The organism is Methylothermus subterraneus (genome assembly GCF_054656915.1).
In genome coordinates this window covers 1-45814 of sequence record NZ_BAAHXK010000013.1, presented here as the reverse complement: position 1 = coordinate 45814, position 45814 = coordinate 1, and the positions used below count along the sequence as shown (strand labels likewise).

46 protein-coding genes are annotated in these 45814 nt (G+C 60.1%); 10 read left to right on the top strand and 36 right to left on the bottom strand.

The features are described 5' to 3' along the window. Positions 1-33: 33 nt before the first annotated feature. The 11 genes from ACYQ3M_RS10555 to ACYQ3M_RS10505 all read right to left on the bottom strand — a co-directional run bounded on the left by ACYQ3M_RS10555 (position 34) and on the right by ACYQ3M_RS10505 (position 10276). Complete coding sequence (locus tag ACYQ3M_RS10555; protein WP_460036047.1) at positions 34-483, bottom strand: hypothetical protein; 450 nt, start codon at positions 481-483, stop codon at positions 34-36. A gap of 3 nt (positions 484-486) precedes the next feature. Beyond that, complete coding sequence (locus tag ACYQ3M_RS10550; RefSeq protein ID WP_460036046.1) at positions 487-876, bottom strand: hypothetical protein; 390 nt, start codon at positions 874-876, stop codon at positions 487-489. Position 877: 1 nt separating this feature from the next. Continuing rightward, positions 878-1744, bottom strand: coding sequence for a protease modulator HflC (gene hflC / locus ACYQ3M_RS10545; protein ID WP_460036045.1), 867 nt, complete (start codon positions 1742-1744; stop codon positions 878-880). Further along, positions 1741-2871, bottom strand: coding sequence for an FtsH protease activity modulator HflK (hflK, locus tag ACYQ3M_RS10540; RefSeq protein ID WP_460036044.1), 1131 nt, complete (start codon positions 2869-2871; stop codon positions 1741-1743). The genes hflC and hflK overlap by 4 nt, the downstream gene beginning before the upstream one ends. Continuing rightward, positions 2840-3787: a sigma-70 family RNA polymerase sigma factor gene (locus tag ACYQ3M_RS10535; protein WP_460036043.1), complete on the bottom strand. Its 948-nt coding sequence runs from the start codon at positions 3785-3787 to the stop codon at positions 2840-2842. Before ACYQ3M_RS10535 ends, hflK begins: the two co-directional genes overlap by 32 nt. A 220-nt stretch (positions 3788-4007) precedes the next feature. Next, positions 4008-4364: a (2Fe-2S) ferredoxin domain-containing protein gene (locus tag ACYQ3M_RS10530; protein WP_460036042.1), complete on the bottom strand. Its 357-nt coding sequence runs from the start codon at positions 4362-4364 to the stop codon at positions 4008-4010. Positions 4365-4374: 10 nt separating this feature from the next. Next, positions 4375-6105, bottom strand: a complete 1731-nt coding sequence (locus ACYQ3M_RS10525; RefSeq protein ID WP_460036041.1) for an ABC transporter ATP-binding protein — start codon at positions 6103-6105, stop codon at positions 4375-4377. A 3-nt stretch (positions 6106-6108) separates the two neighbouring features. Next, a complete protein-coding gene (gene spt, locus ACYQ3M_RS10520; RefSeq protein ID WP_460036040.1) occupies positions 6109-7302 on the bottom strand; it encodes a serine palmitoyltransferase in 1194 nt (397 codons plus the stop codon). Continuing rightward, entirely contained in the window at positions 7286-7546 is a 261-nt protein-coding gene (locus tag ACYQ3M_RS10515) for an acyl carrier protein (RefSeq protein ID WP_460036039.1), read from the bottom strand. The genes spt and ACYQ3M_RS10515 overlap by 17 nt, the downstream gene beginning before the upstream one ends. Before the next feature lie 17 nt (positions 7547-7563). Beyond that, a complete protein-coding gene (locus tag ACYQ3M_RS10510; protein ID WP_460036038.1) occupies positions 7564-8502 on the bottom strand; it encodes an NAD-dependent epimerase/dehydratase family protein in 939 nt (312 codons plus the stop codon). A 22-nt stretch (positions 8503-8524) separates the two neighbouring features. After that, positions 8525-10276 carry a fatty acyl-AMP ligase gene (locus tag ACYQ3M_RS10505; protein ID WP_460036037.1) on the bottom strand — a complete coding sequence of 584 codons (1752 nt, stop codon included), beginning with the start codon at positions 10274-10276 and terminating at the stop codon, positions 8525-8527. Positions 10277-10564: 288 nt separating this feature from the next. Between ACYQ3M_RS10505 and ACYQ3M_RS10500 the strand changes: the two genes are divergently transcribed. After that, positions 10565-11695, top strand: a complete 1131-nt coding sequence (locus tag ACYQ3M_RS10500; RefSeq protein WP_460036036.1) for a GNAT family N-acetyltransferase — start codon at positions 10565-10567, stop codon at positions 11693-11695. Next, positions 11692-12567 carry a nucleotidyltransferase family protein gene (locus ACYQ3M_RS10495; protein WP_460036035.1) on the top strand — a complete coding sequence of 292 codons (876 nt, stop codon included), beginning with the start codon at positions 11692-11694 and terminating at the stop codon, positions 12565-12567. Before ACYQ3M_RS10500 ends, ACYQ3M_RS10495 begins: the two co-directional genes overlap by 4 nt. Here ACYQ3M_RS10495 and ACYQ3M_RS10490 read toward each other — a convergent pair. The 6 genes from ACYQ3M_RS10490 to ffh are packed head-to-tail and all read right to left on the bottom strand — an operon-like array spanning position 12476 to position 21049. Beyond that, positions 12476-13270: an alpha/beta fold hydrolase gene (locus ACYQ3M_RS10490; RefSeq protein ID WP_460036034.1), complete on the bottom strand. Its 795-nt coding sequence runs from the start codon at positions 13268-13270 to the stop codon at positions 12476-12478. The genes ACYQ3M_RS10495 and ACYQ3M_RS10490 overlap by 92 nt on opposite strands. After that, complete coding sequence (lpdA, locus tag ACYQ3M_RS10485; RefSeq protein ID WP_460036033.1) at positions 13267-14685, bottom strand: dihydrolipoyl dehydrogenase; 1419 nt, start codon at positions 14683-14685, stop codon at positions 13267-13269. Before lpdA ends, ACYQ3M_RS10490 begins: the two co-directional genes overlap by 4 nt. Before the next feature lie 14 nt (positions 14686-14699). Then, positions 14700-15950 carry a 2-oxo acid dehydrogenase subunit E2 gene (locus ACYQ3M_RS10480; RefSeq protein ID WP_460036032.1) on the bottom strand — a complete coding sequence of 417 codons (1251 nt, stop codon included), beginning with the start codon at positions 15948-15950 and terminating at the stop codon, positions 14700-14702. A gap of 33 nt (positions 15951-15983) precedes the next feature. After that, complete coding sequence (gene aceE / locus ACYQ3M_RS10475) at positions 15984-18668, bottom strand: pyruvate dehydrogenase (acetyl-transferring), homodimeric type (protein WP_460036031.1); 2685 nt, start codon at positions 18666-18668, stop codon at positions 15984-15986. A 33-nt stretch (positions 18669-18701) separates the two neighbouring features. Then, positions 18702-19688, bottom strand: coding sequence for a GTP 3',8-cyclase MoaA (gene moaA / locus ACYQ3M_RS10470; RefSeq protein WP_460036030.1), 987 nt, complete (start codon positions 19686-19688; stop codon positions 18702-18704). Between the two features lie 26 nt (positions 19689-19714). After that, positions 19715-21049 (bottom strand): signal recognition particle protein, encoded by a 1335-nt coding sequence (gene ffh / locus ACYQ3M_RS10465; RefSeq protein WP_460036029.1) that lies wholly within the window; start codon positions 21047-21049, stop codon positions 19715-19717. Positions 21050-21140: 91 nt separating this feature from the next. Here ffh and ACYQ3M_RS10460 point away from each other — a divergent pair, with 91 nt between their 5' ends. After that, complete coding sequence (locus tag ACYQ3M_RS10460) at positions 21141-21926, top strand: cytochrome C assembly family protein (protein WP_460036028.1); 786 nt, start codon at positions 21141-21143, stop codon at positions 21924-21926. Here ACYQ3M_RS10460 and ACYQ3M_RS10455 read toward each other — a convergent pair. From ACYQ3M_RS10455 to ACYQ3M_RS10430, 6 genes are read right to left on the bottom strand one after another with little or no spacing between them, the layout of a single operon-like run. Continuing rightward, positions 21907-22161 (bottom strand): hypothetical protein, encoded by a 255-nt coding sequence (locus ACYQ3M_RS10455; protein ID WP_460036027.1) that lies wholly within the window; start codon positions 22159-22161, stop codon positions 21907-21909. The two genes, ACYQ3M_RS10460 and ACYQ3M_RS10455, sit on opposite strands and share 20 nt — an antisense overlap. Continuing rightward, positions 22154-22450, bottom strand: coding sequence for a flagellar protein FliT (gene fliT, locus ACYQ3M_RS10450; RefSeq protein ID WP_460036026.1), 297 nt, complete (start codon positions 22448-22450; stop codon positions 22154-22156). The genes ACYQ3M_RS10455 and fliT overlap by 8 nt, the downstream gene beginning before the upstream one ends. Before the next feature lie 12 nt (positions 22451-22462). Next, positions 22463-22816: a flagellar protein FlaG gene (locus tag ACYQ3M_RS10445; protein WP_460036025.1), complete on the bottom strand. Its 354-nt coding sequence runs from the start codon at positions 22814-22816 to the stop codon at positions 22463-22465. A 30-nt stretch (positions 22817-22846) separates the two neighbouring features. Further along, positions 22847-23263 carry a flagellar export chaperone FliS gene (gene fliS / locus ACYQ3M_RS10440; protein WP_460036024.1) on the bottom strand — a complete coding sequence of 139 codons (417 nt, stop codon included), beginning with the start codon at positions 23261-23263 and terminating at the stop codon, positions 22847-22849. Positions 23264-23272: 9 nt separating this feature from the next. Further along, positions 23273-25315: a flagellar filament capping protein FliD gene (gene fliD / locus ACYQ3M_RS10435; protein ID WP_460036023.1), complete on the bottom strand. Its 2043-nt coding sequence runs from the start codon at positions 25313-25315 to the stop codon at positions 23273-23275. Positions 25316-25375: 60 nt separating this feature from the next. Next, positions 25376-27547 (bottom strand): flagellin N-terminal helical domain-containing protein, encoded by a 2172-nt coding sequence (locus ACYQ3M_RS10430; RefSeq protein WP_460036022.1) that lies wholly within the window; start codon positions 27545-27547, stop codon positions 25376-25378. Positions 27548-27631: 84 nt separating this feature from the next. Here ACYQ3M_RS10430 and bioA point away from each other — a divergent pair, with 84 nt between their 5' ends. Both bioA and ACYQ3M_RS10420 read left to right on the top strand, forming a co-directional pair. After that, the gene (gene bioA / locus ACYQ3M_RS10425; protein WP_460036021.1) at positions 27632-28909 is read left to right on the top strand and encodes an adenosylmethionine--8-amino-7-oxononanoate transaminase; all 1278 of its coding nucleotides are present in this window, start codon (positions 27632-27634) and stop codon (positions 28907-28909) included. After that, positions 28906-29775, top strand: coding sequence for a PD-(D/E)XK nuclease family protein (locus tag ACYQ3M_RS10420; protein ID WP_460036020.1), 870 nt, complete (start codon positions 28906-28908; stop codon positions 29773-29775). Before bioA ends, ACYQ3M_RS10420 begins: the two co-directional genes overlap by 4 nt. On the opposite strand, the gene ACYQ3M_RS10415 is transcribed toward ACYQ3M_RS10420, so the two are convergent. The 3 genes from ACYQ3M_RS10415 to ACYQ3M_RS10405 form a co-directional block, all read right to left on the bottom strand. Continuing rightward, positions 29742-30359: a UbiX family flavin prenyltransferase gene (locus ACYQ3M_RS10415; RefSeq protein ID WP_460036019.1), complete on the bottom strand. Its 618-nt coding sequence runs from the start codon at positions 30357-30359 to the stop codon at positions 29742-29744. The two genes, ACYQ3M_RS10420 and ACYQ3M_RS10415, sit on opposite strands and share 34 nt — an antisense overlap. Beyond that, complete coding sequence (pip, locus tag ACYQ3M_RS10410; RefSeq protein ID WP_460036018.1) at positions 30356-31297, bottom strand: prolyl aminopeptidase; 942 nt, start codon at positions 31295-31297, stop codon at positions 30356-30358. Before pip ends, ACYQ3M_RS10415 begins: the two co-directional genes overlap by 4 nt. A gap of 88 nt (positions 31298-31385) precedes the next feature. Then, positions 31386-32228, bottom strand: coding sequence for a porin family protein (locus tag ACYQ3M_RS10405; protein ID WP_460036017.1), 843 nt, complete (start codon positions 32226-32228; stop codon positions 31386-31388). A gap of 246 nt (positions 32229-32474) precedes the next feature. Between ACYQ3M_RS10405 and ACYQ3M_RS10400 the strand changes: the two genes are divergently transcribed. Next, positions 32475-34340: a polysaccharide biosynthesis protein gene (locus ACYQ3M_RS10400; protein ID WP_460036016.1), complete on the top strand. Its 1866-nt coding sequence runs from the start codon at positions 32475-32477 to the stop codon at positions 34338-34340. Here the strand turns inward: ACYQ3M_RS10400 and ACYQ3M_RS10395 are convergent. Then, positions 34337-35056 (bottom strand): YggS family pyridoxal phosphate-dependent enzyme, encoded by a 720-nt coding sequence (locus ACYQ3M_RS10395; protein ID WP_460036048.1) that lies wholly within the window; start codon positions 35054-35056, stop codon positions 34337-34339. The genes ACYQ3M_RS10400 and ACYQ3M_RS10395 overlap by 4 nt on opposite strands. On the opposite strand from ACYQ3M_RS10395, the gene ACYQ3M_RS10390 reads away from it, so the two are divergent. Together ACYQ3M_RS10390 and ACYQ3M_RS10385 are read left to right on the top strand one after the other, a co-directional pair. Next, entirely contained in the window at positions 35055-36089 is a 1035-nt protein-coding gene (locus ACYQ3M_RS10390; RefSeq protein ID WP_460036015.1) for a type IV pilus twitching motility protein PilT, read from the top strand. The genes ACYQ3M_RS10395 and ACYQ3M_RS10390 overlap by 2 nt on opposite strands. A 9-nt stretch (positions 36090-36098) precedes the next feature. Then, positions 36099-37214: a PilT/PilU family type 4a pilus ATPase gene (locus tag ACYQ3M_RS10385; protein ID WP_460036014.1), complete on the top strand. Its 1116-nt coding sequence runs from the start codon at positions 36099-36101 to the stop codon at positions 37212-37214. Here the strand turns inward: ACYQ3M_RS10385 and ACYQ3M_RS10380 are convergent. From ACYQ3M_RS10380 to gshB, 7 genes are read right to left on the bottom strand one after another with little or no spacing between them, the layout of a single operon-like run. Beyond that, a complete protein-coding gene (locus ACYQ3M_RS10380; protein ID WP_460036013.1) occupies positions 37211-38485 on the bottom strand; it encodes a dihydroorotase in 1275 nt (424 codons plus the stop codon). The two genes, ACYQ3M_RS10385 and ACYQ3M_RS10380, sit on opposite strands and share 4 nt — an antisense overlap. Further along, positions 38482-39435, bottom strand: a complete 954-nt coding sequence (locus tag ACYQ3M_RS10375; protein WP_460036012.1) for an aspartate carbamoyltransferase catalytic subunit — start codon at positions 39433-39435, stop codon at positions 38482-38484. The genes ACYQ3M_RS10380 and ACYQ3M_RS10375 overlap by 4 nt, the downstream gene beginning before the upstream one ends. Positions 39436-39444: 9 nt before the next feature. Beyond that, positions 39445-39954 (bottom strand): bifunctional pyr operon transcriptional regulator/uracil phosphoribosyltransferase PyrR, encoded by a 510-nt coding sequence (gene pyrR / locus ACYQ3M_RS10370; RefSeq protein ID WP_460036011.1) that lies wholly within the window; start codon positions 39952-39954, stop codon positions 39445-39447. Next, positions 39951-40373, bottom strand: coding sequence for a Holliday junction resolvase RuvX (gene ruvX, locus ACYQ3M_RS10365; protein WP_460036010.1), 423 nt, complete (start codon positions 40371-40373; stop codon positions 39951-39953). The genes pyrR and ruvX overlap by 4 nt, the downstream gene beginning before the upstream one ends. Continuing rightward, positions 40366-40932, bottom strand: a complete 567-nt coding sequence (locus tag ACYQ3M_RS10360; protein WP_460036009.1) for a YqgE/AlgH family protein — start codon at positions 40930-40932, stop codon at positions 40366-40368. Before ACYQ3M_RS10360 ends, ruvX begins: the two co-directional genes overlap by 8 nt. A 17-nt stretch (positions 40933-40949) precedes the next feature. Beyond that, on the bottom strand, positions 40950-41741 hold the full coding sequence (locus ACYQ3M_RS10355) for an energy transducer TonB (protein WP_460036008.1): 792 nt from the start codon (positions 41739-41741) through the stop codon (positions 40950-40952). A 5-nt stretch (positions 41742-41746) separates the two neighbouring features. Beyond that, on the bottom strand, positions 41747-42712 hold the full coding sequence (gene gshB, locus ACYQ3M_RS10350) for a glutathione synthase (RefSeq protein ID WP_460036007.1): 966 nt from the start codon (positions 42710-42712) through the stop codon (positions 41747-41749). A gap of 126 nt (positions 42713-42838) precedes the next feature. Between gshB and rpmB the strand changes: the two genes are divergently transcribed. Then, complete coding sequence (gene rpmB / locus ACYQ3M_RS10345; RefSeq protein WP_460036006.1) at positions 42839-43075, top strand: 50S ribosomal protein L28; 237 nt, start codon at positions 42839-42841, stop codon at positions 43073-43075. A gap of 12 nt (positions 43076-43087) precedes the next feature. After that, positions 43088-43243 (top strand): 50S ribosomal protein L33, encoded by a 156-nt coding sequence (rpmG, locus tag ACYQ3M_RS10340; RefSeq protein ID WP_460036005.1) that lies wholly within the window; start codon positions 43088-43090, stop codon positions 43241-43243. Between the two features lie 4 nt (positions 43244-43247). Here the strand turns inward: rpmG and ACYQ3M_RS10335 are convergent, their stop codons facing one another. Together ACYQ3M_RS10335 and ACYQ3M_RS10330 are read right to left on the bottom strand one after the other, a co-directional pair. Then, the gene (locus tag ACYQ3M_RS10335; protein ID WP_460036004.1) at positions 43248-45071 is read right to left on the bottom strand and encodes a cyclic nucleotide-binding domain-containing protein; all 1824 of its coding nucleotides are present in this window, start codon (positions 45069-45071) and stop codon (positions 43248-43250) included. 100 nt (positions 45072-45171) lie between these two features. Then, on the bottom strand, positions 45172-45814 hold a 643-nt coding region (locus ACYQ3M_RS10330), incomplete at its 5' end, for a class II fructose-bisphosphate aldolase (protein WP_460036003.1).

Here is a 45814-nt window from a genome sequence, read left to right as displayed (position 1 = left end):
GATGTTTTTTAACAAGCTATGCATGGCTCCACCTCACTGCTTTTGTTCCGCCAACCGCCAATCCAAGCCCCGCAGCGTCCAATTGGCTAACGAGAATGCATCGCCACCTTGATAATTCACGTAACACACGTAGTTTACTTGCCGGGCTAACGCATTTGAGTCGGTAACCAAAGCGCTTGCCTGAACCAAGTAGCGGCCGCCTCCCATCTCCCAAACCCTGCCTTCGCCAAACGGAAACTCCACCTTGTCGGCGCCTATTTTCTGCTGCAAGTAATCGCCGCAATGGGCACGAGCAGCTTGTTCAACTTCGGCGCCGGCAGAGGCCGTCTCATCGGCGAAAAAACCTCCGTCGCTTACGTAAGCAGCCAAAGGAACTACGACCCAAACCTGAAGAAAATACAAAGATCCAAGATAAAAGACGATTTTTCCAAGGCTGCGCCAATCCGGCAGCCAGTCGCGCCAACCGACTTTTTTAACCGCCATAACTCACCTCTCTTCTTTGTCTCGCCAATAAAGATAGGCATACGCGAAATACAGCACGTGGGACAATCCGCAGTAAGCCAATCCTAAAACCAACGCCAGGTTCACGGGCAGGCCATTGATTTGAGAGTAAAACGGGATACCTAGGGCGCTCATCAAGAGCATCCCCCCCATGAGCAAGGCTTCCAAGTAGCCGCTCTGGCGATAACGGAATGCCCAGAGCAAAATCTGGGTAACCACCAGATAAAACACGATGATCAACAAATTGCGCGTCAACGGACCGTAAATCTGCATAATTTCTGGAAACACCCAGTCGGGTTTAAGGAGGGTAAGCAATCCTCCTACCACCGACAGCAGCACCGCCACGTAAAAATTGGCCCGAATCAATCCGTACATCTCATTCATCCTGGCCGAAATCGCGGAAAAACGAAGTGCCTGGTTCCAGCACCAAAATGTCCCCCGGCTGCGTCAAGCCTTTGCGATAAGCCTCGGTGCGACGGAGGAAGGCGAAAAAATCCGGATCTTGGCGATACGCCTCGGCATAAATCTCAGCGGCTCGAGCTTCGCCTATTCCACGCAAGCGTTGCGCTTGACGATACGCTTGCGCGAGCAGAATTTCGCGCTGCTTATCGACCGCCGCGCGGATTTTCTCGGCCTCTTCCGCGCCTTGAGAGCGCAATTTCTTGGCCACGCGCGAGCGCTCCGCCTCCATCCGTCTAAAAATGGACGAGTTGACCTCCGCAGGCAAGTCGATGCGCTTGACTTGCACGTCGATCAACTCAACGCCCAATCGGGCCGCCGGTTCTGCCGCCGTGCGGGTCAGCACGCTGTGCAAAAGCGTGCGATCTTCGCTGAGCAGTTCTTGAATTTGCCGCCGCCCGAATTCGGCCCGGACGATGTCCTTAAGGATCTGACGCAATCTGAGGCTCGCCTGATGCTCATCCCCTTGCACGGCCGTATAAAAACGGACGACGTCCTGAATGCGCCACTGGACAACCACATCGACGATAACGTTTTTCTTCTCCGCCGTCAAAAAGCGCTCGGCGGGCAGATCCAGGCTAGCGATACGACCGTCGTAGCGCTTGACGTACTCGATAAAAGGCAGCTTAAGGTGCAAGCCCGGCGAAAACTCAGACTCCACGATCCGACCTAAACGGAACTTGATCGCCTTGTGGTTTTGCGCCACGAAGAAAATCGCCTGCCCTACCGACAGCGCGGCCAATAAGAATACCGATGAGGTCCAAACAATGGTTTTCGATTTCATGATCTTCCTCCACGGCCAGGACGGATGCGATTTAATGCCGCACGTTGCTTGGATTCAGGCTCTGCTTTTTCCGATTTTATAGACGGCAAGGGTTCTTGCCTTTGCGCCTTAAGCTTATCTATGGGCAAATACACTACCTTGCCGTTGTCCCCGAGCGACAGCAGCACGGAATCGGTATGGGTCAAAACCTCTTCCATAGTTTCGATGGCTAAACGCCGACGCGTGATCTGGGGCTGTTTTCGGTATTCCGCGAGTAAAGTGCGAAAGCGATCGGCTTCGCCCTCTGCTCGCGCAAGCATCGCTTGCTGATACGCTTCGGCTTCAGCCACGATACGAGCTGCATCCCCCCGAGCTTTCGGCAGCACTTCGTTGGCATAGGCTTGGGCCTCATTGATCAACCGCTCTCGATCCTCACGCGCTTTGATGGCGTCTGCAAACGCCTGTTGGACCTCCTCGGGCGGCTGTACATCCTGAAGGCTGACGCCGAGCACCTCGATACCGCTTTGGTATTTGTCTAGAATTTGTTGCAATTCCTGCTCGATGCGCGATACGACCTCACCGCGCCCTTCCGTCAACACATAGTCCATCTTTTGCTGACCCACCACCGCGCGGGTAACGCTTTCGGCCACGCTTCTCAAAACGCTGTCTGGGTCTTGCAGACTAAACAGATACTCGGCAGGCTCTCGGATTCGGTATTGGATCGCCAAGTGCAAATCGACGATGTTTTCATCGCGCGTCAACATCCGCGCTTCATTCGATATGGGCATGGGCTGCCCCTGACTGCTGCGATACCCAATTTCTATGAATCGTTGCCGCTCCACATCCACTTTAGTAACTTGCTCGATAGGGAACGGCCAGTGCCAATGAGCCCCCGGCTCTACGGTTCGGTGATACGCAAGAAAGCGGGTCACCACCCCTCGCTCGCCAGCGTTAATCAAATAGAACCCAGAGGCAAGCCAGGCGCCAATCCCAAGCACCAGCAAGATTCTCATCATTCGTGCTGCGCCCACGTGCAGCCGAAAATAGTTCACACCTTGCCGCCACCACTTCTGCTGCAGTAACCAAAATTGCTGCCAGTCAAACTCGGGCCAATGCTTACCACCGTTCATCTGCCACAGGTTTTTCATCGCTCCTCCGCCAATCACTACGTTTAACCAACGGCAGCTTGCTTTTGTATAGTTCTTGTCTAATCTTGGCAAGCGCCTGTTTTTCGATTTGCCGAACTCGCTCGCGACTTACCCCCAAGCTTTCCGCAATCCGTTGCAAAGTCTGTTCCCCATCTCCATTCAGGCCAAAACGTTGTTGCACCACTACCGCTTCACGCGCGTTTAGTCTCCCTAAAGCTCGCTTAAGCTCAGGCATCCAATGCTGACAATCGAGCGTTTCGCTTAAAGCTTCCTCATTCCATCGAGGATCCACCAAAATCCTTGCTACTTCAGGAAACTCATCCAGCGAGATCCATTGCCTTTCCTCTGCGCCGTTTTCGGCATGCCTTAGCTGCCTGGCATAACGGACGGGATAATGCACCAGGTGTTTGAGGCGTAACGCAGCCCGATCGATAAACAAATGAACCCAATAGCCAGCGTAAGTGGAAAAGCGCACGCCAACCCGAACATCAAACCTACGCGCCGCCCACACCAACCCCAAATTGCCTTCCTGGATCAAATCCAACAGGAAACTGTCTTTTTGCCGCCGGTAACGCAACGCATAATGGAGCACCAAGCGCAGATTGTGCCGAATCAAACGGGCTTCGGCGTCGTTCTGAACGGCTTTTAATCGCCTCGATAATTCGAGTAAGAACGACATTGCCCTAGGCTCGGCAAAAACACGTCTGTTTTGGCTTGGCTCGGCCAATTTAACCCAAAGATCGACAAACCTTGCGATTTCCTTGGAGGAGATGGTTGTCGACCGGTTCAGATCAACCAAGGCCGCCAGGCGCTTGCATGCTTGGCGGCAATGAAGAATCTGCCAACCTAGCACCCTTTCTTCGGGTAGAGAAAGCAGTCGAATGCGGCTGATCTCGGTTAAATAGCTGGCTAACACATCCGACATCTTTAAGACTCTTCGCTTTTCTAAGAAGAAAAGCTAGCACCGATAAAACCTTTTGTCAAACTTTTGTATAAGTTTTGGCTTGCCGCGATCACCGGCAGATATTAAGGATTGTGCGTCCCTGAAGCTTGGTTAGGCAGAAGGAGGGTAAGCAAGGATGGCTACGTAGAAGCAGCCGCTTGGCGCTAAGAAAAAATAACAGTAGAAAAAGACTTTAATCCGTCCGGCAGGCGAAAGCGTAATCTTGGACGATTTCGCCGCCAAGCAGATGCTCTTGGATAATCCGTTCTAAAACTTCGGGCGTACAGGAGTGATACCAGACTCCTTGCGGATAGACCACGGCGATCGGCCCTTTAACGCACACTCTTAAGCAATTGGCCTTGGTGCGCAGGATGCCGCCGCGTTCGGAAAGCCCAAGCTCTTTGAGCCGGCGCTTTAGGTATTCCCAGGCCTCAAGCCCTTGCTCGCGGGTGCAGCACTTAGCTTGGGTCGGATCGCAGCAAAGAAAGATGTGGTGCTTGGCTTTGGCTAGTTCAAGATTTTGGGCGATGGTTTTAAGAGAATCGGTCATTGACGCTTCTTTAGACCCAAGCAGCAATCGCCTTGGATGGAGTGACTTTTTTAGCGATCCCTTCGCCGAGCTGGTAAACCTCATCGGCGATTCCAACTAGGATAGGCTGATGCGAGATGGCAAGGATGGTAACCTGACCTTTAAGCGCTGCCAAAGTCTTACAGATGGCGCGCTGGTTGTCCGGATCGAGGGCGCTGGTGGCTTCGTCTAGGATCAACAACTTAGGTTTATGCGCCAACGCCCGAGCGATCATGATCCGCTGCCGCTGTCCCCCCGAAAGGCGCGCGCCGCGCTCGCCCACCACGGTATGGATGCCTTCCGGCAAAGCCGCGACGAATTCCCAAATGCCGGCGGCTTGTAGAGCCTGCTTAGCGTCTTCTTCCGTCAGGTCGGGATCACCGAAGGTGACGTTGGCAAAGATGGTGTCGTGCAGGAGCAGGTTTTCTTGCGGGACGTAACCGATCATGCGCCGCCAAGCGCGCAAGTCGATCTCTTCCATGTCGACCCCATCGATCAAAATTCGGCCGCGCTGGGGATGGAGCAGCCCGGTGAGCAAATCGACGACGGTGGTCTTGCCGGCGCCGGAAAAGCCGATCAACGCCGTCAGCTTGTGCGCCGGGATAACCAACCATACATCCTTGAGCACAGCCTGGCTGCCGTAGGCAAACGCCACCTGTTCAAATTCAATTGCGCGTTCCAAGGTTGCAGTCCGTTCTCCCCCGACCAGCTCGACCTGCTGCCGCGCCTCATCGATGGTGCGACGCAAGGACCAATACGCGCTCTCACAAACCGCCATGTTTTGGAACATCTGCTGGACCTTGCCCATGCCGCCCATCACCCGGCTCAAAAGCAAAAGCAACACCATCACTTCCGTCGCCGGCATGCGCCATTGCATCAGACCCAGGTAAAAACCGGTCGCCACCAACGCTACGAACGCCGGCCCTTGGACAGCTTTTAGCGCTTCCTTGCTCAGCACCTCGCGTTCCAAGGCTCGGTTTAAGCGCAAGGATTCGGCCGCGATCACGCGATCGGCCAAATCTTCCCGACCCATGGCTTTAAGCGGCTTGACCGATTGTAAGCAATCGGTCAGCTGGGCGAGCAAAGCTTTCAAACCGCGGGTCTGACGCTTGCCGGCCTGGCGCGCCATGCGCACGAAAAATTGCAGGATACCGATCACCCCTAAAGCGGCGCTTAAGTAAACTAAGGTCGCCCGCCAGGAAATGCTCGCCGCCACCGCCATATAGGCCAACATCTGGATCACCGCGGCCATCATCGAAGCCCCGAAGAAATAAGCCTTGGAAGCCCGATCCGGCTCCGAGGACATGGCGTTGGCCAGCACCCCGACCGGCTGGCGCAGATAAAAACTCCAACGCGCCTTAAGCAGCGCCCGCAGCAGACTTAGGCGCAAATCGGTGGCCACCCGGGCGATGGTGTAACCGACGTATTTATTGGCAAGCAGCACGAATCCGCTTCTTAGGAACGTCCCTGCCACCAACACCGCGATCAATACCCCCAAGGTCGGCGCGAGATCCAACCAGCGCAGCGCCTGGAACAAATAGGCGTTCGCTCCTTGCACCTCCTGCAGGAGGCTTACTCCGCCTTGCGGTTCCAAAGCCGCCGTCAACACCGGAAGCAAGGCGGTCAGGCTCGCTCCCTCGACCAGCCCAGCTAGCAGCAAGGCCAAAAGCACCACCGCGCTCTGCCAGGGGTAAGTTCGGGCGAATTGGAGCAACAGGCGCATACGCTATTCGCTACCGAGCGCCGAAAAAACTTCGGCAAAAACCGAAATGACTTGCTCGATCTGCTCGTCCCGATGCGCTGCGCTCACGCTGCACCTTAACAAACACCTCAGGTCGGGCGTGGCCGGCGGCAGAACTAAGTTGACATAAACCCCCCGCTGCAGCAATTCGTGCCAGACTTTAAGCGCTTGCTCGCGCGACTCCCCTAAGCGGATCGCGATCACTGGGCTAAGTTCCGGTCCAAGTTCTAACCCCAAATCTTTTAACCCGTGGTAAAGCTTGTGGGCGTTGCGCCAGAGCCTCTCGCGTAAGTTCTTGCCATCGCGCAGCAGGCGAAGCGCCACGCGCGTGGAGGCGATCGCCGCAGGCGAGGAAGAGGCGGTGAAAATGTACGGCCGCGCGGCATAACGCAAAACATCCAGCTCGCGATGGTGGCTGACGCAGTACCCCCCAATCCCGCCTAGGCTTTTGCTGAACGTCCCGACCACGAAATCCACCTGCTCTTCGACCCCTTCGGCCTCTACTAAGCCGCGGCCGTGCTCGCCCAACACCCCAAGCGAGTGCGCCTCGTCCACCAGCAGATACGCCCCGTGTTCTTGCTTGAGGGCGACGATCTCTTTGAGCGGAGCCTTGTCTCCCAGCATGCTGTAAATCCCTTCCACCACGATCAAAGTTTGGGGAGTCCGCTCCTTGAGGCGACGCAGGCGCTTTTTGAGATCCTCCACATCGTTGTGCCGAAAGCGGATGACCTCAGCCTGGCTCATGCGGCAGCCGTCATAGATGCTGGCGTGGCAGTCGGCGTCGAGCAAGATCACATCCCCTGCCCCTGCCAAGGTGGAAAGAAGGGCCAGGTTGGCCAAATACCCGGTAGAAAATACGACCGCGTAGGGTTTGCGATAAAACTCGGCAAATTCGCGCTCTAAAGCCTGATGATCGGCATAGTTGCCGTTGGCCATGCGCGAGCCGGTGGTGCCGCAGCCTTCTTCTTTTAAGGCCTGGATGGCGGCCGCGATGCATTCGGGATGAAAGGTCAGCCCAAGGTAATTGTTGGTTCCAACCAAGATCACTTGCCGGCCGCCAATGACCGCCTCAGTCGGCGACAAAATCTTCTCGATGGTGACCCCAAACGGATCCATCCCTGAAGCTTTAAGCCGATCCCGCGCTTGTTGCAGCGGGTTGAACTTAGCGAGCAGAGTCATGGTCTTGCAGCAAGCGCTGGATTCTCGCCGCCAGGTCTCCGACGGTGCGCACATCCGGCAATACGTTTAAAGGAATGGAAACATCGAACCGATCCTCGATCTCTTGGAGCAAATGCATCACCTTCATCGAGTCAAGGCCTAAGTTTCCCACCAATTCGGTATGCTCGGTTAGCCCTTGGGCATCGGGGGCCAGCGCACGAATGACGACGATCAATTCGTCCACGATTTCCGAATAACTTTTCATCTTTTTGAACCGACTTCCTAGGTTGCACGGGCGCTGCCCAAAGTCAAGCGAAGACCTTGGACGAGCTGGATTTCAGGTTGCCAGTCGAGGGCCTGGCCGATGGCGTTATTGTCGCATACCCAATCTGGGTAGCGCAGCTCGTTGACTTTGCCTTGAGTCAGCATCGGGGATCGGCCAACCCAAGCGCTTAAAGCGGCAAGCCCCGCTGCCGCGCGCAAGCTCCACTCCGGCAACGGCAGACGCACGACCTTCCCTCCCCGAAACGCCTCGGCAATGGCGGGCAGCTCGTCCCAGCCATAACCTCCCGGTTTTCCATCGTGCAGCTCCAACACTTGCCCCCTCACCTCAGGGCAAACCAAAGCTTTCTCCACCGCCCGCGCCAAATCATCGACGAACAGCAGCGAAAAACGCCCATCGGCTGGCCCGAGGATGGGCACCACGCCCCTTGCCAGCGTTTTAAGCAGCGGCAACAGCTCTCGGTCCCCCGGCCCGTAAACCGCAGGCGGTCTGAGGACCAACCACGACAGCCCCTCGCCCAAACGGGCCAGGCTCTGTTCGGCGCGGAATTTGCTCAGGGCGTAAGGAGACAACTTAGGCTGGCGCGCGGCTAAGGAAGAAATCAAAATCAAACGGGGGGGCGTCGGGCTCTGGCGGGCTAGGCGAACCAGGCGTTCGGTACCGGCGACGTTGACCGCATCGAATTGGCTTGCCTTCAAACCTCGCACCAGACCGGCACAATGCACCAAACCATCGACTCCGTCTAAAAGACTAGCCAACGCTTTGCCATCGGCAAGCGAGCCAAGGCACACTTCAAGCGGAACTTCCCCGGGGAGGCGCGACTTAGACTCTGGCCTGACCAAAGCGCGCAGCCTAAACCCCCGGAGGCTCAAATGACGGGCGATTCGGCCACCGATGAAACCGGTGACCCCGGTCAGGGCAATGAGGGGCGAACGCAACTTCGCCGATGCCACCTACGCGTTAGACCGCTGCCCGTCGCCCTTGGGCAAGGGGGTGGGCAAAATCGTGGGTTGCGATAAAGTTTTGCCTGGCTTTAGAACGCGAGAGTTTGCCGGAAGAGGTGCGCGGCAGGGTATGCAGCGGGACCAATTCAACGATACAATCCACGCCGATCTCCGCCTGCACTTGGGAGCGAATGCGCGCCACCAGATCGGCGCGCTTGGCTTCATTGGTTTCGCGGCATTGCACCACGATCACGATTCGATCCCCCCCGTCCGGCCCAGGCACCCCAAAGGCCAGGGCATCCCCAGGACGCACCTCGGGCTGCTGTTGCGCCAGGTACTCCAAATCCTGCGGCCAAATATTGCGGCCGTTGACGATGATCAGATCTTTTGCCCGTCCGGTCAGGTAAAGACGGTCCCCGACCCGATACCCGAGATCCCCCGTGTTGAGCCAACCGTCTTCCGCCAAGACCTCGCGGGTGCTGCTTGGGTCCTGGAAATAGCCGGACATGACGCTCGGGCCGCGCAGATAAACCGTTCCGATTTGGCGTTCTGCGACTTCCTTGCCTTCGGCATCCAAAATCTTAAGCTCAAATCCCGGCAAAAGCCGACCACAATCGACGAATTCGTTGACTCTGCCGGCGTCGGCAGGCGCCGGAACGGCTTTTGCTTCCACTGCCAAACGCTCGGCGTCGACCCGGTCCACCTTTAGCCCTTGACCCAGAGGGGCAAAGGTGACGGCGAGCGAACATTCGGCCATTCCGTAGCACGGCAAAAACGCCTCTTCGCGGAAACCTGCAGGCGCCAACGCTTTGGCAAATTCGCGCAAAGTGTGGGTACGGATCATCTCCGCTCCCACCCCGGCGACGCGCCAGCTGGAAAGATCGAATTTGGCCGCCTCCCCCGGACGCAGGCGGCGCTGGCACAACTCGTATCCAAACGGAGGACCAAACGAAATGGTCGCCCGGTTTTTGGAGATCAACGCCAGCCATTGCCGCGGGCGCATGGCAAATTCTTGCGTTCCCAGATAATCGACCGAAACCTGAGAAGCGATCGGGGTCAACATCAGCCCGACCAGCCCCATGTCGTGGTAGAACGGCAACCAGGAAACGGCGCGATCGCCTGGGCGCAGATCGACTCCATGTTGGGCGATACCCGCCAGGTTGTCCATGACTGCGGTTTGTCTGATCATCACCCCGCGCGGAAACCGGGTGCTGCCCGAAGTGTACTGGAGGTAGGCGAGTTCCTCGGGCTGCAGCGGAACCGGCTCCGTTTCTGCCACAGGCAACTTATGAAAATCTTCCGGCGCGCCGAAGTATCTTATATCCAACCCGGCGACCGCTTCGCTCAGGAAAGAGACAAAATTCTCCGGCGCCATCGCGATGCTCGGCTGACAGCTTTTGAGCATCGCTTTGAGCTGGCGCACATAGGCTTGGTGGCTGCCGAGGCTAAACGGGATAGGTAATGGCACCGGCACCAGTCCCGCGTATTGGCACGCAAAGAAAAAGCGGATGAAGTCCGGTGTAGTCTCCGCAACCAGGGCAACCCGCGATTCGCGGGGCAGATTCAAGCTTGCGAGTCGCCGCGCGAGGTCTCGCGCTTGCCGACGCAGCTCGGCATACGGCAGAGCTTCGACCAATTCCCCTCTGCCGTTATAGAAATTGCATCCCGTTTGGCCCAATGCGGCGTAATCTAGCGCTTCAGCAAGCGTGCGGAAATCCGCCCGCCGAAGCGGCAAAGTATTCTCAGTTGGCGTAGCTTGAGCACCCAAGAGCCTCTCCCCTTAACAATCTTGCCTTCCGGTAAGGTGGGTTCCAAACAACCGGGCTAAATCCCACAGCGCAGCCATTTTCCCTGGTTTTAGTTGCTTTTACGCGAAAGCAAGGTAATCTATGATTAAAAAACATCATAGCACCTCTGTCTAGCGACAGACAAGCACAGGATCCAAGACTCTTCGCGCTGGCTATTTAGCCTAAATCCTCTTGGAATTAAGCATAACTTGTTGCCAGTTAACTATCAACTGTATCTTTAAGGCAACGATACAACATTTTTTTTGCCGATGAGCTTAGCGATCACGCTGGCCCCAGTCACCTCCACGCAAAATCTTAAAGAATTCATCCGCGTCCCCTGGAGCGTTTATCCCCGCAACTCTGCTTGGGTCCCTCCGCTGCGATTGGAGCGACGCCTTCACCTCGCGCCCAGCAACCCTTACTTTGCCCACGCCCGCTGGCAAGCCTGGATCGCCTGGCGGGGCAAGCAAGCGGTAGGACGCATCAGCGCGCAAATCGATCGCTTGTACTTGGCCCAACACGGCCGCAAGGTGGGGTTCTTCGGTATGCTGGAGGCCATCGACGATGCAGAAGTGTTCGCGCGCCTGACTGCGCAAGCGGAAAGCTGGCTCAAGGCGCAAGGGATGGAAGCGGTGCAAGGACCCTACAACCTCTCCATCAACCACGAATGCGGTTTGCTGATCGAAGGATTCGATCGGCCCCCGGCGATCATGATGCCTTACAATCCGCCGTACTACGCAGCGCAGCTGGAAAGCTTGCATTACCGCAAGGTCAAGGACTTGATCGCTTATCTTTTAGAAGCCGAGACCCGACCTTACGCCGCACTCCGCTTAGCAGACCGCGCCGCCGAAGTCATTGCAACCCGACCGCTTTGCCGTGCGCGGCAAGATCGCGAGTTCGAATTGCTGCGTACCATCTTCAACGACGCCTGGGCCGACAATTGGGGTTTTGTGCCCTTTACCCAAGAAGAATTTACGGCTTTAGCCAAAACCCTGCGCTTTATCGTTCCGGACGATTTCGTTCAGATCGCCGAGATCGACGGCGAAGCGGTCGGCATGATCGCCGCCTTACCGGATTTGAATCAGCTGCTTTGCGGTCTTGACGGTCGCTTATTGCCCTTCAACTGGTTGAAGCTGCTATGGCGCTGGAAGACGGCTTATCCCGATACCGCCCGCGTTATCCTGATGGGAATCCTGCGCCGCTATCGCTCCAATCTCATGGGTGCCGCCATCGCCTACCGCCTGATCGCAGCGCTGCGCGCGTCCTTGCTGGCGCGCGGGATCAGACGCGTCGAGTTGTCCTGGATCCTGGAAGACAACCTGCGCATGCGCGGGGTGATCGAGAGCTTGGGCGCCAAAGCTTACAAACGTTATCGGATCTACGAAAAACCTTTGCGATGAACACTGCGCCCAAATTCACCTGCCTCCTTCTCGCCGCCGACCGCCCAGGCCCCAACCCGGTCGCCAAAGCCGCCGGCGTGCCGGCCAAAAGCCTCGTTCCCCTGGCAGGCCAAGCGCTGTTGGCGCGCGTCCTGGAAGCTTTGGCGCGCTGTCCGGCCATAGAGCGCTGCCTGCTTGTTGGACCTTCCTCGGCAATCCTCGCCGACCACCCCATCGCTTCCTCGCTCAAAGCGCCCTGGATCGACTGGATCCCGCCGGAATCTTCCCCCAGCCTCAGCGCCTTAGCGGGGCTTTCCCGCGTTCCCGAAGATCGCCCAGTGCTCTTGACCTGCGCCGACCTGGCTTTTCCGTCTTCTCAGGTTTTTGAGGATTTTTGCCGCAAGAGCTCCTCTTGCGGCGGGGATGTGGCGGTGGGGCTGATTCCCTACGCGCAAGTCGTCGCGCGCTTTCCCGGGATTCGGCGCACGCTTTTGCGGTTTTCCGATGGGCCGTTCTGTACCTGCAACCTGTTCGCGTTTCTCACCCCCGAAGGCCGCCGGATCGTTGCGTTTTGGCGTGCTCTGGAGCAAGAACGCAAACGTCCCTGGCGCCTGATCCGAGCTTTAGGCAGCTTGGCCTTGATCCGTTACTTGCTTGGCCGCCTGAGCACCTTGGAAGTTTCCCAACAAGTGGAGAAAAAGCTCGGGCTTCGGGTAAATTTCATCGTCTTGCCTTACCCGGAAGCGGCCATCGATGTGGACACGGAAGACGATCTGCGCCGAGTTCTAAAATTGCTCGAACCTAGCCCGCCTGGCCGCGCAGAAAACAGCGCACCGTCGCCTCGAAGCAATCGGGTCGATCGATGTGGATCCAATGACCGGCGTGCTCGATGATCTTGATCCGGGCGCTTGGGAACAAAGTCCTTATCGCTTGATGGTACTGGGGCTTGAGGTACTCGGAAAGCCCTCCCCCCACGAACAGGGTCGGCCCCGGAAAAGGCCGGACTTCCTGGCCGACCGGGAAACCCATGATCGCCGGAAGAGCCGAAGCGAGGAGATCTAGATCGATGCGCCAGCGGTAGCGGCTGTCCTCGAACACCAGATTCTGCAGCAAAAACTGGCGCACCGCCGGATTTTCGATCTGAGCCGCCAGCCCGCTTTCCGCTTCGCGGCGGCTTTTGATTTGTTCAAGCGGCAGCGATTTGAGGGCTTGGACAATGCGATCGAAATCGTGGGTGTACTGCACCGGCGCGATGTCTACGACGACCAGCTTGGCGACCCGCTCAGGGTAGGTCAAAGCCAGCGTCATCGCCGCCTTGCCGCCCATGCTGTGGCCTAGAAGGTAGGCCGATCTTATCCCTGCCTTGACCAGCAAAGCCGCCACGTCCGCCGCCAGGTGCGGATAATCCAAAGGACTGGCCTTGGGCGACTCGCCGTGGCCGCGAAGATCGAGCACGTACACCGTAAACTCGTCGGCAAAGCGCTGCGCCAAGCTGTACCAATTGCGCCCCGCGCCGAACAGCCCGTGCAGGATGATTAGCGGCGGACCGGCGCTGCCAAAGCGCTTGGAGTGCAATTCGACCGTTTCTATCGTCAAGCGGGCTTGACCTTTTTGCCCAAATAGAGGTCGGTGATCGATCCGTCAATGATCTCGGCGGCGAACGCGATCGTTTCCGACAAGGTCGGATGGGGATGAATGGTCAGCGCGAGATCTTCGGCATCGGCCCCCATCTCCAGCGCCAACACCGTTTCCGCGATCAGCTCGCCGGCGTGCGGCCCGACGATGCCGGCGCCCAAAATCCGCTTGGTCTTGCGGTCGCATAGCAGCTTGGTCAACCCCTCGCGCCGCCCAATCCCCAATGCCCGGCCGCTCGCCGCCCAGGGGAAGACGCCTTTGTCGTACTCGATCCCTTCGGCCTTGAGCTCCGCTTCGCTCTTTCCCATCCAGGCCACTTCCGGGTCGGTATAGGCCACCGCCGGAATCGCCAAAGCCTGGAAAGCCGAGGGCAAGCCGCAAATCGCCTCCGCCGCCACCTTTCCCTCGTGGCTCGCTTTATGGGCCAGCATAGGCCCCTGGACGATATCGCCGATGGCAAAAATGTGCGGCACCTTGGTGCGCCGCTGGGCGTCCACCGGGATAAAACCGCGCGCGTCGGGGGTAATTCCAGCTGCCTCCAGATTCAAAAGATCGCTGTTTGGGCGCCTCCCCACCGCCACTAAGATGCGGTCGAAGACTTGGCGCTCGGGGACGTTTGGGCCTGCGAAGCGGACTTCCAAGCCTTGTTCGGCCGGCTGCACAGAGGTTACCTTGCTGCCTAGCCAGATGGCTTCGTAGCGCTCGGCGATCGTCTGATGCAACGGTTTGATCAGATCCGCATCCACCCCCGGAAGCAACTGATCGGCCACTTCCACCACGCTGATCTTGGCGCCTAGAGCGTGATAGACGCAAGCCATCTCCAAGCCGATCACGCCGCCGCCGACCACCAGCAGCGATTTTGGAATCTCCTCCAAAGCCAAGGCCTGGGTGGAATCCATGATGCGCGGATCCTCCGGCCAGCCCGGCAGCTTCACCGGCCGGGAGCCGGCGGCGATGATCGCGTGCTCGAAGGCGACCGTTTCCTCGCCGTCGGGGGCTTTGACTTCGAGAGTATGGCGGCCGGTAAACCGGCCTACCCCTTGCACCACTTGGACTTGACGCTGCTTGGCCAGCCCTGCAAGGCCGGCGGTCAAGGTCTTGACCACCCGGTCCTTCCACCGGCGGATCTCGGCCAGATCGATCTCGGGAGCGCCAAACCGAATCCCCTTGGCGTGACAGGCGCGCGCCTCATAGATCACCTGCGCCAGGTGCAAAAGCGCCTTAGAGGGAATGCAGCCGACGTTTAAGCACACCCCCCCCAGGACCGGATACCGCTCCACCAGCGTCACTTTTTTGCCCAAATCAGCCGCCCGGAACGCCGCCGTGTACCCGCCGGGCCCGCCGCCTAAGACCAGCACTTCGGTTTCAATCGCCATCCTCGCCCCCTGGTTTACAAAATCGACTTTCTAAGGTCCTGGAGCAACTCCCCGAACCGGACGATAAACTTTGCCCCCTCGGCGCCGTCGATCACTCGATGGTCGTAGGAAAGCGAGACAGGCAGCATCCATCGGGGCACGAATTGGCTGCCGTCCCATACCGGCTGCATCCGCGCTTTAGCAATGCCTAAAATCGCCACCTCCGGCACGTTGACGATGGGCGTAAAGAAGCCCCCGCCGATCCCTCCCAAGCTGGAGACCGAAAAACTCCCCCCTTGCAGATCGTCCGGCTTGAGCTTAGAAGCTCTTGCGCGCGCGCTGACCTCTTGCAGCTCCTCCGCCAGCGCCCACACCCCTTTGCGATCCACGTCGCGGATTACCGGGACGACCAGCCCCTCCGGCGTGGCCACCGCCACCCCGATGTGGTAATATCGCTTGAGGATCAAACTTTGTCCATCGGGCGCGAGGGAAGCGTTGAAACTGGGGAACTCCGCGAGCACCTTGGGCAGCACCTTAAGGACAAAAGCCAGGAGCGTCAGCTTGACGCCACGTCGTTCGGCTTCTGGCCGGAGCGCCTCCCGGAAAGCCTCCAACTCGCTGATATCGACTTCGTGATGCTGGGTAACCTGCGGCGCGTTGAGCCAGGCGCGTCTAAGATGCGGTCCAGTTAAGCGCTTAATGCGCGACAAGGACAACGTTTCGACCGGGCCAAATTTGGCAAAATCGACTTCCGGTACCGCAGGAATCGCAAGCCCTCCTGCCGAAGAGGCCGAAAGGCGCGCTTTGACGAAATTCTCCACATCCTCCCGCACGATCCGGCCTTTGGGGCCGCTTCCTTGAACTTGGCTTAGATCTACCCCCAGCTTGCGGGCGAAGCGGCGCACCGAAGGGCTGGCATAAGGAGGCGCTGCTACCGAGACCGGCGGTGGCGGGGCAGGTCTTGGAGCCGCTTGCGAAGGCGGGGGTGGGCTCGGTTCAGGCGCGCGAGCCTTAGGTTCCGGCGCGGTTTGCAAAGCTTGAGCCGCTTCAGATACCTCTAAGCGGACGACGGCATCTCCTTCTTTGACTTTATCCCCCACCTTGACCAGCACTTCCTGGACCTTTCCTGCCTCAGGCGAAGGCATGTCCATGGACGCTTTGTCGCTCTCCAACGTGATCAGCGGGGTATCCGGCTCGACCCGATCGCCCGGTTTGACCAATACCTCGATGACATCCACCGCCTCTACATCCCCCAACGGTGGAACGCGGATTTCCTTTATCGCCACCCTTTCACCCTGTGGTTGTTTATAACGCTTGCCTCATACCGTCCACGGCGCCGGCTTGTCGGGATCGATTCCGTACTTGGCAATCGCTTCCTTAACCTGCGCCGGCTCGACCTTGCCCTCATCCGCCAAGGCCTTGAGCGCCGTCACGACTATCGCATGCCGGTCCACTTCGAAAAACCGGCGCAAGGCTTTGCGCACGTCGCTGCGCCCGAAGCCATCGGTGCCTAACGCGTAATAAGCGCGCGGCACCAAGCGGCGAATCTGTTCGGCGTGAGCCCGAATGTAATCGGTCGCCGCCACCACCGGCCCTTGGGTCGGCTCCAGACAGGCCGTGGCGTAGGGTTTTTTCGGCTCGGCGTCGGGATGGAGCAGGTTCCAGCGCTCGCACAGCATCCCGTCGCGGTGGAGGTTCGCAAAGCTGGTCACGCTCCAGACCGCCGCGGCGATCCCGAAGTCCTTCTCCAAGAGTTCTGCGGCGGCGATCACCTCGCGCAGGATCGTGCCACTACCGAGGAGCTGGACTTGAGCGTCGGCGTCCCCGGAGAGACGGTACATACCTTTGAGGATACCCTCTTCCGCCCCTTCCGGCAGCGGCGGATGGGGGTAGTTTTCGTTCATCACCGTCAGGTAGTAATAGACGTTCTCGCCGTTCTCCAGCATCCGGTGCAGGCCGTCGCGGATGATGACCGCCAACTCGTAACCAAAACACGGATCATAAGTGACGCAGTTGGGAACCGCCGAGAAGAACAGCAGGTTGTGCCCGTCTTGATGCTGCAATCCCTCGCCGGCTAAGGTGGTGCGGCCTGCGGTCCCCCCCACCAAAAACCCGCGCGCCTGCATATCCCCTGCCGCCCAGCACAGATCGCCCACGCGCTGATAGCCGAACATCGAGTAGTAAATATAGAACGGCACCACGGGCAAATCGTGGTTGCTGTAAGAGGTGGCCGCAGCGATCCATTCGGCCATCGCCCCGGCCTCGGTGATGCCCTCCTCCAAAAGCTGGCCTTTTTGGTCTTCGCGGTAATAGGCGATCTCACCGGCGTCTTCGGGCTCGTAAAGCTGACCGACGTGGGAATAGATCCCGCACTGGCGAAACAAGCCTTCCATGCCAAAGGTTCGGGCCTCGTCGGGGACGATCGGCACCACGTGCTTGCCAAACTTGGAATCGCGCAGCAATCCGGTCAGGATCCGAACGAACATCATCGTCGTGGACATCTCGCGCCCGTCGCTTCCCTTGAGCGCAAAGTCGAACGCCTGAGACTGGGGTGGGGGAAGCCTTCTGCTGGACTGGCGGCGACGCTGGGGAAGATATCCCCCTAAAGCGCGGCGGCGCTCATGCAGATACTCGATTTCCGGACTGTTGGGTGGCGGCTTATAGAAAGGCGCCTCGGCCAGCTTGGCGTCGGGAATCGGGATGTCGAAGCGGTCGCGGAATTGGCGCAACGCGTTTTCTTCCAGCTTCTTTTGCTGATGCGCGGTCATGCGTCCTTCCCCCGCCTCGCCCAAGCCGTACCCTTTGATGGTTTTGGCCAGGATCACCGTCGGTTGGCCGGTATGCTCGACGGCCGCGGCATAGGCGGCATAGATCTTCTGCGGATCGTGGCCGCCGCGGTTGAGGCGAAAGATCTCCTCGTCCGACATATGGGCGACCATCTCGAGGAGTTCTGGGTATTTACCGAAGAAGTGCTTGCGCACGTAGGCTCCATCCTTGGCCTTGTAGGTCTGGTACTCGCCATCCACCACCTCCTCCATGCGCTTTTTGAGCAATCCCTTGGTGTCCTGAGCCAGCAAAGGATCCCAGCGCGACCCCCAGATCACCTTGATGACGTTCCAGCCGGCGCCGCGGAACAACCCTTCCAGCTCCTGGATGATCTTGCCGTCGCCGCGCACCGGGCCGTCCAGCCGCTGCAGGTTGCAATTGACCACGAAGATCAAGTTGTCCAGACGCTCCCGGCCCGCCAGCGCCAAACCGCCGATTGATTCAGGCTCGTCCATCTCCCCGTCGCCGACGAAGCACCAAACCTTGCGCCCCGAAGTGTCGAGCAATCCTCGGTCGTGCAGGTAGCGCATAAAGCGCGCCTGATAAATCGCCATCAAGGGGCCTAGGCCCATGGAGACGGTAGGAAACTGCCAGAAATCCGGCATCAGCCAGGGATGGGGGTAAGAAGATAGCCCTCTACCGGCCACCTCGGCACGGAAACGGTGCAAATGTTCCTCCGTTAAACGCCCTTCAAGGAAAGCCCGAGCATAAATTCCTGGGGCGGCGTGGCCTTGGAAATACACCAGATCGCCGCCGAACTCCGGCGTGGGAGCACGGAAAAAGTGATTAAACCCCACCTCGTACAAGGTAGCCGCCGAAGCAAAGGTGGCGATATGGCCACCGTATTCGGTGGATTTGCGGTTGGCCTGCACCACCATGGCCATCGCGTTCCAGCGCACGTAGGAGCGGATCCGGCGTTCGATCGCCATATCCCCCGGACAGCGTTTTTCCAGGTGCGGCGGAATGGTGTTGATATAGGCGGTAGTGGCCGAAAACGGGATGTTGACGCCGCTGCGGCGCGCCTTGTCGATCAAGCGCTCGATCAGATAATGCGCGCGCGATGCCCCCTGGACCCGGATGACCGCCTCCAGGGCCTCTATCCACTCTCGGGTCTCTTCCGGGTCGGGATCCTGAAACAGCGTCCCGGCCAATTCGCGCAGATCGAGATTCTGGGTCACATAACCTCCAAGCACTTGCAAAAAAATTAATCGTCAACCTCCGGTCGCGTTCATGTGGCGGAGGAGGATAGGGCGCTCGTTAAGATCAAAATGATGCCTTTCCGGCTTGATCGCCATCGCCTGGCAGATAGCTTGGCGCAATTTATCCGCATCGCCCGGATAACGACGCAGCACCCGTTTGAGATCCACCGAGTGCTCGTTGCCCAAACACAAAAGCAACCGTCCTTCAACGGTCAGCCGGACGCGATTGCAGTCGGCGCAGAAATTATGACTGTGGGGAGAGATAAAGCCAACCCGGGTATCGGTCCCGACCACCCTAAAGTAGCGCGCCGGCCCCCCGGTGCGCTCGGCAGTCGGCACCAACCGGAAAGCTTGCTCCAGATCCGCGCGCACTTGATCCGAGGAATAATACACCGCCGCCCGGTCGTGCTCTTTTATCATCCCTAAAGGCATCTCCTCGATGAAACTGATGTCCAGCCCCTTGGTCACGGCAAAGCGGACCAGATCGACGACCTCATCGTGGTTGTAGCCTTTCATCACCACGCAGTTGAGCTTGATCTTGGCAAATCCGGCTTCCCGGGCCGCGTCGATTCCGCAAAGCACGCGTTCCAATTCGCCAAAGCGGGTAATGCGCCGGAAGCGTTCGGGTTTTAAGCTGTCCAAGCTGATGTTGATCCGCCTCACCCCCGCCTCTGCGAGCCTTCTGGCGCATTCGGCAAGGCGCATGCCGTTAGTAGTCAAAGTCAGCTCTTTGAGCGGCAGGCGGCCGAGCCGTTCGATCAGTTCCAACGCACCGCGCCGCACCAAAGGCTCGCCGCCGGTGATGCGGATTTTCTCCACCCCAAGCGCCACAAACGCCGAAGCGAGGGTGTATATCTCCTCCAGCGTCAGAATCTGCGCCCTGGGCAGGAAAGTCATCTCCTCGGCCATGCAATACAGGCACCTCAGGTCGCAGCGGTCGGTGATGGAGACGCGCAGATACGTGATGCGGCGATGGAAGCGGTCGATAAGCTGAGTCATGGCGGTCACTGCAGCGCGGGCTTTACTCAAAACGGCAGCTTCGGCATACCCGGGAATCCTTTGATTTTTTTCATTTTCTTCATCATTTTCTCCATCTGCGCGTACTGCTTGAGCAGCCGGTTGACGTCCTGGATCTGCACCCCCGATCCTGCCGCAATGCGCCGCTTGCGGGAGTTATTGATCACCGCCGGGAAACGACGCTCCTGGGGCGTCATCGAGTTGATGATGGCGATCTGGCGGTCGATCTCGCGGTCGTTTATGCTTTCTTTAAGCTGCTTAGGCAGCTCTCTCGCGCCAGGCAGCTTGTCCAGGAATTTGGCGATCCCACCCATCCGGTTGAGCTGGATCAGCTGGTCGCGCAAGTCTTCAAGGTCAAAGCCTTTGCCCTTTTGCAGCTTTTGCACCAGCTTTTCGGCTTTTTGCCGGTCGATCTTGCGCTCGACCTCCTCGATCAAGCTGAGCACGTCCCCCATTCCGAGGATCCGAGAAGCGATCCGGTCGGGGTGGAACAGCTCCAACGCGTCGCTCTTTTCTCCCACCCCGATAAATTTGATCGGCTTGCCGGTGACGTAGCGGATCGACAGCGCCGCCCCGCCCCGGGCGTCCCCATCCGCCTTGGTCAGCACCACGCCGGTCAAGGGCAGCGCGTCGTGAAACGCCTTGGCCGTGTTGACCGCATCCTGACCGGTCATGCTGTCCACCACAAACAGGGTCTCGATCGGCTCGACCTGCGCGTGAAGAGCCTGGATTTCGGCCATCATCTCAGCGTCCACGTGCAAACGCCCGGCGGTGTCGATGATCAGGACATCTAGCAGGCGTTTTCTGGCGTGATCGAGCGCGCGTTTGGCGATCGCTACCGGATCCTCCGCCGGAGAGGCAGGAATAAACTCGACCCCCACCTCGCGCGCCAGAACCTCAAGCTGCTCGATGGCCGCCGGCCGATAGACGTCGGCGCTGACCACCGCGACCTTCTTCTGTTGCCGCTCTTTCAGCCAGCGCGCCAGCTTGGCCACCGTGGTGGTCTTGCCCGATCCCTGGAGGCCCGCCATCAGGATCACCGCCGGCGGCTGGGTGGCCAGGTTCAATCCCTGGCTGGCCCCACCCATCACCTCGATGAGTTCCTGGTGCACGATCTTGATCAACGCCTGTCCCGGGGTCAGGCTGGCCTGCACCTCTTGGCCCAGCGCCCGGGTCTTGACCCGCTCGATGAACGCCCTAACCACCGGCAAGGCGACGTCGGCCTCCAACAGCGCCATCCGCACCTCGCGCAGGGTGTCTTGGATGTTGGCCTCGGTGAGGCGACCGTGGCCGCGGATTTTTTTCAAAGCTTGGGTTAACCGTTCAGAGAGATTGTCGAACATTTTGCACTCTTAGCTGCAATACAATATGGGATCGCTTTCAGGCCGGCACGCCGGCTTTACATTATGCCAGACTAGGATCAAGAGGGAAGCTTTGTTGACTGCCGCCTTTGCCATCGCCCTGTACCTGATTGCCACGGCTCTGCTTTGGCGCCGGCCGCCCAGATCCAACCGCTTCATCGCGCTCGCTCTGACCTGGGTGGCGCTGCTGTTGCACGGCGGCGCTTTAACCCGGCTGATGCTCACTCCTCAAGGCGTGGATCTGAGCTTTTTCAGCACCGCGGTCTTGGTCAGCGCAATGGTGGTGCTTTTATTTTTGCTCGCCGCCCTGGACAAACCGGTGGACAAGCTGGGGCTTTTGGTATTGCCTTTGGCCGCCGTTACTTTGCTTCTTAGACTGGTTTTTGCGGTCGAGGTGCACGTGCTCAAAGACCTTTCCTTTGCCATGCAAATCCATATCCTCGTTTCCATCCTCGCGTTCAGCCTGCTCAACGTCGCCGCCTTGCAGGCATTGCTGCTGACCTGCCAAGACGTTCAACTGCACCGCAAACGGGCCGGCTGGTTCGTGCGTTCTCTCCCGCCGCTCGAGACCATGGAAGCGTTCTTGTTTCAGATGATCGGCGCGGGGTTCGTGCTGCTTAGCCTGTCTTTGCTCAGCGGCTGGCTGTTTGTCGAGGATCTGTTCGCCCAGCACCTGGTTCACAAGACCGTGCTGTCGATTTTCTCTTGGCTCACATTCGGGGTGCTGCTGTGGGGGCGCTGGCGCTTTGGCTGGCGGGGACGGACCGCCGTCCGCTGGACGCTGTGGGGATTTGCCGCGCTGCTGCTGGCGTATTTCGGCAGCAAGCTGGCGCTCGAGCTTATTCTCCACCGCACCTGACCGTGCGCGCTCGCCCTGGCGAAGCCAGCCGCAGGCGGATGAGCTTACGGTCGGTTTGGACTACGCCCTGCAAGCAGCCTAGAAAATCCGGCTCGGGCAAAGCCTCCAAACATCGGCGCAGCAAGCGCCGGCGCTCGGCCTCCAGGACACGCACGCGCGGCCAATTCGCCATCGCCGCCGCTTGCAGCAACTTGGCATTGAGCTGAGCGATCTTTTGAAATTCACCCTTACTCATAGCCTGCCATGTTCTTTAAATAAGCCGCGCGCATCCGCCGCCTCGCCCGGAGTTTGGCGAGCTCATCTCGGATCCGCTCCTGCTCCTTGAGGATGCGCTCGAGGATTGCTTGATCTTGCGTCGCCATTTGAACCAGGGCCTCGTACACCCTTGGATCGTCCGCGGCCCGCGCGAGACTTTCCTCGAGACAGGCTTGGCGCCTCTCTAAAAGCGCCGAGACCGTTTCAAAATCGCCCGCCTCGGCCGCAAGGCGCATTGCCTCGGCCAATTCCAGCAAAGACTTTTCCATCCGCCCTCTCCTTTAGACCTGCTGCGCCAAAAACAGGCCCTTGCCCTCCCGCTCGCGCAGAAACTTGGCCAGCTCCAGCACGGCGTCTGGGGGAATCTGGCGCACCACCTCCCCCGTCTCCGCATCGATCACCTTCACGACGATCTGCCGGGTGTCCTTATCCACCGAAAACTCCAAGTTGCGGCGGACCAGCTGCAAGTGGTCGTTGATCTCTTTGACCGCCTGCTGGAGCTGCTTGGGATCCACCTGCCGCGTCGCCGCCGTTTCCGCTTTCGGCCGAGCCACCTCCGTTTTCCGCTCCTCCCCTCTGCCCTGAAAAACCGAGGTGGACAGATAAGCGTATCGGAAAGCTGGGTTTATTTTCATGGCTCGACCTCCCGGAAAGGATTTCTTTCCTCAAGTCGCAGCTCCCTGACCGAACGCGCGGCGGGCGGATTCGGGGATGCTGCGCCAAGCCTCCGCCAGCGGGCGCAGGAGTTTTAACACTTCCTCAAAGCCCTCAAGGCGATTTTCGGCGTGCGCCTTAAGCAGCGTTCTCTGCATATACTCATACAAAAAGTCGAGGTTCTCCGCCAGCTCGCCCCCGGCTTTAAAGTCCAAGGTCTCGCGCAAGCCCCCCAAGATGGTCAAGGCTTTGCCGACCAGCTCGCCCTTGCGCGCTAGATTCCCCGCCTCAAGCGCCGCCTTGGCGGCTTGAACGCGCTCGATGGCGCCGTCAAACAACATCTGCACCAGGCGGTGGCCGTCGGCTTCGGCGACTTGGGTTTCTAGATCGATGTGGCGATACTGCTCCAAACGTCTTGCCGCGTACATAGTGTCACCTCACTTGGTTTCGGTTGGCGGTTGCAGGGCCTTGAGCTGCTGGGTCAAGGCGTCCGAAGTCGCCTTGAACTTAGCGACCAGCTTGTCCATGGCGTTGAATCGTTTCAGGTAAAACTCTTCGAGCCGCTCCATCCGCTCGGACAGGCGCTTTTCTTGCTCGGCCAGCTTGGCCAAGCGCTGGTTCAAGCCCTCCAGCGCGCCGCCCAAGGGACCGCCGGTCTCGGTAAGATTTCGGATCATATCGTCGAGCCGGTCGGCGACCCCGCGCACCAAGGTCACGCTGCCGCGCTCGCCCACCGAACCGCCGACGATCTTAAGCTGCAAGCCCTCGCTCGGGGTGCCGGCGGCGCCGGTCAAAAACTGGCCGCGCCCGACCGCCTCGACCCCGCCGATCTTGCCGGCCACGTCCTGGCCTTGGGTGCCCGCGCCTACGCTAAACCCAAGCTGGGTGGCGGTGTTGGCATCGACCGCGACGAAGGCGATATTCGAAGCCGAACCGTACGCGGCTGAGGTCAGAAGCAGCCGGTTTTGATCGGCGTCGTAGGTCACTTCCACATGGCGCCCGGCGGCCTTCAAAGCGGCATCGTTGTTGATCCGGTTTGCGATTTCCTGAGCCAGCTCGGCGCCCGAGGCGTAACTGCCTTGAGTGAGGGCGATGGCGCCGGAACGCACCCCATCGACCTCGATAGTGAACTCGTCGTTGCCAGCATCCACCACGAACGGGGTGGAAAAATCCGGCAGCACCGAGGCGCCCGCATAGCTTCCCTGGGTCGCCAGCCGCGTGACCTCGACCGCATAGGCGCCGGCCTGGGTTTTGGACGTAGCCCCGAAGTACTGAACCTGGGCGTCGCTGGTCGTGCCTTGGGTGGCAAACAAAGCCTGCAGCGCCTGCGGCTGGGTGCGCACCAAGGTTTGGAACTTGTCCGTATCCAGACTCAGTTTGCCGCTCTGGCGGTCGAATTCCAAACCCACATCCACCAGCGAGCGGATGCCGGCGCTCTCCAACCCCGGCACCACCTGCCCGAGCATGCGCTTGAGCTGGTTGTCGATCGAGCGCAGCGTCCCGTCGCCGAGCAGCACCCCGTTGGGTTTGCCGTTGTCCTCGTTGAAGGCGGTCAGTTCGGCGACGTGCCCTTTGAGCTGGTTGTAGGCATCGACGAATTTTTGCAAGGCGTCGCCTATCGCCTTGGCATCCATCCCGACGCTCAAGTTGACCGGGGTGCCGGGCGAGGCGCTTTTGAGATTCAAGCTCACCCCGTCGATTACCCCCGCGACCAGATTGCTGGCCGAAGTCACGGTCAGGCCATCGACGACGAGCTCGGCGTCCTGAGCCTTGCGCGTCTCGCTGAGGTTGAACGCCGAGGCGTTGAACGCCAGGCGCGAGAGCCCCTGATTGTCGGTGGGGTTGCCGTCGCTGACGCTGATCTCCAGCGCGCGCTTTGCTCCGGTCTCGGTCGAAGAGAGCACTAGCCGGTAGCCGGAGCCGTCGTTGACGATGGAGGCGCGCACCCCGATCCCGGCGCGGTTGATCGCATCGCGAATGCCAGAGAGGGTGTGGTTGCTGGCGTCGATGGTCAGGGTTTGGCTCACCGCCTGCGGGTCGGCGGTGAAAGTTTGCGGGTTGCCGCTTCCATCGTAACTCCAGGAGCCAAAGCGGATGGTCAACGTGCCGGTCCCAACCACCTCGTCCACCGAGGCAAAGGCGCCGGTGGCCACGGCCTGCGATTGGGCCAGACGGTTGACTTGAATCTGGTAATTGCCCTCGCGCGCGACCGCGCCGGCGGTGGCGGTCAAAATCGACTCACTGCTCGAGACGGCCTGGCGGCGCTGCCAGAAGAGGGGCGATTTCAAGTTCGTCAGCGCCTCGCGCAAGGAAGCCAGATCGCTTTTGATCTGCCCGAAGGCCGAGAGCCTAGCCTGGATATCGTCGCGCTGGCGGTTGATTCTCGTCTGGGTGGGCGCTTTTTCGGCCTCGATCAGTTTGCCGACCAGGTCCTGGATGTTGAGTCCGGAACCGATGCCTAAAGAGGTGATGCTGGCCATACCCTATCCTCCCAAAGACAAAACGGGGCGAGCCTAAAAGCCCGCCCCGAAGTGGGCCACTTACCGCAAGAGCGAGAGCACGTTTTGGGGGGCCTGCTTGGCCTGGGCCAGCATCGCCACCCCGGCCTGCTGCAGGATCTGGGCCTTGGCCAGGTTCGTGGTCTCCTCGGCGAAGTCCGCGTCCATGATCCGCGACTTGGAGGCGATCAAGTTGTCGCGGTTGACCTGGATGTTGGCGATGGTGGATTCGAGCCGGTTTTGCACCGCGCCCAAGTCCCCGCGCACGCTGTTGATCGTCTCCAGGGCGTTGGAGATGGCCTCCAGCGCCTTGTTGGCCCCGGCCACCGTGGAGATGTCAACGTCCTTCAAGAACTGGCCGGTCTCTGCCCCGCCGTAGGTGCCGGCTCTGAAGTTGAGGTTCTCGAGCGCGGTCTTGCCGTTGATCCCGGCCTGAATGTCGATCGCCTTGGCCGAGTGCAGGGTGACGGTGGCGTAGTAGGTCACCGCCTCTTCTGCATAGCTAGTAGAACCTACATCAGCGGTGCGAATGCCACCAAGGCCGATATTCGCTGCGGCTAAGCTACCGCCCTTATTGTCAACCACAATGCTGATGTTGCGCCCGTCGGCTGCGATCAGGCGAACCACTGAGCCGGTATCTTCGGCCCGTACGCCGGTGCGGTCGGCAATGGCGTTGATGGCCGCCACCGCTTGGGCTCTGTCCTTCTCTGCATCCCCTAGCAAGGTAATTTGGGCAGTTTCCACGCCGTTGATCCACACCGTACCGGAGTCGCCCGCCGTACCCGCGGTCGTTCCCGTACCTTCGACGATATTGGCGTCGGCAGTGGCGGTCACGCCGGTGGCGTCGCTGGCGCGGTTGATCGCCGCGGCGATGGCGATGGCCGAAGCCTCTTTGATCGAGGAGTTGGCGGTGGTGTCGGAGGCGGTGTCGTCGGTGGCGCGCGCGGCCTGGATTGCCACCCCGTTGATCACCAGATCGCCGTCGTTGAGGGCTACGTTTTGGCCAACCCCACTGGACGCGGTTATATGAGATGCTTGATTAGTGACGCTCTTGCCGTCCAAGGTCGAGACGGTGGCGACTTGCGCCTCGTACGTGCCGGCCACCAGGCCAACCCGCTTTAATCCGAGCTCGCCGTTGGTGCCGGCCTCGACCTTGATCGGCTTGCCGTTGGTGGAAACCAGGGTCACGCTGCCTTCATAAGTGCCCGCAGCAGCCAGGCCATAATTGGCTAGCGATAAGCCACCAGTGGAACTAAAATTAGCAATCTGGATATTTCTTCCGTCGACCGCTTTCAAAGTAATTCCGGTCGAATCCTGGCCGGTGTCGATCGCCTCCACCCCGGTCTGGTCCTTGACCGCGTTGATCGCGGTCACGATCGCTTTGCGATCCGCTGCAAGATCGGTTCCTCCCACGGCTAGGCTAATGGTTACGCCATTAATGTCCACCGTAGCATCGTCTGCTCCCGCTCCTGTCATGTTCTGTCCGGCGACCACGTTCGCGTTGACCTTGGCGATCACGCCGGTTTGATCCGACACGCGGTTGATCGCCGCCGCCTTGGCGATGGCCGAGGCCGAGGCGTTATCGGTGGAGGCGGTGTCGTCGCTGGCCAAGGAGGCCCCGATCGCCACGCCGTTGATGATCAGATCGCCGTTTTGGAAGGCGTTATCGGTCGCCACCGTCGAGACGCCGGCGCTCTGGCCGGCGCCGAGCTTGTCGGTGGTCACCTTGCCGAGGCTAATGGCAAAGGTTTCGCCGGCGTTGGCGCCGATCTGCAGCACCTTGGTGCCGAAGCTGCCGTCGAGGAGCTTGGTGCCGTTGAAGTGGGTCTGCTCGGCGAGGCGCTGGATCTCGTCGATGATCTGGCGGGCCTCGGCGTTTAGAGAGGCGCGGTCGGAGTCGGAGTTGGTGGCGTTGGCCGCCTGCACCGCCAGCCCGCGGAGCTTTTGCAGCATCTCGGTCATGCCGCCCAAGGCCCCTTCGGCGGTCTGGGCCATGGAGATGCCGTCGCCGGCGTTGCGCATCGCCACCGACAGCCCCCGCACCTGGGCGTCGAAGCGGGTGGCGATGGCCAAGCCCGCCGAGTCGTCCTTGGCGCTGTTGATGCGAAGGCCCGAAGCCAGCCGCTCCATAGCCGAGTTCATCATGCCTTCGGTGCGGTTCAGGCTGCGCTGGGTGATGAGCGCCATCATGTTGGTGTTGATTACGCTGGGCATTTTCGTATCCTCCTTAAAGTCAGGTTAAGACGAACTTGCGTTCACCTCTATTAGCGGAAGCCTCTGGCAAAACTTTAGGGCGAGATGAACTGGGACGAAGGACTGGCGTTCGACCGCGCCCACCTGTGGCACCCTTACAGCGCCTTGCCCGGCCAGCCGGTCTGGCCGGTGGTCGAGGCGCGCGGCACGCGTTTGAAGCTGGCCGACGGGCGAGAGCTCATCGACGGCATGGCCTCGTGGTGGTGCGCCGTCCACGGCTACCGCCACCCGCGCCTCAACGCGGCTTTAAATACCCAGCTCGAGCGCCTGGCGCACGTGATGTTTGGGGGGCTTACCCACGAGCCGGCGATCGCCCTGGGCCAACGGCTGCTTAAGCTCGTCCCGGCGGGGCTGGAAAAAATCTTTTTCTGCGATTCGGGGTCGGTCGCGGTGGAGGTCGCCTTGAAGCTGGCCTTGCAATATTTTCAGGCGCAAGGGCAAGCCGCCAAACGCAAGTTTTTGGCCCTGCGCGGCGGCTATCATGGCGATACCTTCGGCGCGATGGCGGTGTGCGATCCGGTCACCGGCATGCATCGGTTGTTTGCCGGATTCTTGCCCAAGCAGTTTTTCGCCCCAAGACCCTCGTGCCGCTTTGGCGATCCTTGGGACCCCAAAGACGCCCAGCCGCTCGCGGCAATCATCGAGCGCCACCACCGCGAAATCGCCGCCTTGATCTTGGAACCCATCGTCCAAGGCGCCGGCGGGATGTGGTTTTATCACCCCGACTACTTGCGGACAGCCCGGCGGTTGTGCGATGAATTCAAGATTCTCCTCATCGCCGACGAGATCGCCACCGGCTTTGGCCGCACCGGCAGGCTCTTTGCCTGCGAGCACGCCGGCATCCGTCCAGACATTTTGTGCCTAGGCAAGGCCTTGACCGGCGGCTACCTGAGCCTGGCGGCCACCTTGACCACCGCCGAGGTCGCCGCGACGGTCTGCGCGGGCGAGGCCAAGTGCCTGATGCACGGCCCGACCTTCATGGCCAATCCCTTGGCGTGCCAGGTGGCGGCCGAAAGCCTCGATCTGCTTTTAGAATCCGACTGGCAGGCCAATGTGACTCGCATCGAAGCCGGCCTTCGCCAAGGCTTGGCGCCGTGCCAAACGCTCCCTGCGGTAGCGGAGGTGCGGGTTTTGGGCGCGATCGGGGTGGTGGAACTGAAAGCGCCGGTCGATCTTGCAGCGATTACCCCGAAGTTGGTCGAGCGCGGGGTGTGGCTGCGGCCGTTTGGCAAGCTGATTTATACTATGCCGGCCTACTGCATCGCCGAAGACGAGATCGGCGCGCTGTGCCAGGCCATCTATGAGGTAATCTCCGACTTATGACCAACGCAGAATTGATCGAGCTTTTGCGCAAAGAACTTCCCCGGCTGTTAGCTGAAGACTCAGCAGTGCGCGCGCAGATTTTGGCGCTCGTTCAAACCTACGCGGCCGGCAAACAAGAAACCGATCAAAGGTTTTGGGAGATGCTCGCCGAGTTTCGCCGCGAGCGCGAGGAGTGGAACCGCCGCTTTGAAGAGCAACGGGCGGAGGACGCCCGCAAGTGGGACGAGTGGAACCGTAAATGGGAACAAGAGCGCGCCGAAGAGGCCAAAAAATGGGAAGAACAGCAGCGCAAATGGCAAGAGTGGAGCCAAAGGTGGGAACAAGAGCGCATTGAAGACGCCAAAAAATGGCAAGAGTGGAACCAAAAATGGGAGCAAGAACGCGCCGAAGAGGCCAAAAAATGGGAAGAGAACAGCCGGAGATTTGAGGAAGTCCACCAAGAAATTCTGGCCGTAGCCGACCGGCTTGGCCGCCAGATGCAGGCTCTAGGGGCAAGGTGGGGCATCAGCTCAGAGCGCGCTTTCCGTGATGCGTTGGCCGGTATTTTGAGCAAGACCTTCAAAGTAGAAGTCCTCCACGTGATCGAATTCGACGCGAGCGGCGAAGTTTTCGGACGGCCCGATCAGATCGAACTGGATGTGATCATCCGCAACGGCGCGTTGATCCTGTGCGAGATTAAATCTTCGCTGGATAAAGGCGATGTGTATCTCTTCGAACGCAAAGCGCGGTTTTACGAGAAGCTGCACCAGCGCCGCGCCGATCGCCTGATCGCCATCTCGCCTTATGCGACGAGCCGCGCCCGCGAGGTGGCGGCCAGGCTGGGCATCGAGGTCTACAGCGACGCTGTGGACGTGCCGCCCTCTTGAGGGCGGCGCTTAGGCAAGCCCTGCCAGCTCTCCACCAGGCCATCGACTTCGATGCCGAAGAACCCCAAAATGCGCCCCACGGTTTCGTCGATCAGTTCAGACAAGGATTTCTCGCGGCCATAGAACGCCGGCAGCGGCGGAAAGACGATTCCGCCCATCTCGGTGACGGCCACCATGTTGCGCAGATGCGCCAGATTCAAGGGCGTCTCGCGCGGCACCACGACCAAAGGGCGGCGTTCTTTGAGAGTCACGTCGGCGGCGCGGGTGATGAGGTTGTCGCCAAGACCCCAGGCCACCGCCGCCAGGGTCCGCATCGAGCAAGGCGCGATCACCATCCCCTCGCTTTTGAACGCGCCGCTGGCCGGCTGTGCGGCGATGTCGTCAACCGCGTGGTAAACGTCGGCTTTGGCCTTGAGCTCGGATTTCTTGAGCCCCAACTCGTGCCGGAGATTGACCCAGCCGGCGCGGGAGACGATCAGGTGGGTTTCCCAATCCGGCAAGGCGTGCAGGATCTCGAGTAGGCGCACGCCGTAGATCGCACCGGTGGCGCCGGTCAAAGCCACGATCAAGCGTTTTTGCCTCACGCCAGCTGCTCCGCCATTTGGTCGGTCGCATCCACGAGGGCGTCGATCATCTCCTCGCCAGCGGCGAGGTGGCCGGAATGCTCCAGAATCTTCAGTCTCGCTCCCGGCAGCTTGCGCCGCAGGGAGAACGCAGCCTCCAGCGGACACACCAGATCCCAACGGCCGTGGATGATCGTGCACGGCAGAGTGCGAATTTTCTGGCAGTTTTGGAGGATCTGGTTTTCCTCCAAAAAATAGCGATGGGCGGCGTAGTGAAGTTCGATCTTGGTTTTGGGCAAAAGCTCCTCTGGCGCAGGCAGGGCGTTGGGATCGAACCGATCGCCTAAGGTGACCGCCGCGCTCCACCGGTTCCAGGCCTCGACCACGCGAAGCTGCAAGGCTTCGTTGTGGCCGATCACCGCGCGGTACATCCCCTCGATCAAATCGCTCCAGCTCGAAACCGGCAAGCTTTTAAGCAATTGGTGCCAATAATCCGGATAGATCCGGCGCACCCCGTCCTTGACGAACCAGTCCAGATCCGCCTGGCGCGCCAAAAACACGCCTCTAAGGATGAGGCCCAGCACGCGCTCGGGATGCCGCTGGGCATACGCCAAAGCCAGCGTCGCCCCCCAGGAGCCGCCAAACAGCAGCCAGCGGTTGATCTGCAAACCGGCGCGGATGGCTTCCAAGTCCTCGATCAGCTTGGCCGTGTCGTTGGCGCGGATCTCGCCTAAGGGTTCGCTGCGACCGCAGCCGCGCTGATCGACCAGGACGATGCGGTAACGGGCGGGATCAAAGAAGCGGCGATGATCGGGCTTGCAGCCAGAGCCTGGCCCTCCGTGGAGAAATACTACCGGAATGCCCTCGGGACGGCCGCATTCCTCGTAGTAGATGCGGTGGCCGTCCGCCTCCAGCCAGTGAATAGCGTAAGGTTCCAGGGGAGGATAGAGGGTCTTCATGGCCGCCTAATTGTAGCGGAAGGGCAAGCACCCAAAAACAAGGGGCCCTAAAGGCCCCTTGTCCGGCGCACGCTTGCCAGGAAGACGCTCAGAAGCCAAAGCCGATGTAACCGCCGGCGGTCAAGTGATCGGTATCGGTCGATTCGACCCCGCTCAGGCCGCTTTTGCGCTCAGGCGTCACGTGGTAGCGGAAGTCGATGCCCGCATACAGGTTTTTCCACAAGTTCACGTCTGCCCCGGCGCCAAACACCATTCCGGGGTTGAGCACGGTCACCCCGTCGGAGGGCGGGCTGATGACGTGTAGGCCAAAACCCACCGGAATGATCCAGGGGCGCACGATGCTCCCGCGCAAGAATTTGATCTTAGGCGCCGCCGTTAAGGTAAATTGGGTCACCGTAGAGCGCTCGTTGTTGCCGCGCTCGCTCAACCCCAACGCGCCGATCAAGCCGTGACCTTGGGCATAGCGCTTGTATTCGAAGGCGATCTCACCCAACAGATCGGTGCCTTCCAACGCTGTCCCTTCGGTCAGGCCGAAGATGTCGTGGCTCAGGTTGTGCTCCAACCCCGCCCCGATATAGAAGCCGTTCTGTCCGTGAGCTTCGTTGCTTCCTACCGAAGGCAGCGCATCCCGAGCGCGATCGGCCGTCAGGCGCGAGTACCCACCGCGGAAGAAGAGCAGGCTTTCATGCCCCGCGTGCACGGGTTCAAACTGCTTTTTCCAATCCTCAAGCTCCGTCATTTCCTGGTGATGGGCCTGCTCGTGGGCTTTCAGGTCGGCGAGTTCTTGCTTGAGCGCGCGGAGCTGCTCTTCCAGCTCTTCGATGCGGCTGGACTCGACCGCTTTTTTATGATGATCCCAACCGTTGGCTTGCACCTGCGGTGCAACTGCCAACGCAGCCGCTAAGACCATGCTGATTTTTTGCGTTTTCATGCCATCCTCCCCTACTGGAGTTGTTGAGTTTGCAACCATCCCTTAAACCATAGCCAGTTCGTCCTAAACCTTGGCCGCTTTTGCTTTTTGCGCAAAAGCAACAGCCACCCGGAGAATAATCCTAGCAGACAACTTTCCGCGAAACAAATGTTTTGCCATAATGGTTGCAACTTCTCTTTAGCCGGCTTGAGCCTTTAGGCCGCAGGGCGTTGCCGCGGTGACTGTAGCAAATAAACAACGGGTATTATGAACGGCGCACTCGCCAAACTCCGCACCCCGCTTTTGGTATTGCTGCACGATCTTTTTCTCATCCCCTGGGCGTGGCTTGGGGCTTATTGGCTGCGCTTTAATCTCGAACCGCTCCCTGAAGAAGTATTCTGGCAAAGCGTGCGCTTTTTGCCTTGGGTGGTAGCGATTCAGGGCGCAAGCTTTTATTACTTTCGGCTGTACCGCAGCCTCTGGCGCTTTGCCTCGCTGCCCGACCTCATCCAGATCGCCAAGGCGGTGTTGGTGGGGAGCGCTTCGATCACCTGCCTTGGGTTTTTCTACGACCGCCTCGAATCGATTCCCCGCTCGGTGCCCATCCTCTACGCCACTTTGCTGCCGATCCTCATCGGCACCCCAAGGTTGCTTTACCGGGCGTGGAAAGACCAGGTCACGACCCTGCTGACCGGCAAGCGCGCTTTGATCGTCGGCGCCGGCCGCGCCGGCGAGATGTTGGTGCGGGAATTGCTCAAGTCCCCCAATCCCGAGTACCGGCCGGTGGTGCTGGTGGACGACGACCCCCAGAAAAAGGGGCGGGAGATCCGCGGCCTGCGGGTCGCCGGAGGATGCCACAAGATTCCCAAACTGGTGGCCAAGCACCGCATCGACGTCGTTCTCATCGCGATTCCTTCCGCCACCGACCGGCAAATGCGCCGCATCGTCGAATACTGCGAGCAGGCGGAGGTTCCGTTTTTGACCTTGCCCTCGCTAAAGGAGAGCCTGTTTTATCGCTCCGCCGGCATAGACCTGAGAGAAGTGTCGATCGAAGACCTGCTCGGGCGCGAGCCGGCCCAATTGGATTGGCACGCCATCCACACCCACTTGTGCCGCAAAACCGTCATGGTGACCGGCGCAGGCGGCTCGATCGGCTCCGAACTGTGCCGGCAGCTGGCCTCCATGCCGGTGGAACGGCTGATCCTGTTTGAGGTGTGCGAATACAACCTGTTCCGGATCGAGAACAATCTGCGGCAGTGCTTTCCTAACCTTTCCATCGTCCCGATCCTGGGAAACATCACCGATTCCACCTCGGTCCGCCAAGCGATGACGACCCACCGTCCCCAGATCGTGTTCCACGCCGCCGCCTACAAGCACGTGCCGCTTTTGGAAAGCCAGCTGCGCGAGGCGGTGCACAACAACTGCCTAGGCACCCGCATCGTCGCCGAGGCGGCGATCGAAGCCGAAGTGGAGGAATTCGTCCTGATCTCCACCGACAAGGCGGTCAATCCCTGCAACGTCATGGGCGCCACCAAGCGGGCCGCGGAAATGATCTGCCAGAGCCTAGACAGCGTTGGCCCCACACGGTTCCTCACCGTCCGGTTCGGCAACGTCCTCGATTCGGCCGGCAGCGTGGTGCCCTTGTTCCGCGAGCAAATCCGAAGAGGCGGCCCGATTACCGTCACCCACCCGGAAATCAGCCGCTACTTTATGACCATTCCCGAAGCCTGCCAGCTGATCATGCAGGCGGCCGCCGCCGGCAAAGGCGGGGAGATTTTCGTCTTGGACATGGGCGAGCCGATCAAAATCCGTTACTTGGCCGAACAGATGATCCGCTTGAGCGGCAAACGCCCCGGCATCGACATCGAGATCCGCTACACGGGCCTGCGCCCCGGGGAAAAACTCAACGAGGAGTTGTTCTACGCCGATGAAAACTTGATTCCCACCGGACACCGCAAGCTGCTTTTGGCCTATTCGCGCCCTTGCGATCCCAGGATCATCGCCAAGCTCCTCGATCAGATCGCCAAGGCTTGCCAAGCCCACGACGAAGAGCAACTTTTGGTCTTGCTGCGCACCTTGGTTCCGGAATATCGCCCGCAGCTCGCCTTAGAACGCCGTCTGACTTCGGCTTAACGCGGCCCAAACAACGCCGAACCGACTCGAACCAGGGTTGCCCCTTCCACGATCGCCGCCTCCAGGTCGGCCGACATCCCCATCGACAAAGTATCAAGGCCCAGGTCGGCACACGCCTCGAACAATTCCCGCAAGCGCCGAAACGGCGCGCGCTGGGCCGCAAAATCCTCGGCCGGCGCCGGAATCGCCATCAGCCCGCGCAGGCGAAGGCGCGGCAGAGCGAGGACCGCTTCGGCCAATTCCCGCACCTCTTCCGGCCGGATCCCGGCTTTGCTTGCCTCACCGCTGATGTTGACCTGCAGGCAAACGTTCAATGGCGGCAGGAAGTCTGGCCGCTGCTCGCTCAGGCGCCTGGCCACTTTTAGCCGATCGACGCTGTGCACCCAATGAAAGCAGGAAGCGATGGCGCGCGTCTTGTTGGCTTGGATCGGCCCGATAAAGTGCCAGGTGATGTCCAAGTGGGCAAGCGCCTTTTGTTTGGCCAGCGCCTCCTGCAGGTAATTCTCGCCGAAGTGGCGGATCCCGGCCCGATACGCTTGCAGCAACACTTCGGGCGGGTGGGTTTTGCCCACCGCGACTAAAGTCACGCCGTCCGCGCGCCCAGCCTGCCTTAGGGCCTCCTGAATCCTCCGCCGGAGCGCGGCAAGCCGCGACGAAAGGCTGCCTTGGGCTGTTCTATACTTTAAAATTGCCGTACAACTCTCGGGAGCGACCATGGACATCGCTGAACTTTTAGCCTTTGCCGTCAAAAACAACGCCTCGGACCTGCACCTGTCGGCGGGGCTGCCGCCGATGATCCGGGTGGACGGGGACATCCGCCGGATCAATATCCCTCCCCTGGAGCACAAGGAGGTCCACGCGCTGATTTACGATATCATGAACGACAAGCAACGCCGAGACTACGAGGAATTCCTGGAGACCGACTTCTCCTTTGAACTTCCTGGAATTGCTCGCTTCCGCGTCAACGCCTTTCATCAGGATCGCGGCGCGGCAGCGGTCTTCCGCACCATCCCCTCCAAGGTCTTGACTCTGGACGAGCTGGGCTGCCCGCCGATCTTCCGCGAGCTCACGCAAAAACCGCGCGGCCTGATCCTGGTCACCGGTCCCACAGGATCGGGGAAATCGACCACGCTCGCGGCGATGATCGATTACATCAACTCCAACAATTACTCGCACATCTTGACCATCGAGGACCCGATCGAGTTCGTCCACCAGAGCAAGAAATCCCTGATCAACCAGCGCGAGGTCCACCGCGACACCCAAAGTTTCAACGCCGCTTTGCGTTCGGCCCTGCGCGAGGACCCGGACGTGATCCTGGTGGGCGAAATGCGCGATCTGGAAACCATTCGCCTGGCGCTGACCGCCGCCGAGACCGGACACTTGGTGTTCGGCACCCTGCACACCACTTCGGCGGCCAAGACCATCGACCGCATCATCGACGTCTTCCCGGCGGAGGAAAAAGACATGGTCCGCGCGATGCTGTCGGAATCGCTGCAGGCGGTGATCGCCCAGACCTTGCTCAAAAAGGTCGGCGGCGGGCGCACCGCGGCCTGGGAGATCATGGTCGGCACTCCGGCGATCCGCAACCTCATCCGCGAAAACAAAGTGGCGCAGATGTACTCGGCGATCCAGACCGGGCGCAAGGACGGGATGCAGACCTTGGACCAGCACCTTATGGAGCTGGTGGAAAAAGGCGTCGTCTCGCGTCAGGCGGCCCGCCTCAAAGCGGTCAACAAAGCCGCCTTTTAGGAGCGCGTTATGAACGTCGAATCCCTGCTCACCCTGATGGTCCACAAGAAAGCCTCGGACCTGTTCGTCACCGCGGGCTTTCCCCCGAGCCTCAAAGTCAACGGCAAGCTGGAACCGTTGAGCGCCAGTCCTTTAAGCGACGCCCAAGCCAGGGAGCTGGTCTTGAGCACCATGAACGCGCGCCAGCGGGATGAATTCGAGAACGCGCGCGAGTGCAACTTCGCCATCGCCTTGAAGGACCTGGCCAGGTTCCGCGTCAGCGCCTATTATCAGCGCAACACCCCGGCGATGGTCATCCGCCGCATCCAGGATTACATCCCCGACATCGAAGAGCTGAACCTGCCGCCCATCCTGAAAGACCTGGCGATGACCAAGCGGGGACTCATCTTATTCGTCGGCGCCACCGGCACCGGCAAATCGACTTCTTTGGCGGCCATGCTCAAGTACCGCAACCACAACAGCTCCGGCCACATCATCACCATCGAGGACCCGATCGAGTACACCCACAAGCACGCCGGCTGCATCGTCACCCAGCGCGAGGTCGGAACCGATACCGAATCCTACGAAGTGGCGCTCAAAAACACCCTGCGCCAGGCCCCGGACGTGATCCTGATCGGCGAGGTGCGAACCCGCGAGACTATGCAGCACGCCCTCACCTTCGCCGAAACCGGCCATCTGTGCCTGACCACCCTGCACGCCAACAACGCCAACCAGGCACTCGACCGGATTTTGCACTTTTTCCCCGAGGACATGCACCGCCAGCTGTTCATGGATTTGTCCTTAAACCTCAAAGCCATTATCGCCCAGCAACTCATCCGCCGCATCGACGGACAAGGGCGCTATCCGGCGGTGGAAATCCTGATCAACACTCCGCTCGCGGCGGACTTGATCCGCAAAGGCGAGGTTCACCAGCTCAAAGAGCTGATGAAGCGCTCGCGCGAACACGGGATGCAGACCTTCGACCAATGCCTGTACGATCTTTACCGACAAGGCAAGATCAGCTACGAAGACGCCCTCGCCGCGGCCGATTCACGCAACGAGGTGCGCCTGATGATCAAGCTCGGCGCCGACGCCTCCGACAAGTACCAGGGCTTAGACCAAATGCGGCTGGTGGAGGACGACTAAGCCCGCCAAACCACGCGCCCCTCGACCAGGGTATAGCGCACCTGGCCTTTGAGCGTCTTTCCCCAAAACGGGGTGTTGCGGCCGCGGCTGAGCCAGGTGCGCTCAGCCACCGTCCACGGCGCTTTAGGATCAAATACGCACAGGTCCGCCGGCGCCCCGGGGGCAAGGCGGCCGCCCGGCAACCCCAAAATCCTTGCCGGCCCTAAAGTCAGCCGGGCGATCGCGGCGGGCAAGGGCAATACCCCCTCCTCCACCAGCCTCAAGGTCAGCGGCAACAAGGTTTCCAGCGCGGAGATTCCCGGTTCGGTGGCGGCAAACACGTTGCGCTTGGCGTCTTCCTCGTGCGGCTGGTGGTCGGAGCAGATCGCCGCGATCGTCCCCTCCGCCACCGCTTGGCGCAGGCCCTCGCGATCGGCGGCGGAACGCAAAGGAGGCAGGACGTGCGCCATAGGATCAAAGCCCTCCAGCGCGCTCTCGGTCAGATGCAACTGGTGCGCCGCCACGTCGCCGCTCACCGGCAAGCCCGCCCGCTGCGCCTCGGCGATCATGGCCGCCGCGCGCGCGGTGCTCAAACAGGTGAAGTGGACCCGGGTACGGCATTCTTCCACCAAAGCCAGGATTTGCGCCACCACCAGCGTCTCGGCGCTGACCGGAATGCCCGCCAGTCCCAAGCGGGTGGCGACTTCCCCTTCGTGCGCGCAGCCTAAGGCGCTAAGATGCGGATCTTGGGGCCGGACGATGACGCAAAGATCGTAGGTCCCGGCGTATTCCAGCGCCCGCCGCCAGATCAGAGCATTGGCCAAAGGCCGGTAGCCTGAGCTCACCGCCGGGCAACCGGCGCGCTTGAGCGCGCCCATTTCACTCAAAGCGATTCCTTGCAAACCGCGGCTTAAGGCGCCGATGGCGAGCACTTTGGCCGTGCCGGCAGCGAGCGCGCGTTCGCGGATGAGCTCCACCACCGCCGGGGTATCGATGACCGGATCGGTCTCGGGCGAACAGCAAAGCACAGTCACCCCCGCCTTGACCGCAGCTAAGGTCTCGCTCGCGATCGTCGCCTTGTGCTCGTACCCGGGTTCGCGTAAGTAAGCCGAAAGATCGATAAAGCCGGGACTGACGACGGCGCCGCTCGCATCCAGCACCTCGTCGGCCTGAAAGCCCAACGGCGCCTCCCCAACCGCCACGATTTGGCCCTCGGCCACAAACACCCCCCCCGCGGTCAGAGTCTCGCTCTGCGGATCCAACCATTGACCGCCTACGATCGCAATCCTCATCCGGCCCTCCCCATGACCAATGCCATGACCGCCATGCGGACGGCAATGCCGTGGCTGACCTGCTCTAGAATCACCGAATGCACCCCGTCGGCCACCTCCGAAGCGATCTCCACGCCCCGGTTGATCGGCCCGGGGTGCATGACCAGGCAATCGGGTTTGGCGCGCGCAAGGCGCGCCGAAGTCAGACCAAAACTCCGATAATACTCGTGCTCGCTCGGGATGAACGCCCCTTGCATGCGCTCTTTCTGCAGGCGCAGCATGAGGATCACATCCACGCCTTCGATCCCGGCCTCCAGCTCGCAATACGGGACTACCCCCAAGCTTTCCACCGCCTTAGGCAGCAGCGTGCGCGGCGCCACCACTCGGATCTCGGGCACCCCTAAGGTTTTCAAAGCGTGGATCTGCGAGCGCGCCACCCGCGAATGCAGGATATCGCCGACGATCGCCACTTTCAGCGAAGCGAAATCGGGCTTGTGGCGGCGAATGGTGAAAACGTCCAAAAGCGCCTGGGTGGGATGGGCGTGGCGGCCGTCGCCGGCGTTGATCACGCATACCTCCGGGGCCACGTGGCGGGCGATGAAGTGCGCCGCCCCCGAGTCGGGATGGCGCACCACGAACATGTCCACAGACATCGCCTCTAGGTTGCGGATAGTATCGAGCAGGCTTTCCCCTTTGGCGGTCGCCGAAACCTGGACGTTCAAGTTGAGCACGTCGGCGGACAGGCGCTTGGCGGCCAGTTCAAAGGTAGTGCGGGTGCGCGTGGAGGTCTCAAAGAACAGGTTGACCACGGTCTTGCCGCGCAGCAAGGGAACTTTCTTCACCTTCTGGTAGGTGACACTGCCGAAGGACTCGGCCGTGTCCATGATTTTAAGCAGCCACTCGCGGCTTAGGCCCTCCACCGTCAGAAAATGGCGCAAGCGGCCTTGGCTGTCGAGCTGCAGATCGCTCACCGGCATAGCTCAAGAAGACAATTCCAGGCGCAAGGGTTTTGGACCTTTGAGCTTGATCCGCACGCCCTCCGCTAACTCGATCCGGGCACCTGCGCAATCGGCTTGAATGGGAAGCTCCCTGCCGCCGCGGTCAATCAGCACCCCCAACACGACCTGGCGCGGCCGCCCGTAATCGAACAGCTCGTCGAGCGCCGCGCGGATAGTGCGCCCGGTGTAGAGCACGTCGTCGATCAAGATCACGTCGCGATCTTCGGTGCTGGGCAATTGACTGGGGCGAACTTCAGGATGCATGCCGATGCGGGAAAAATCATCGCGGTAGAAGGAAATGTTCAAGCGGCCGATGGCCTCAGGCGGGTTTCCAAGCCGCCGGCTTAAATCCTCGGCGATCCACACCCCGCCGGTATGGATGCCGACGATCAAGGGATTTTTCAGCCGGCGGGTTTGGATTTGCAGCCGCAGGCAGGCTTCCAAAGCCGCCAGCAAGGCCTCTACGTCCCATTCGATGGCTTCGGTCTTCATTGCTGGTTCAGCCAGGTTTGCAAGATCAACATGGCCGCCACCTGATCGCTGAGCTCCCTAACTTTGCGCCCTTTGAGGTTGGCCTCGTCGAACAGCAAACGGCGCGACTCAAAGCTGGTCAAGTGTTCGTCCACCGCATGCACCGGCAGGAGGTAGCGGCTCTCAAGCTGGCGACAAAACTTGCGCATCAGCGGCGTGATCGGATTGTCCCGACCGTCGGGCTGGCAGGCGATGCCGACGATCAACGCCTGCGGGCGCCAGGTTTCCACCAGGCGGTCGATGGCGGCAAAACGGACCTTGCGCTTCTCCGAACGGATGGTCTCCAAAGGCGTGGCGGTGCCGGTGATCTTCTGCCCAACCGCCACCCCGATCTTGTAGGTGCCGTAATCAAAGCCCAAATAAGTCGCCGATCTATCCATGCCCAACCTGCGCCGACAACAAGTCCAGATCGATTCCAAAGCGTAAAGCCGCCGCCTTCCAACGCTGAGCCGGCGGCAGATCGAACAAAATCGCCCGATCGGCGGGCACGTTGAGCCAAGCGTTCGCAAGGATCTCCTGTTCCAACTGCCCTTTGCCCCAGCCGGCATAACCCAGCGCCACCAGATACCTTTCCGGCCCTTCCCCGGCGGCGATGGCTTCCAAAATGTCGCGCGAGGTAGTCAGGCCGATGTCTTCATCGACCGCCAAGGTTCCCAGCCAATTGCCCACCGGGCTGTGCAAGACAAAGCCGCGCTCGGGTTGCACCGGACCGCCGAGATAAACCGGAACTTCGGCGGCGCGCGGGTCGCCGATCGGAATCTGCATCGACTCCAGAATGCTGCCCAGCCGAATATCCAAAGGCCGGGAAACGACGATGCCTAAAGCCCCCTCGGCGCTGTGCTGGCACAAATAAGTCACGGTATGGGCGAAATTTGGATCCGCCAAAGTGGGCATGGCGATCAGAAATTGCCCGGTCAAATAAGTCACATCCTGAGTCATAGCCTTAGCTCAGTCCGTCAATGATCCATCGCTAGACTGGCCTCGTCGTAGAATTTCCAAGTGCGGGTGATGACGATCGCATCCGCCTGGTTGGCCAATTCCAGCGGAAACGGCGCAAACGGCGCCGCCAGACGCACGATGCGCTGCACTGCCTCGTCTAACACGGGCTGTCCCGAAGAACGGTGAATCTGGATTTTTTTCACCTGACCGTCCTTGCTCACCCAAACGCTGGCCAGAACTGCCCCAGAAAGCCTTTGCCGTCGGGCTTCCTCGGGATAATTCAAATTGCCTACCCGCTCGACCTTCTCCTGCCAGGCGCGTTCGTAAGCTGCCGCGATGTGTTTGTGGGCGTTGATCTGCTGAATCGGCACCACCCGAGCGCTGGGACTAAAAGACGCGGTTTGCGTCGGGACCAGCTCGGCGATCTGCCGCGCCAAAAGCTCGCGGTCCAGATGGGGTGCCTCCATCTGCTTTGCCGGCAAGCGCACCATAGAGCGGGGCTGGGTCAGCGGCTTAGAGGACGCCAAGGTCTGCGGTTTGGGCTGAGGGGGAGCGGCCACCGGTTTAGGTTTAGGGGGAACAGGCTTGGGTTTGGCCGGGCGCGCCGCCTTGCCAGAGCTGTCGGCTTGCGCGCGGTAGTCCACCTGGGTCGGCTTGTCGGCCTTGGGCGCTTCGATCAGCTCGATGTCCAAGGTGCGGTCGAGCTTAGGCGGGTCGGGCAGAGGCACGCGCACCCCGAAGATTATCCCCACGTGGACGGCCCCGGCGAGCAGGCCGGTCACCAGCAGGCGATCGGTCGAATTGCCCACGAACCTCATCGCTTGAGCAAGCCCTCGATTTCGTTCAACAATTGGGCGCTGATGTTGAGCCCAAACAGTTTATCCAATTCCTGAATGCAGGTGGGACTGGTGACGTTAATCTCAGTAAGATAATCCCCGATCACGTCGATGCCGACGAAAATCAACCCCCGTCGGCGCAGCTCCGGCCCCACCTGGGAACAGATCCACAGGTCGCGCTCGCTGAGCGCCCGCCCCTCGGCCCGCCCGCCGGCGGCCAAGTTGCCGCGCACCTCGCCGGCGGCCGGAATCCTAGCCAAGGCGTAAGGCACAGGCTGGCCGTTGATCAGCAGGATGCGCTTGTCGCCTTGGGCGATTTGAGGGAGGTATTTTTGCGCCATCACGAACCGTTGACCCTTGTGGGTCATGGTCTCCAAAATGACGCTGAGGTTGGGGTCCTGGGGGTGGAGATAGAAGATCGATGCCCCTCCCATGCTGTCGAGGGGTTTTAAGATGATCTCGCCCTGCTCGCGGAGAAACTCCCTGAACCTTATGGGGTCGCGCGCGACCAAGGTGGGCGCGCAACAGTGCGGGAACCAGGCGGTGAACAGCTTTTCGTTGGCGTCGCGTAGGGCGCGCGGATGATTGACTACCAAGGTCCCGCGGCTTGCCGCGCACTCGAGCAGGTAGGTGACGTAGATGTATTCCTGATCGAAAGGAGGGTCCTTGCGCATCAGGATTACATCCAGCTCGTCCAAAGGGCGCTCGCACTCGCCTTCGAAAGCATACCAGCTGCGCTCGTCGCGCTGCACGGTAAGGCGGCGCATGCGCGCAAAAGTGCGCCCGTCGCGCAGGTAAAGATCGCTCATCTCCATGTAAAACAGCGCCCAGCCCCGCGCCTTAGCCTCCAGCAACATCGCAAAGGTGCTGTCCTTGCGGATGTTGATCGTTGCGATCGGATCCATCACGACCCCGAGTTCGATCGGGGTTTTCGCTTGCACCATGGCGGCCTGCTTGCTTTTATCGGGTTAACTCAACAACGGTAAATAGTACCATCCTTTTTTGCGCGAACGTTGCGCTTCGGTTAAAATCTGCGTTTTAAATCTATTGGATAGATCGGGGGTCCAATTATGGCAAGAGTATGCCAAGTTACAGGCAAACGTCCCATCGTGGGCAACAACGTCTCCCACGCCAACAACAAGACCAAGCGGCGGTTTCTGCCTAACCTGCACGAACACAAGTTCTGGGTTGAGAGCGAGAACCGCTGGGTGAAGCTTCGGGTCTCTAGCCAAGGCATGCGCATCATCGACAAAAAAGGCATCGATGCGGTGCTGGCCGAGATCCGCCAGCGTGGGGTCAAAATCTAAGAGGGCACGATCATGCGCGAAAAAATCAAACTGGTCTCTACCGCCGGTACCGGCTATTACTACACGACCACGAAAAACAAGCGCACCACCCCGGACAAGCTGGAATTTAAAAAATACGACCCGGTGGTGCGCAAGCACGTGATTTTCAAGGAAGCCAAGATCAAATAATCGGTCACGGAGCAAACAGCTCCTCGGTCTTTGGCGCACGATTTTGCGAATTCTCAGAACGCCTAGGCAGGTAAGCTGCCTGGGCGCACGTCGTTTCTTCCGCCTGCAAAAAGCCGCTCAGCCAAAGGCGACCGGCTTCGGTCTGCAGTCCAATCCCTAGGCTAGCCAAGCTCAACAGGATTCCAACCAACGACCATAACGCCGAGGCAAGTCGACTTTGCGCCGGAGCCGTTGTAGTTTCCGCTTTTGGCAAGCAAAGCGGCAATTGATCCGGATCCACCGCCACCAGTTCCTTGGGCCAAGCCGCGTCCGACGGCCCTTGCCGGTCGGCGAGGAGCTGCTCAAGGCGCTTGCACTCCCGGCGCGCCGCTTCCACTTCCTGACGCATGGCCGCCACGTCCTGATCGGCCTGCTCGCGGACCATCTCCAATTCGGTTCGCAAGGCTTGGATGGCCTCTACGCCCCCTTCGGCTTGAAACGCTTCGCAATATTGGCGAATCACCTCCTCCAGCTCTTCGATCCTCAAGCGCTGCGCGGCGACTTCCGCCTCCAGCGCCTGCTTTGCCTGATCCATCTTCATTAGTTCCTGCCTGAGCGCCGCCGCTTCCTCCTGCGCGGCTTGCGCCGCATCCAGCTCGCGCCGCAGCGCCTGGTTTTCCGCTCGTAAACCCTCAAGCTCTGCCGGAAGGTCCCGGATTTCCCTTTGGATTCTTTCCGGCTGCGCAGCGCTCTGGCCATCGGCAGGCGCCTCTATGAGGATTTCCTCTTCCGCTGGCCCGGCCTCTAACCGGACCTCTTCCCCCACCAGATACGCGACCGGCACCTCAGTTAGCCCACCGGCCAACACCGCCGCCTCAAAGCCAAAGCGCAGCAGCAAGAAAGCAGCCGCCCGACTTTGCTCGCCCCGCTCGCAGACCAGAATATACTTGCGCTGGCGCTGGAGGCTACTTAACTGCATTCGCAGAGAGAAAAACGGAATATTGAGGCTGCCTTTAAGACGACAGCGCCGAAAGCTTTCGGGATCGCGCACGTCCAACCAGTTAGCCCCTTGCTCGATTTCGCGTGCGGCCGATTCGAAATCCAATTCCCGCAACACCGGCTCGACCACTAAGGATAAAAAATCCTCCTTGTCCAAACGCAGCACCACCCCGTCTGTCAGCATGCTCACATCCATCGCCCGGGGTTGGCCCGAAAGCACGGCATCCTCCCCGAACAAATCTCCAGGCTCCAACCGCGCCAGTTGAATCTCGCGCGCGTTGGGGCGCGGCCGGCGGGTTACCTGACACTTGCCGGCGCGCAAAATATACACGCAGTCCCCGAGTTCCCCTTGGGCGATGACCTTATCCCCGCCTTTGAACTCGATCGGCTTAAGGCGCTGGACGAGTTTATGCAGATTGCTCGCCGGAAGGCGTTGGAACACCGGTAACTTGAACAATTTGCTCATCCAGTCGGGGCCGGCTTCGACACTCGCGGCGGACGGAAAAACTTCGTTTTGATCGGCGTGCATAAACGTCAATTGGCTTGGGTCAATACGTAGATACTTGAGCTTGGTCAAGGCGCGGGCGGTTACCTTGCGCGGCACCTGATGCGCGAGCGGAAAGCGGGCAGCGGCGCTCCCGCCCTCGATCCTCTCCAAGACGATGCCATCGGCCTCCAGACCCACCTCCCCTTCGAGCAGGTAGATCCAGTCGGCGTCCTCGCTGCCGCGTTGAAACAAAACCGCACCGACCGCCGCCTCCTCGACCGTCCATCCCACGCGCAAGCGCTGAAAACTCTCCTGCGGCAACCACTGCAAAGGAATCAAGCGCCGCAAATCCTGTTCATCCAACTCGCTTGGCTCCCTAAAAAGCGCCAGGATCTTGCCTTAAAGTCTAGCAAACAAAAAGGGCGTCTTAAGACGCCCTCGTTTGCTTTTCAAGGCGGCCCTTTTAGCGCACTTTCGGGTCCAATTCGCCACTGGCATAGCGCTTGACCATTTCCTCCAGCTGGACCGGCTTGATTTTGGACGCTTTACCTGCACAGCCAAAGGCCTCATAGCGAGCCTTGCAGATCTCCTTCATCGCCTTCGTGGCTACCGTAAAGATTTTCCGCGGATCGAACTCTTTAGGATTTTCCGCCAAAAATTGGCGCATCGCGCCGGTCGCAGCCATGCGCAGGTCGGTGTCGATGTTGACCTTGCGCACCCCGTGGCGGATCCCCTCGATGACTTCTTCTACCGGCACACCATAGGTCTGGCCCATATCGCCGCCATAGCGGTTGATGATCTCCAACCAGTCCTGAGGCACCGAGGAAGAACCGTGCATCACCAGGTGGGTGTCGGGAATCCGGGCGTGGATCTCCTTAATCCGCTCGATGGCCAAGATCTCGCCGGTCGGGGGACGGGTGAACTTGTAGGCGCCGTGGCTGGTACCGATGGCGATGGCCAAAGCGTCGATTTTCGTCCGCTTGACGAAGTCGGCGGCCTGATCCGGGTCGGTCAGGAGCATCTCCTTGGTGAGCTTGCCCTCGGCGCCCACGCCGTCTTCCTTGCCGGCCTGCATGGTTTCCAGCGACCCCAAGCAGCCGAGTTCC

Coding starts and splice junctions, on each gene's coding strand:
- ACYQ3M_RS10555 (WP_460036047.1), bottom strand. CDS start 483: ATGGCGGTTAAAAAAGTCGGTTGGCGCGACTGGCTGCCGGATTGGCGC.
- ACYQ3M_RS10550 (WP_460036046.1), bottom strand. CDS start 876: ATGTACGGATTGATTCGGGCCAATTTTTACGTGGCGGTGCTGCTGTCG.
- hflC (WP_460036045.1), bottom strand. CDS start 1,744: ATGAAATCGAAAACCATTGTTTGGACCTCATCGGTATTCTTATTGGCC.
- hflK (WP_460036044.1), bottom strand. CDS start 2,871: ATGAAAAACCTGTGGCAGATGAACGGTGGTAAGCATTGGCCCGAGTTT.
- ACYQ3M_RS10530 (WP_460036042.1), bottom strand. CDS start 4,364: ATGACCGATTCTCTTAAAACCATCGCCCAAAATCTTGAACTAGCCAAA.
- ACYQ3M_RS10525 (WP_460036041.1), bottom strand. CDS start 6,105: ATGCGCCTGTTGCTCCAATTCGCCCGAACTTACCCCTGGCAGAGCGCG.
- spt (WP_460036040.1), bottom strand. CDS start 7,302: ATGACTCTGCTCGCTAAGTTCAACCCGCTGCAACAAGCGCGGGATCGG.
- ACYQ3M_RS10515 (WP_460036039.1), bottom strand. CDS start 7,546: ATGAAAAGTTATTCGGAAATCGTGGACGAATTGATCGTCGTCATTCGT.
- ACYQ3M_RS10500 (WP_460036036.1), top strand. CDS start 10,565: ATGAGCTTAGCGATCACGCTGGCCCCAGTCACCTCCACGCAAAATCTT.
- ACYQ3M_RS10495 (WP_460036035.1), top strand. CDS start 11,692: ATGAACACTGCGCCCAAATTCACCTGCCTCCTTCTCGCCGCCGACCGC.
- lpdA (WP_460036033.1), bottom strand. CDS start 14,685: ATGGCGATTGAAACCGAAGTGCTGGTCTTAGGCGGCGGGCCCGGCGGG.
- moaA (WP_460036030.1), bottom strand. CDS start 19,688: ATGACTCAGCTTATCGACCGCTTCCATCGCCGCATCACGTATCTGCGC.
- ffh (WP_460036029.1), bottom strand. CDS start 21,049: ATGTTCGACAATCTCTCTGAACGGTTAACCCAAGCTTTGAAAAAAATC.
- ACYQ3M_RS10455 (WP_460036027.1), bottom strand. CDS start 22,161: ATGAGTAAGGGTGAATTTCAAAAGATCGCTCAGCTCAATGCCAAGTTG.
- fliT (WP_460036026.1), bottom strand. CDS start 22,450: ATGGAAAAGTCTTTGCTGGAATTGGCCGAGGCAATGCGCCTTGCGGCC.
- ACYQ3M_RS10445 (WP_460036025.1), bottom strand. CDS start 22,816: ATGAAAATAAACCCAGCTTTCCGATACGCTTATCTGTCCACCTCGGTT.
- fliS (WP_460036024.1), bottom strand. CDS start 23,263: ATGTACGCGGCAAGACGTTTGGAGCAGTATCGCCACATCGATCTAGAA.
- fliD (WP_460036023.1), bottom strand. CDS start 25,315: ATGGCCAGCATCACCTCTTTAGGCATCGGTTCCGGACTCAACATCCAG.
- ACYQ3M_RS10430 (WP_460036022.1), bottom strand. CDS start 27,547: ATGCCCAGCGTAATCAACACCAACATGATGGCGCTCATCACCCAGCGC.
- bioA (WP_460036021.1), top strand. CDS start 27,632: ATGAACTGGGACGAAGGACTGGCGTTCGACCGCGCCCACCTGTGGCAC.
- ACYQ3M_RS10420 (WP_460036020.1), top strand. CDS start 28,906: ATGACCAACGCAGAATTGATCGAGCTTTTGCGCAAAGAACTTCCCCGG.
- pip (WP_460036018.1), bottom strand. CDS start 31,297: ATGAAGACCCTCTATCCTCCCCTGGAACCTTACGCTATTCACTGGCTG.
- ACYQ3M_RS10405 (WP_460036017.1), bottom strand. CDS start 32,228: ATGAAAACGCAAAAAATCAGCATGGTCTTAGCGGCTGCGTTGGCAGTT.
- ACYQ3M_RS10400 (WP_460036016.1), top strand. CDS start 32,475: ATGAACGGCGCACTCGCCAAACTCCGCACCCCGCTTTTGGTATTGCTG.
- ACYQ3M_RS10390 (WP_460036015.1), top strand. CDS start 35,055: ATGGACATCGCTGAACTTTTAGCCTTTGCCGTCAAAAACAACGCCTCG.
- ACYQ3M_RS10395 (WP_460036048.1), bottom strand. CDS start 35,056: ATGGTCGCTCCCGAGAGTTGTACGGCAATTTTAAAGTATAGAACAGCC.
- ACYQ3M_RS10385 (WP_460036014.1), top strand. CDS start 36,099: ATGAACGTCGAATCCCTGCTCACCCTGATGGTCCACAAGAAAGCCTCG.
- ACYQ3M_RS10380 (WP_460036013.1), bottom strand. CDS start 38,485: ATGAGGATTGCGATCGTAGGCGGTCAATGGTTGGATCCGCAGAGCGAG.
- pyrR (WP_460036011.1), bottom strand. CDS start 39,954: ATGAAGACCGAAGCCATCGAATGGGACGTAGAGGCCTTGCTGGCGGCT.
- ruvX (WP_460036010.1), bottom strand. CDS start 40,373: ATGGATAGATCGGCGACTTATTTGGGCTTTGATTACGGCACCTACAAG.
- ACYQ3M_RS10360 (WP_460036009.1), bottom strand. CDS start 40,932: ATGACTCAGGATGTGACTTATTTGACCGGGCAATTTCTGATCGCCATG.
- gshB (WP_460036007.1), bottom strand. CDS start 42,712: ATGGTGCAAGCGAAAACCCCGATCGAACTCGGGGTCGTGATGGATCCG.
- rpmB (WP_460036006.1), top strand. CDS start 42,839: ATGGCAAGAGTATGCCAAGTTACAGGCAAACGTCCCATCGTGGGCAAC.
- rpmG (WP_460036005.1), top strand. CDS start 43,088: ATGCGCGAAAAAATCAAACTGGTCTCTACCGCCGGTACCGGCTATTAC.